Annotated in this window: 52 protein-coding genes and 1 tRNA gene (2 of these 53 cut by a window edge); 21 read left to right on the top strand and 32 right to left on the bottom strand. The window is 66.2% G+C overall.

Translation table 11 applies throughout. The features are described from left to right. Together HK108_RS08925 and HK108_RS08920 are read left to right on the top strand one after the other, a co-directional pair. Positions 1-216 carry the end of a calcium:cation antiporter family protein gene (locus tag HK108_RS08925; protein WP_181271224.1) on the top strand. The gene continues 1,092 nt to the left of window position 1, outside the view, so only the last 216 of its 1,308 coding nucleotides appear in the window; the start codon falls outside the window, past its left edge; it ends in the stop codon at positions 214-216. 10 nt (positions 217-226) lie between these two features. Beyond that, complete coding sequence (locus HK108_RS08920) at positions 227-901, top strand: metal-dependent transcriptional regulator (RefSeq protein WP_139467613.1); 675 nt, start codon at positions 227-229, stop codon at positions 899-901. A 13-nt stretch (positions 902-914) separates the two neighbouring features. Here the strand turns inward: HK108_RS08920 and HK108_RS08915 are convergent, their stop codons facing one another. After that, positions 915-2,129, bottom strand: a complete 1,215-nt coding sequence (locus HK108_RS08915) for an MFS transporter (protein ID WP_139467614.1) — start codon at positions 2,127-2,129, stop codon at positions 915-917. A gap of 168 nt (positions 2,130-2,297) precedes the next feature. Between HK108_RS08915 and HK108_RS08910 the strand changes: the two genes are divergently transcribed. From HK108_RS08910 to HK108_RS08900, 3 genes are all read left to right on the top strand, one after another. Next, a complete protein-coding gene (locus HK108_RS08910) occupies positions 2,298-2,744 on the top strand; it encodes a MarR family winged helix-turn-helix transcriptional regulator (protein WP_181271223.1) in 447 nt (148 codons plus the stop codon). A 122-nt stretch (positions 2,745-2,866) separates the two neighbouring features. After that, a complete protein-coding gene (locus tag HK108_RS08905) occupies positions 2,867-3,502 on the top strand; it encodes a TetR/AcrR family transcriptional regulator (protein ID WP_181271222.1) in 636 nt (211 codons plus the stop codon). 46 nt (positions 3,503-3,548) lie between these two features. Next, positions 3,549-4,286: a DUF4097 family beta strand repeat-containing protein gene (locus HK108_RS08900; RefSeq protein ID WP_181271221.1), complete on the top strand. Its 738-nt coding sequence runs from the start codon at positions 3,549-3,551 to the stop codon at positions 4,284-4,286. Positions 4,287-4,425: 139 nt separating this feature from the next. On the opposite strand, the gene HK108_RS08895 is transcribed toward HK108_RS08900, so the two are convergent. After that, complete coding sequence (locus tag HK108_RS08895) at positions 4,426-5,799, bottom strand: aldehyde dehydrogenase family protein (RefSeq protein ID WP_181271220.1); 1,374 nt, start codon at positions 5,797-5,799, stop codon at positions 4,426-4,428. 101 nt (positions 5,800-5,900) lie between these two features. Here HK108_RS08895 and HK108_RS08890 point away from each other — a divergent pair, with 101 nt between their 5' ends. Further along, the gene (locus HK108_RS08890; RefSeq protein ID WP_181271219.1) at positions 5,901-6,278 is read left to right on the top strand and encodes a VOC family protein; all 378 of its coding nucleotides are present in this window, start codon (positions 5,901-5,903) and stop codon (positions 6,276-6,278) included. 18 nt (positions 6,279-6,296) lie between these two features. Here HK108_RS08890 and HK108_RS08885 read toward each other — a convergent pair whose 3' ends face one another. After that, the gene (locus tag HK108_RS08885; protein ID WP_181271218.1) at positions 6,297-7,661 is read right to left on the bottom strand and encodes an MFS transporter; all 1,365 of its coding nucleotides are present in this window, start codon (positions 7,659-7,661) and stop codon (positions 6,297-6,299) included. 76 nt (positions 7,662-7,737) lie between these two features. Between HK108_RS08885 and HK108_RS08880 the strand changes: the two genes are divergently transcribed. Beyond that, on the top strand, positions 7,738-8,232 hold the full coding sequence (locus HK108_RS08880) for a winged helix-turn-helix transcriptional regulator (RefSeq protein ID WP_181271217.1): 495 nt from the start codon (positions 7,738-7,740) through the stop codon (positions 8,230-8,232). A 12-nt stretch (positions 8,233-8,244) separates the two neighbouring features. On the opposite strand, the gene HK108_RS08875 is transcribed toward HK108_RS08880, so the two are convergent. The 4 genes from HK108_RS08875 to HK108_RS08860 all read right to left on the bottom strand — a co-directional run bounded on the left by HK108_RS08875 (position 8,245) and on the right by HK108_RS08860 (position 11,261). Continuing rightward, positions 8,245-9,552: an MFS transporter gene (locus tag HK108_RS08875; protein WP_181271216.1), complete on the bottom strand. Its 1,308-nt coding sequence runs from the start codon at positions 9,550-9,552 to the stop codon at positions 8,245-8,247. Then, the gene (locus HK108_RS08870; protein WP_181271215.1) at positions 9,549-10,199 is read right to left on the bottom strand and encodes a TetR/AcrR family transcriptional regulator; all 651 of its coding nucleotides are present in this window, start codon (positions 10,197-10,199) and stop codon (positions 9,549-9,551) included. The genes HK108_RS08875 and HK108_RS08870 overlap by 4 nt, the downstream gene beginning before the upstream one ends. A gap of 82 nt (positions 10,200-10,281) precedes the next feature. Next, positions 10,282-10,800, bottom strand: a complete 519-nt coding sequence (locus HK108_RS08865) for a DinB family protein (protein WP_181271214.1) — start codon at positions 10,798-10,800, stop codon at positions 10,282-10,284. Next, on the bottom strand, positions 10,797-11,261 hold the full coding sequence (locus HK108_RS08860; protein WP_181271213.1) for a DUF488 domain-containing protein: 465 nt from the start codon (positions 11,259-11,261) through the stop codon (positions 10,797-10,799). Before HK108_RS08860 ends, HK108_RS08865 begins: the two co-directional genes overlap by 4 nt. A gap of 186 nt (positions 11,262-11,447) precedes the next feature. Between HK108_RS08860 and HK108_RS08855 the strand changes: the two genes are divergently transcribed. Both HK108_RS08855 and HK108_RS08850 read left to right on the top strand, forming a co-directional pair. Further along, positions 11,448-12,719, top strand: coding sequence for a Dyp-type peroxidase (locus HK108_RS08855; RefSeq protein ID WP_181271212.1), 1,272 nt, complete (start codon positions 11,448-11,450; stop codon positions 12,717-12,719). Continuing rightward, the gene (locus HK108_RS08850) at positions 12,716-13,516 is read left to right on the top strand and encodes a family 1 encapsulin nanocompartment shell protein (protein ID WP_181271211.1); all 801 of its coding nucleotides are present in this window, start codon (positions 12,716-12,718) and stop codon (positions 13,514-13,516) included. The genes HK108_RS08855 and HK108_RS08850 overlap by 4 nt, the downstream gene beginning before the upstream one ends. Before the next feature lie 205 nt (positions 13,517-13,721). On the opposite strand, the gene HK108_RS08845 is transcribed toward HK108_RS08850, so the two are convergent. The 5 genes from HK108_RS08845 to HK108_RS08825 form a co-directional block, all read right to left on the bottom strand. Next, positions 13,722-14,357, bottom strand: a complete 636-nt coding sequence (locus tag HK108_RS08845; RefSeq protein WP_181271210.1) for a TetR/AcrR family transcriptional regulator — start codon at positions 14,355-14,357, stop codon at positions 13,722-13,724. After that, positions 14,347-16,041: an AMP-binding protein gene (locus HK108_RS08840; protein WP_181271209.1), complete on the bottom strand. Its 1,695-nt coding sequence runs from the start codon at positions 16,039-16,041 to the stop codon at positions 14,347-14,349. Before HK108_RS08840 ends, HK108_RS08845 begins: the two co-directional genes overlap by 11 nt. Before the next feature lie 94 nt (positions 16,042-16,135). Next, the gene (locus HK108_RS08835; RefSeq protein WP_181271208.1) at positions 16,136-16,900 is read right to left on the bottom strand and encodes an SDR family NAD(P)-dependent oxidoreductase; all 765 of its coding nucleotides are present in this window, start codon (positions 16,898-16,900) and stop codon (positions 16,136-16,138) included. A 121-nt stretch (positions 16,901-17,021) separates the two neighbouring features. Further along, positions 17,022-18,167, bottom strand: a complete 1,146-nt coding sequence (locus tag HK108_RS08830; protein WP_181271207.1) for an acyl-CoA dehydrogenase family protein — start codon at positions 18,165-18,167, stop codon at positions 17,022-17,024. Between the two features lie 62 nt (positions 18,168-18,229). Beyond that, positions 18,230-19,063, bottom strand: coding sequence for an enoyl-CoA hydratase-related protein (locus HK108_RS08825; protein ID WP_181271206.1), 834 nt, complete (start codon positions 19,061-19,063; stop codon positions 18,230-18,232). A 226-nt stretch (positions 19,064-19,289) separates the two neighbouring features. On the opposite strand from HK108_RS08825, the gene HK108_RS08820 reads away from it, so the two are divergent. After that, positions 19,290-19,928: a hypothetical protein gene (locus HK108_RS08820; protein ID WP_229664018.1), complete on the top strand. Its 639-nt coding sequence runs from the start codon at positions 19,290-19,292 to the stop codon at positions 19,926-19,928. A 225-nt stretch (positions 19,929-20,153) separates the two neighbouring features. On the opposite strand, the gene HK108_RS08815 is transcribed toward HK108_RS08820, so the two are convergent. Continuing rightward, positions 20,154-23,480 (bottom strand): S41 family peptidase, encoded by a 3,327-nt coding sequence (locus tag HK108_RS08815; protein ID WP_229664019.1) that lies wholly within the window; start codon positions 23,478-23,480, stop codon positions 20,154-20,156. Between the two features lie 87 nt (positions 23,481-23,567). Here HK108_RS08815 and argS point away from each other — a divergent pair, with 87 nt between their 5' ends. Together argS and HK108_RS08805 are read left to right on the top strand one after the other, a co-directional pair. Further along, a complete protein-coding gene (gene argS, locus HK108_RS08810) occupies positions 23,568-25,307 on the top strand; it encodes an arginine--tRNA ligase (RefSeq protein WP_181271204.1) in 1,740 nt (579 codons plus the stop codon). After that, positions 25,304-26,590: an MFS transporter gene (locus tag HK108_RS08805; protein WP_308423771.1), complete on the top strand. Its 1,287-nt coding sequence runs from the start codon at positions 25,304-25,306 to the stop codon at positions 26,588-26,590. Before argS ends, HK108_RS08805 begins: the two co-directional genes overlap by 4 nt. A 204-nt stretch (positions 26,591-26,794) precedes the next feature. Here the strand turns inward: HK108_RS08805 and HK108_RS08800 are convergent, their stop codons facing one another. Continuing rightward, positions 26,795-27,535: a hypothetical protein gene (locus HK108_RS08800; RefSeq protein ID WP_229664020.1), complete on the bottom strand. Its 741-nt coding sequence runs from the start codon at positions 27,533-27,535 to the stop codon at positions 26,795-26,797. A 175-nt stretch (positions 27,536-27,710) separates the two neighbouring features. Between HK108_RS08800 and HK108_RS08795 the strand changes: the two genes are divergently transcribed. Both HK108_RS08795 and HK108_RS08790 read left to right on the top strand, forming a co-directional pair. Further along, on the top strand, positions 27,711-28,253 hold the full coding sequence (locus tag HK108_RS08795) for a peptidylprolyl isomerase (RefSeq protein WP_139467639.1): 543 nt from the start codon (positions 27,711-27,713) through the stop codon (positions 28,251-28,253). A 38-nt stretch (positions 28,254-28,291) separates the two neighbouring features. After that, on the top strand, positions 28,292-28,993 hold the full coding sequence (locus HK108_RS08790) for a rhomboid family intramembrane serine protease (protein WP_181271203.1): 702 nt from the start codon (positions 28,292-28,294) through the stop codon (positions 28,991-28,993). Between the two features lie 431 nt (positions 28,994-29,424). Here the strand turns inward: HK108_RS08790 and HK108_RS08785 are convergent, their stop codons facing one another. Next, positions 29,425-30,147: a cell division protein CrgA gene (locus HK108_RS08785; RefSeq protein ID WP_181271202.1), complete on the bottom strand. Its 723-nt coding sequence runs from the start codon at positions 30,145-30,147 to the stop codon at positions 29,425-29,427. A 264-nt stretch (positions 30,148-30,411) separates the two neighbouring features. On the opposite strand from HK108_RS08785, the gene HK108_RS08780 reads away from it, so the two are divergent. From HK108_RS08780 to HK108_RS08765, 4 genes are all read left to right on the top strand, one after another. Continuing rightward, on the top strand, positions 30,412-31,557 hold the full coding sequence (locus HK108_RS08780; protein WP_229664021.1) for a class E sortase: 1,146 nt from the start codon (positions 30,412-30,414) through the stop codon (positions 31,555-31,557). 1 nt (position 31,558) lies between these two features. Beyond that, on the top strand, positions 31,559-31,726 hold the full coding sequence (locus tag HK108_RS08775; RefSeq protein WP_167443994.1) for a hypothetical protein: 168 nt from the start codon (positions 31,559-31,561) through the stop codon (positions 31,724-31,726). Beyond that, positions 31,723-32,367 carry an anthranilate synthase component II gene (locus HK108_RS08770; RefSeq protein WP_181271201.1) on the top strand — a complete coding sequence of 215 codons (645 nt, stop codon included), beginning with the start codon at positions 31,723-31,725 and terminating at the stop codon, positions 32,365-32,367. Before HK108_RS08775 ends, HK108_RS08770 begins: the two co-directional genes overlap by 4 nt. Positions 32,368-32,526: 159 nt before the next feature. Beyond that, complete coding sequence (locus HK108_RS08765) at positions 32,527-33,039, top strand: GyrI-like domain-containing protein (RefSeq protein WP_139467643.1); 513 nt, start codon at positions 32,527-32,529, stop codon at positions 33,037-33,039. Positions 33,040-33,130: 91 nt separating this feature from the next. Here the strand turns inward: HK108_RS08765 and pknB are convergent, their stop codons facing one another. The 7 genes from pknB to HK108_RS08730 all read right to left on the bottom strand — a co-directional run bounded on the left by pknB (position 33,131) and on the right by HK108_RS08730 (position 42,803). Further along, complete coding sequence (pknB, locus tag HK108_RS08760) at positions 33,131-35,020, bottom strand: Stk1 family PASTA domain-containing Ser/Thr kinase (protein WP_181271200.1); 1,890 nt, start codon at positions 35,018-35,020, stop codon at positions 33,131-33,133. 117 nt (positions 35,021-35,137) lie between these two features. Continuing rightward, positions 35,138-36,958, bottom strand: coding sequence for a protein kinase domain-containing protein (locus tag HK108_RS08755; RefSeq protein ID WP_181271199.1), 1,821 nt, complete (start codon positions 36,956-36,958; stop codon positions 35,138-35,140). Next, positions 36,955-38,424 (bottom strand): peptidoglycan D,D-transpeptidase FtsI family protein, encoded by a 1,470-nt coding sequence (locus HK108_RS08750; RefSeq protein WP_139909578.1) that lies wholly within the window; start codon positions 38,422-38,424, stop codon positions 36,955-36,957. The genes HK108_RS08755 and HK108_RS08750 overlap by 4 nt, the downstream gene beginning before the upstream one ends. Continuing rightward, on the bottom strand, positions 38,421-40,016 hold the full coding sequence (locus HK108_RS08745; RefSeq protein WP_181271198.1) for an FtsW/RodA/SpoVE family cell cycle protein: 1,596 nt from the start codon (positions 40,014-40,016) through the stop codon (positions 38,421-38,423). Before HK108_RS08745 ends, HK108_RS08750 begins: the two co-directional genes overlap by 4 nt. Further along, a complete protein-coding gene (locus HK108_RS08740; protein ID WP_181271197.1) occupies positions 40,016-41,440 on the bottom strand; it encodes a PP2C family protein-serine/threonine phosphatase in 1,425 nt (474 codons plus the stop codon). Before HK108_RS08740 ends, HK108_RS08745 begins: the two co-directional genes overlap by 1 nt. Beyond that, the gene (locus HK108_RS08735) at positions 41,437-41,946 is read right to left on the bottom strand and encodes an FHA domain-containing protein FhaB/FipA (RefSeq protein WP_181271196.1); all 510 of its coding nucleotides are present in this window, start codon (positions 41,944-41,946) and stop codon (positions 41,437-41,439) included. The genes HK108_RS08740 and HK108_RS08735 overlap by 4 nt, the downstream gene beginning before the upstream one ends. Beyond that, complete coding sequence (locus HK108_RS08730) at positions 41,943-42,803, bottom strand: DUF3662 and FHA domain-containing protein (RefSeq protein WP_181271195.1); 861 nt, start codon at positions 42,801-42,803, stop codon at positions 41,943-41,945. The genes HK108_RS08735 and HK108_RS08730 overlap by 4 nt, the downstream gene beginning before the upstream one ends. Positions 42,804-43,350: 547 nt before the next feature. Here HK108_RS08730 and HK108_RS08725 point away from each other — a divergent pair. Then, a tRNA-Leu gene (locus HK108_RS08725) sits at positions 43,351-43,434 on the top strand. Between the two features lie 179 nt (positions 43,435-43,613). On the opposite strand, the gene HK108_RS08720 is transcribed toward HK108_RS08725, so the two are convergent. From HK108_RS08720 to HK108_RS08680, 9 genes are all read right to left on the bottom strand, one after another. Then, on the bottom strand, positions 43,614-44,924 hold the full coding sequence (locus HK108_RS08720) for a hydroxymethylglutaryl-CoA synthase family protein (RefSeq protein ID WP_181271194.1): 1,311 nt from the start codon (positions 44,922-44,924) through the stop codon (positions 43,614-43,616). After that, positions 44,921-46,024, bottom strand: coding sequence for a hydroxymethylglutaryl-coenzyme A reductase family protein (locus HK108_RS08715; RefSeq protein WP_181271193.1), 1,104 nt, complete (start codon positions 46,022-46,024; stop codon positions 44,921-44,923). Before HK108_RS08715 ends, HK108_RS08720 begins: the two co-directional genes overlap by 4 nt. Beyond that, positions 46,021-47,181, bottom strand: a complete 1,161-nt coding sequence (fni, locus tag HK108_RS08710) for a type 2 isopentenyl-diphosphate Delta-isomerase (RefSeq protein ID WP_181271192.1) — start codon at positions 47,179-47,181, stop codon at positions 46,021-46,023. The genes HK108_RS08715 and fni overlap by 4 nt, the downstream gene beginning before the upstream one ends. Further along, entirely contained in the window at positions 47,171-48,301 is a 1,131-nt protein-coding gene (locus tag HK108_RS08705; RefSeq protein WP_181271191.1) for a phosphomevalonate kinase, read from the bottom strand. The genes fni and HK108_RS08705 overlap by 11 nt, the downstream gene beginning before the upstream one ends. Continuing rightward, entirely contained in the window at positions 48,298-49,314 is a 1,017-nt protein-coding gene (gene mvaD, locus HK108_RS08700; protein ID WP_181271190.1) for a diphosphomevalonate decarboxylase, read from the bottom strand. The genes HK108_RS08705 and mvaD overlap by 4 nt, the downstream gene beginning before the upstream one ends. Next, positions 49,311-50,273 (bottom strand): mevalonate kinase, encoded by a 963-nt coding sequence (gene mvk, locus HK108_RS08695; protein ID WP_181271189.1) that lies wholly within the window; start codon positions 50,271-50,273, stop codon positions 49,311-49,313. The genes mvaD and mvk overlap by 4 nt, the downstream gene beginning before the upstream one ends. Positions 50,274-50,357: 84 nt before the next feature. Then, complete coding sequence (locus HK108_RS08690) at positions 50,358-51,611, bottom strand: RNA polymerase sigma factor (protein ID WP_181271188.1); 1,254 nt, start codon at positions 51,609-51,611, stop codon at positions 50,358-50,360. A 10-nt stretch (positions 51,612-51,621) separates the two neighbouring features. Beyond that, positions 51,622-52,056, bottom strand: a complete 435-nt coding sequence (locus HK108_RS08685; protein WP_181271187.1) for a YciI family protein — start codon at positions 52,054-52,056, stop codon at positions 51,622-51,624. 127 nt (positions 52,057-52,183) lie between these two features. Next, entirely contained in the window at positions 52,184-52,741 is a 558-nt protein-coding gene (locus HK108_RS08680) for a TetR/AcrR family transcriptional regulator (RefSeq protein ID WP_181271186.1), read from the bottom strand. Positions 52,742-52,934: 193 nt separating this feature from the next. Here HK108_RS08680 and HK108_RS08675 point away from each other — a divergent pair, with 193 nt between their 5' ends. Next, a complete protein-coding gene (locus tag HK108_RS08675) occupies positions 52,935-54,206 on the top strand; it encodes an MFS transporter (protein WP_181271185.1) in 1,272 nt (423 codons plus the stop codon). Here HK108_RS08675 and HK108_RS08670 read toward each other — a convergent pair. After that, on the bottom strand, positions 54,188-55,561 hold the full coding sequence (locus tag HK108_RS08670; RefSeq protein ID WP_181271184.1) for an FAD-binding oxidoreductase: 1,374 nt from the start codon (positions 55,559-55,561) through the stop codon (positions 54,188-54,190). The genes HK108_RS08675 and HK108_RS08670 overlap by 19 nt on opposite strands. A gap of 161 nt (positions 55,562-55,722) precedes the next feature. On the opposite strand from HK108_RS08670, the gene HK108_RS08665 reads away from it, so the two are divergent. Next, on the top strand, positions 55,723-56,672 hold the 5' portion of the coding sequence (locus HK108_RS08665) for a bifunctional 3'-5' exonuclease/DNA polymerase (protein WP_181271183.1). The gene runs 841 nt beyond the window's last position; the window shows 950 of its 1,791 coding nt (coding positions 1-950); it begins with the start codon at positions 55,723-55,725; its stop codon lies off the right edge, out of view.

Genomic DNA, 56,672 nt, shown 5'->3' with positions numbered 1-56,672 from the left:
ACCTCCGGCCGCTATGTCCTCTCCGCGATCCAAGCGGTGCTGGCGATCGTCTTCCTTATCCTCCACCGCAGTGACATCCTCCCCACGCTCGCTGCCCCGTTCCGCAGACCGCAGCGCAGTGACGACGGTGCAGACCCCGCCGAGGCGGCCGATCCGGAGCGCGAACCGCCCGTCACAATGTCCGCCGACCCGAAGTCGACCGGTACCCGCGCGTAGAATGACGATCATGCCGCGCCCCTCTGTCACTCGCATGGTCGAGGACTATGTCACCCTCATCTGGAAGGCCTACGAATGGCCCGGCGGTCGCCCCGCCACCACCGAGATGGCCGAACAGCTGGGAGTGACCGCCTCGACGGTGTCGGCGAACCTCAAGAAGCTCGCTCGCGACGGCTACATCGACTACGAACCCTACGGGCAGATCGTGCTCACCGATGTGGGCCGGCAGATCGCCGTCGAGATCGTCAGACGCCACCGCATCGTCGAGTCCTACCTCGTCGAGGCTCTGGGGCTGACCTGGGATCAGGTCCATGACGAGGCGGATCGACTCGAACATGCCGTCTCCGATCTCGTGCTCGAACGGATGAACGCAGCGTTGGGAAGCCCGCAGCGTGACCCGCACGGCGATCCGATTCCCGATGCCGACGGGCACACAGCCGATTTCCCGAGCCGGCGGCTGCAGGAGACCGCCCCGGGCGTCGAGGTCGAGGTCGTGCGCGTCTCCGACCGGTCGCCTGAACTGCTGCGTTACCTCACCGATCGTGGAATCGTCATCGGCACGAAGCTGCAGGTGAGATCGATCAGCTCGGCCGCCTCGGCGATCGCGGTCAGAGTCGGCGACGAGAACATCGAACTCGCCCTCGACGCCGCCGACGCGATCCGCGTCGGTCCCGGCCTCGGCTGAGGCAGACAGAGCCTCAGACCGACTGCGATTCCCACTCGGGATCCGCGGTGGCCTCGGTGTTTACTGCCTTCTGGCGCAATTCCCCTCCCCGCGCGCGTCCGGCGATGAGGAGGGTGATGAGCCCGCCGACGGTGACGAGCGCACCCGCCCACAGCGGTGAGGTATAGCCGAGGCCCGAGGCGATGGTCAGTCCGCCGACCCACGCCCCGAAGGCATTGCCGACGTTGAAGGCCGCGATGTTCGCTCCCGACCCGAGAGTCTGCGCGTCGCCGGAGTGGCGCATGATGCGCATCTGCATGGCCGGAACCGTGGCGAAGCCGAACCCGCCCATGAACACCAGCGCGATGATCGTGGCGACCTTGTTCTCGGCGATCAGAGAGAACACGGCGAGGATGACGACGAGACCGATGAGCAGGGTGAGCAGGGTCGCCCCGAGGTTCTTATCGGCCGCCCGACCGCCGAGGATGTTGCCGATGAAGAGGCCGACTCCGAAGAGGACGAGCAGCCATGGGACGGCGGCGCTGGAGAAGCCGGTCACTCCGGTGAGCGTGAACGCCATATAGCTGAAGGCTCCGAACATGCCCCCGTAGCCGAGGATCGTGATGAGGATCGACGCCCACACCTGACCGGAGGCGAAGATGCGGAATTCGCCGAGGATGCCCGAGGCCGCGTCCGATCGTGCCGGAATCGAGGGGACGAGGACGGCTATGCCGATGAGGGCGATGATGCCGATGACCGCGATGGTCCAGAAGGTCGACCGCCATCCGGCGGCCTGGCCGAGGAAGGTGCCCAAGGGGACTCCGAGGACGTTTGCCGTGGTCAGACCCGCGAACATCATCGAGATCGCCGCGGCCTGACGGTTCGCGGGCACCAGGGAAGCGGCCACGACCGCGCCGATGCCGAAGAAGGCGCCGTGGCAGAGTGCCGCGACGATGCGACCGACCATCATCATCTCGTAGCTCGGGGCGAGAGCCGAGAGTCCGTTGCCGATGATGAAGAGGACCATGAGGCCGATGAGAGCCGTCTTCCGATTGACCCGGCTCAGCGCCACGGTGATCGCGATGGCTCCGATCGCCACGGCCAGGGCATAGCCGGAGATGAGGTAGCCGGCGACGGTCTCGGAGACCGCGAAGTCTGCGGCCACCTCGGGTAGAAGGCCCATGATGACGAACTCGGTGAGTCCGATTCCGAACCCGCCGATGGCGAGAGCGAGCAGTGCGAGCGGCATGGTGGTGCAGACCTTTCGGTGGGGAGCGGATTCCGCGGTCGCGAAATCACGTGCGTGTGCAATAGGGCGCGTATGCAGTAGTTGCAGACGCAATGAATATAGTTGCACACGCGTCTTATCCGCGCAAGTGGTGTATCCTTGAGAGACGTCGAGAACAAGGAGAATGACGTGGGTATCAGGGACGACGCGGTGGAGATCCGGGCCAAGGGTTGGCGCACGCTCGCTGCTCTGCACGGACTCATCGAGGTCGAGCTCGAACGCAGCCTGCAGCGCGAGCACGACCTCTCCGTGGTCGAATTCACCGTCCTCGATGCGCTGAGCCGGCAGGACGGCTGGCATATGCGCATGCGGCAGCTCGCCCGCGCTGCCGCCTTGTCATCGAGCGCGACGACGCGGCTGGTCACCCGCCTCGAGGACCGCGGGCTGCTCACTCGTGTGCTCTGTGCCGACGACCGTCGCGGCATCTACACCGAACTCACCCCTGCCGGTGAGACGCTGCTCGCCGAAGCCCATCCGACGCATGACAGTGTGCTCGAATTCGCTCTTGACGAGGCACGGGATATGCCAGAGCTCGCACCTCTCGTGTCGGCCCTCTATGCCGAGTCGGTCGTCTGAGCCATGATGGGCTGCAGCTCGGCCCAAGATTCTTTGCTGTGAGACTGCGAGTATCCTGGGTGAGCCGTTGGCAAACTGGATACTTCTAGTATTCAGTACTGAAAGTACTGTAATGTATCGGCATGCACCAGCCGCAGAACGACCGAGAAGTCGCCAAACGCATCCCGCGGTCCGAGGTCCGACGGCGACTCATCGCCGCAGCCGCGGAGGCATTCGCCGAGTCCGGTTACTCCGATGCGACCGTAGACGACATCGCGCTGCGAGCCGGATTCACCAAGGGTGCCGTCTATTCGAACTTCGGAAGCAAGCAGGGACTCTTCGCTGCCGTCCTCGAGGACCGCTCCACAAGCGAACGAGACCGACTGCTGCAGGCTCCCGCGAGATCGGCAGACGAAGTCGCGGCCTTCGTGGCGGGCGTCGTCGCAGAGAGCATCACGGAGGACGAGCAGCGGGGTCGGCTCGGCCTCGAATTCGCGGCACGAGCCGCACGGGACCCCGCAGCGAGACAGTCATGGGGGCCGTTACGGCGAACACAGCGAGAGGCCGCCGAGCGTGCTATCCGTGAGGTCGCTGCACGGAGCGGCCTGGAGCTCTCAATCGATCCCAGTGTGGCGGCTCTTGTCCTGCACTGTCTGACGAACGGGCTGTCGATGGAGCATCTGGCGGACCCGGAGCAGGTTGATTCGACTGCGATCAAACGGGCCATTGCCGCCCTGATCGAAGCGATCACACACTCCGAATCCGAACGGCGGAGTTGACGACGATGGTGTCGGTGGCAGGACACATGACGAGGAGCGAGTCGAAATGAACGTACAGAGATGGTCGAAGGCTATTGCACTGTCGAGCGTGGTGGTTCTCGGTGCGATCGGGCTGAGCTCCTGCGGACCTTCGCTCGACGCAGTCGATCCCGAAAGTCGCTCTTTTCGGATAGGCGGCGATGATCTGGGTATTGTCATGGAGTCCGGGGGTGACATCGCTCTGCGGCCCGGCGATGTCGACGCAGTCGAAGTGACGAGGTGGTTCACCGGGAAGGCGGGGCAGGCGACATGGGCGATCGCAGACGACGAGCTCACCTTGTCCACGGACTGCGGATTCCTCGCTTCGTGCGAGGTGCGCTACCAAGTGGTCATCCCGCAGTCCGCGGCGGTGAGACTGCAAGCCGATAATGCAGAGGTGTCTGTAAAGGATTTCGACAAGCCGGTGTCGATCGCGACGGAGAACGGCGGGATATCGGCGACGGACATTGCCGGCGATCTGACGCTGAGGAGCACGAATGGTGACCAGCACGCCAGCGGTCTGAGCTCAGACAATGTTTCGGCACGGGCAGAGAACGGGGCGGTCGATCTGACGTTCGATGAAGCGCCGTCGAGTCTGAGGGTGACGACCGACAATGGTGCTGTGAGCACCTCGTTGCCCAGTGGGACCTACGCCGTATCACTGAGAACTGATAACGGTGCGGAGTCGAACTCGCTGTCTGAAGATCCCGACAGCCCGCACTCCGTCGAGGTCACCACCGGCAATGGGGATATCTCACTCGAGTGAGATGATCGGATCACAGAGACGAGGACGAGCCCGCCGAACAGCGATCATGTCGCTGCCCGGCGGGCTCGTTCTGTCGTGAAACCGTCCGGTCACCTCGGTGATTGGGTTCTCAGGGGTGAACCTGAGGTCTCACACCTGATCAGGCGTGGACGCGGATGAGGTGTTCGTTGGTGAACGCCTGGAACGCCCACTGAGCGTTCTCACGGCCGTAGCCGGAGCGGTTGATGCCGCCGAAGGGGTACTCCGGTCCGGACTCCATGTGGCTGTTGATCAGGGTCATGCCGGCGTTGATCTTCTTGCCGAACTCCTGGCCCTTCTCCAGATCGTCGGTCCACACCGAGGACATGAGGCCGTACTCGGAATCATTGGCCAGACGCAGAGCATCCTCCTCGTCCTTGGCACGGTAGATCATCACGGCCGGGCCGAAGAGCTCGTTGCAGCCGAGGTCCGAGTGCGGGTCGATGTCCGTGAGCACGGCCGGGGACATGAACCAGCCGGGGCGGTCGAGCTTCTTGCCGCCGGTGTGCAGGGTCGCACCATCGGCCACGGCCTTCTCGATCATCTCGATGATCTCGTCGCGAGCACCTTCGGAGGACACGGGTCCCATGCCGACCTCGGGGTCGTCGAAGTCGGAGATCTTCATGGCTTCGGCGGCCTTGACCGCCTCGGCGACGAATTCGTCGTAGAGCTCATCGACGACGATCATGCGCTTCGGCGAGGTGCAGACCTGGCCGGCGTTCGCCAGACGGATCCCGACGAGCTTCTGCGCCACCGAGGAGACGTCCTTCGAGTCGAGGACGACGGCCGGGTCGTTTCCGCCGAGCTCGAGGACCGCGCGCTTGTAGTATTTCGCCGCGATCGCGGCCACAGACGCGCCGGCACCCTCGGAACCGGTGAGCGAGAAGCCCTTGACGCGGAAGTCCTTGAGGACCTCTTCGGCGTGGGAGGAGTCGAGGTAGATGTTCTGGTACACGCCCTTCGGCAGTCCCGCCTCGGTGAGGAGGTCCTCGAAGTACTGGGAGGACTTCGGGCAGATCGATGCCTGCTTCATGATGATCGTGTTGCCGACCATGAGGTTGGGCAGCACGAAGCGGGCGATCTGGTTGTACGGGAAGTTCCACGGCATGATGCCCAGCAGCACGCCCAGCGGCTGGTGCTCGACATAGCTGCTGGCCGCGCCGGCGGCGGCCAGGTGGGTCGTGGACAGATGGGTGGCGGCGTTGTCGGCCATCCAGCGGGCGGTGCGGGCGACTTTGTCGACCTCGCCGAGGCCCTGCTTCTTGATCTTGCCCATCTCACGACCGATGATGTCGGTCATCTCATCGGCATTCTCATCGACGAGATCGGCGAACTTGCGCAGGATCGCCGCGCGTTCATGCAGCGGCGTCTCCTTCCACGCCAGATGTGCCTCATGGGCACGATCGATGTAGGCGGGAATCTCCTCTTTGGGAACAGAGGCGAACTCCTCCTCGACTTCGCCGGTGTTGGCATTGGTGACAGCGAACTTGCTCATGGAACGTCCTTTCACGGGTTGACGATCTGTGCCCTGTAACAAACTACAGTCTCCCGACATTCCGCGACACTTGAGTCCATGCCTGGGATTACCATTCATCCATGGAGAGAGTGAATGGAATCGGCGGATACTTCCTGCGGGCGGCCGACCCCGAGGCGATGACGGCCTGGTACCGCGACTTCCTCGGCGTCGACTTCGGTGATCACGGGCTGTGGCGGCAGCCGGCCGGACCGACCGTGATGGCGATGTTCGGAGCCGACACCGACTACTTCGGGACGCGGCCGGAGGACCAGGACCGGCAGCAGACGATGCTGAACTTCCGCGTCGCCGACCTCGACGCGATGATCGCGCAGCTGCGCGAAGCCGGCGCCGAGGTGGACGACGAGACCCAGCAGATGGACGGAATCGGACGCTTCGGTTGGGTCACCGATCCCGAAGGGAATCGGATTGAGCTGTGGGAACCGGAAGAACAGGACTGAACCTCGGCCGAGCTGGGACTATGCTGCCGCCTCGGCGGTGGCGGGTTTCCTGCGATCATCGATCAGACGGCGTCTGACCGCGAACGACAGGACCGCGGCGATGACGCACATGGCTGCCCCGCCCCACCAGGCGTAGGTGTACTCACCGAAGGCGTCACGGACGGCGCCGGCGGCGAAGGCAGCGGCGGCGGCCCCGATCTGATGGGCGGCGAAGACCCAGCCGAAGACGATGGTGCCGTTGTCTCCGAAGATCTCGCGGCACAGAGCGGCCGTCGGCGGGACCGTCGCGACCCAGTCGAGGCCGTAGACGACGATGAAGAGGATCATGCTCGGGTGCACCGTGTCCGAGAGCAGCCAAGGCAGGAGCAGCAGGCCGACCCCGCGGAACGTGTAGTACGCGACGAGGAGGATCCGGGGATCGAATTTATCGGTCAGCCAACCGGAGAAGACGGTGCCCACGATGTCGAAGATCCCGACGACCGCGAGCAGACCGGCCGCCGTCGATGCCGGCATTCCATGGTCGTGGGCCGAGGGGATGAAGTGGATGCCGATGAGGCCGTTCGTCGTCGCGCCGCAGATGGCGAAGGCGATGGCCAGAGCCCAGAACGAGCGATGACGGGCGGCGAAGAAGAGCCCTGTGAAGGCGCGTCGGGCGGCGCCTGCGCCGCGGCGCTCGGCGGGGGTGGTCGGAGCGGACTCCGCCTTGGTCGGGGTGTCGCCCTCAGGCTCGGTCGTGCTCTCCGTGCTCGCATCAGCTACACCATAGGGCAGAACGCCCAGGTCGGAAGGATGATCGCGGAGGACGAACCAGACCAGCGGCACGGCGGCCATCGCCGCGATGCCGATGAGTAGGGATGCCGGCTTCCACCCGGTGGACTCGGCGATCGTGGCGACCGGCGGCAGGAAGATCAGCTGGCCCGTGGCCGATCCGGCCGTGAGGATGCCCATGATGAGACCACGGCGAGCGACGAACCAGCGATCGGCGATGGTCGCGGCGAAGACGAGGGCCATCGAACCGGTGCCCAGCCCGATGAGGACGCCCCAGAAGATGAGCAGCTGCCAGGAGGCGGTCATGAGCACGCTGCCTCCGGCGCCGAGGGCGACGAGAGCCAGAGCGGCCGCCACGACCTGGCGGATGCCGAAGCGATCCATGAGCGCTGCAGCGAAGGGAGCGGTGAGCCCGTAGAGAAGGAGGTTCACACTCACGGCCAGGGACATGCTGCTCATCGACCACCCGAAGTCCGCATGGAGCGGGACCATCAGCGCTCCGGGAGCAGCCCGGAATCCGGCGGCGGCGAGCAGGGCGATGAAGGCGACGGCGGCGACCCACCAGGCGGGGTGGATGCGGCGGTGCCTCCGCTGCGCGGGTGGAGTGGTCGACATCGATCCCTCGGGCTTTCTTCAAAGAAGTTATACTGGAGGAAGTATAAGCAGACTTCGTCGAAGAAAGGTAGTCGTGATGGCTTTGCGTTCGGATTGGTCGCAGGAGTTCTGTCCGGTGAAGCGGTCGCTCGACGTGCTCGGCGATCCGTGGGTGCTGCTCATCGTCCGCGATGTCCTCCACGGTCGTGGGCGTTTTGACCAGCTGCGTGAGAATCTCGGAATCTCCGAAGCCGTGCTCAGCCGGCGGTTGTCCGGAATGCTTGGGGCCGGGCTGCTGACGAAGGTCGACTACGCCGACGGGGCGCGCATCCGGCAGGGGTATGCGGCCACCGAGGCCGCCGCCGATCTGCTGCCGATCCTGCAGCAGCTGTCCCTGTGGGCAGAGAAGCACACCGAACTGCCTGCCGGCGGAGGCCATATGGGACTCATCCACGAAGCCTGCGGCGCCGAGACGACTCAGGGCGAGGTGTGCAGTGCCTGCGGTCAAGTGCTGCTGCCGGAGGACATGTCCTGGGACAAGCCGTGGAAGGACGTGCGCGAACGGCTGCAGCCGGCCGGGACTCTGAGCTGAGTCCCGCTGGGACTAGCAGGCCGCCTCGGCGAGGGTGGGCTCGGATCGCCCTGCCCACGTCCGTTCGACGCGGATCGCCACGGCCACTACGGCGAGTGCAGCGAGCGCGAGGACGATGGCGGCGACGACCGTGGCGGGGAAGCCGAGCCCGGCTGCGATGACCCAGGCGCCGACGGCCGGGCCGAGCGCATTGCCGACGTTGAAGGCCGAAGTGTTGACGCTGGCGGCCAGGGTCGGTGCCTGAGTCGCGATCTGGAAGACGCGGGCATTGAGCGCCCCGGCGATGGAGAAACCGCTGGCGCCGACGAGGACGATCATGATGACGGCAAGGATTGCGTTGTCCGCGACCAGCCACAGGGCGCCGAGGCTGAGAGTCAGTGCCGTGAGGCTGCCAACGATATTGCCGAAGATGTCCCTATCGGCCAAGCGCCCGCCGACGACGACACCGATGAAGGCACCGACGCCGAAGGCCGCGAGGACTGCGGGAACGAGGTCCGCGGACAGTCCGGCCACCTGAGTGAGCAGCGGCGAGAAGTAGGAGAAGGACGCGAACACCGAAGCCTGGAACAGCGCCGTCGTGCCCAGGGCCAACCAGATTCGGGGTCCCTTGAACGCGGCGATCTCGGCGCGGAGCAGAGTGCGCAGGCCGGGAGCCGCCTCGGCGGGAGTGGGTGATTCTGCTTCGTCTGGGTCGGTGGACTTCGCTGAGTCGGCAGGCTTCGCTGGGTCGGTGGGCTTCGCGTCCGACCGGGTGGTCACGGCGATGAGAACTGCGGCCAGTGCAGTGACGAGGGCGACCGCCCAGAAGGTCGACCGCCACCCGAACTGGGTGCCGATCCATGTTCCCATCGGCACTCCGACGAGGTTGGCTACTGTGAGTCCGCCGACGAGACTGGCGAGTGCACGGCCCTGTACGGCGGCGGGAGCGATGGCTGAGGTGTGGACGGCGGCGACGGCCCAGAACCCGCCGCAGGCGAAGGCAGACAGCACCCTTGAGGCCATGAGCAGTCCGTAGCTCGGTGACAGCGCTGCAAGGATGTGGAGGGAGGAGAAGCCGATGATCATGACGATCATCGTCGCCCGCCTGGGCAGGGTCAGCGTCAGCAGGGTCATGGCCGGTGCCCCGACGATCATGCCGACGGCGAAACCGGTGATGAGCAGGCCCGCCTGCGGGATCGTCACGCTCAAGTCAGCGCTCAAGGGTTCGAGGATTCCGGCGATCATGAACTCGCTAGTGCCGAGGCAGAAGATCACGGCGGCCAACAGATAGACCTGACCAGGCACCCGAGGCCTGAGGGAAAGCGGTGTCGAAGTGGTCATGGGGTGGGGCTGCCTTTCGTCGAGGCACCTGGGGCACCTTCGGTCTCGAGGGTGGCCCTGCCGGCCGGAGTGCACAGTCCTGCGACGAAGGCTCGGGCTTGGGCGAGGACGTCCTCTGTGGTCATGACGCGGGCGGCGATGCGCAGGCCGGCGAGCACGCTGTGGATGAGTGGGGCATGGATCCGGGGGTCGATGTCAGCGAGGATATGGCCCGCGGTCTGACCGCGCTCGATGATGCCTGAGTAGGTGTCGAGCCACGCGTTGCGGTCGGGGTCGAGGATCGAGCACACAACATCGACTTCGCGGCCGAGCTCGGCGGCCGTGTTCGCCGACAGGCACCCGGTCCGGTTCTCGTCGTCGCACTGCTTCTTCAGCTCGCCGCGGAGGCGGTGCATGAGCAGGACGGGAGCGGGCTCGAGGCTGCGCTCGAGTTCCTCTCTGAGCGGGATGCTCGTGGCCGTATAGTCACGCAGGGCGCGGAGGAAGACGGCGTCGAGGCTGTCGAAGGTGTTGTAGAAGCTCGAGCGGCCGATGTTCGCGCGTTCGCAGACCAGTCCGACATCGGTTCCCGCATAGCCGTGCTCGCTGAACACGGCGATGGCGGCATCGATGACCGACTGCTCGTCGAAACTCTTCTTCCTGCCCACGTGACGAGACTAAAGCATTTTGGACAAACGTGTCCAATAATTTCGGATCGGCTGCCCCGACCCCCCCGTGTCGGTCGTGTTTTCAGGCCCCGACGTCGCCGAGGTGGTGCCGGACTTCGTGGAGTCCGTAGAGCGTGAGTGAGGCGACGGTGAAGGCGTGACCGTCGGAGCGGAAGCCGCGACGTTCCCATTCCTCCCCGCTGACCTGGGACAGGAGGCCGGCATAGGACTCGGCGGCCGCGCGGAGGGCGGGGGCCACCTCGGCGGGATCGGCGTGGGCGTAATCGGATTCGAGAGCGACCGCATCGCCATCGAAGTTGTCCAAGGTCGGGTCGGACTCGGCCAGCATGCGCTCGGTGCGGCGGCGGAATTCGTCGAGGACATCGCGCATATGGGCGGCGTATTCGACGTCCGACCATCGGTTCGGACTGCGCCGTTCGGTGGCGTCGGCACTGGTCAGGACCGTCTGCCAGGTGGCGGCCGCCTCGGCGAGGGTGGTCGGGACGCCGGTCGGATCTTCATGGCCGGTGAAGCCGCATTCGGAGCAGCCGCCGACGAGGACATCGGTCCAGTCGCGGGCGTCAGGGGTGATCTCGCTCATTCGCCGTCCTTACTGCTCGACTTCTTGCTTCCGGACTTGGTGGTTCCGGTTGTCTTGCCGCTCGATTTCGTGCCACTCGTCTTCTTGCCGTCATTGAGGATCTCGGCGAGCATGGTGGCCTGGCTGATGTCGTCGCGCTTGGCCGCGGTGAGCAGGGTGAGAGTCCCCCTCTGCGCGAGCCCACGCAGCTCCTCGAGGGCCTGCTCGGCATCATCGCTCTTCAGTTCCTCGCGGAAGCGGCGAGCGAACTCGTCGAACTTCTCCGGATCGTGGGAGTACCACTTGCGCAGCTCGGTCGAGGGCGCGACGTCCTTGACCCAGTCGTCGAGTTCGGCCTTGTCCTTGCTCACCCCGCGCGGCCAGACTCGGTCGACGAGGATCCGGGTCCCATCGGACTTCTGTGCTTCGTCGTAGATGCGGCGGACCTGGACCACGTGTGTGGAGCTCTTCTTCTCGGACATCGGCTGACGCTCCTTTCGCTCGCTTCCCTTCGAGTCTACGACGCGGATACAGCGGCAGTGCCCCGTCGACCTTCGGCGCTGGCACCGTGGCCAATCGCGCCTGGTGAAGCGGAGACTCCGAGACGCAGGTCACCTTGGTGTCCCGAGGTGCACCGCGCCGAATCCGCGAGCGGAGGAGATGATGCAGTGACCGTCTGGCAGCAGGCATTCCCCGATGGGAAGAGTCCGCAACGGGTGCTGGTTCCGCCGTCGCCGTCTGCGATCTTCCTCGTCCTCACTGTCCGCCCCGGATTCGAGAGCAGAGCCAAGGACTTCCTGTCCGAGATCGCAGGGCTGACACGAACCGTCGGCTTCCGCTCCCGCGAAGCCGACCTCAGCTGTGTCACGGGTATCGGCGCCGACCTCTGGGACCGGATGTTCACCGCGCCCCGCCCCCGGGGTCTCCACCCGTTCATCGAACAGCGCGGAGACGTCCACACGGCGCCGTCCACCCCAGGTGACCTGCTGTTCCACATCCGCGCTCGCCGCATCGACATGTGCTTCGAACTCGCCCGACTCATCGGCGATGCTTTGCAGGGTGCCGTCGACGTCGCCGACGAAGTCCACGGCTTCCGTTATTTCGACGAACGCGACATCCTCGGCTTCGTCGACGGCACCGAGAATCCCGAGGATCAGGGTGCCGTCGACGCCGTGTTGCGCCACCCGGATGACGTCGCTGAGGATTCCGTTTTGGATTCCGGCCCGGGTTCCGTCCTGGATTCCGCCGAGGCGGGACCCGATGTCGCTGCCGCCGTTGCCGGAGATTCCGGGCCAGGATCCGTTCCCGGCGATGGCTCCCCGGGCTATCCGGGCAGCACCTTTGTGATCGTTCAGAAGTACACACACGACATGTCCGCCTGGGACGCACTCAGCGTCGAGGAGCAGGAAGCGGCCTTCGGGAGGCACAAACTCTCCGACGTCGAATTCGCCGAGGAGGACAAGGCCCCGAACTCGCACCTCGTGCTCAACTCGATCGAGCACGAGGACGGCAACGACCGGGAGATCGTGCGCGACAATATGGTCTTCGGATCCGTCGGATCAGGGGAATACGGCACCTATTTCATCGCCTATGCCGCGGACGTGACGACGACCGAGCAGATGCTTGAGAACATGTTCATCGGAGATCCGGTGGGCACCTACGACCGGATCCTCGACTTCTCGACCGCGCTGACCGGCGGGCTGTTCTTCGTCCCGTCCCAGGATTTCCTCGACGATCCCGACGGGGAGCTCGCCGAGGCGGGACTCGGGATCGGTGGAGCCGCCTCGGCGAAGGTCGACGGATCGGACAGCGACGGCGAATCGGACGATGATTCGTTCGCTGATGTCCCGACAGACAGCGATGACCCGACAGACGCAGACCCCTCAGCACCCACGGACGGCAGCCTGGGAATCGGCAGCCTGAATAGGAGACGACAGTGAACAATCTCTATCGCGAACTCGCCCCCATCACCGGCCCGGCCTGGGCGGAGATCGAGGAAGAGGCTCGGCGCACCTTCAAGCGCAATATCGCCGGTCGGCGCATCGTCGACGTCGAAGGGCCGACCGGCTTCGAGACCTCCTCGGTGACCACGGGGCATATCAAGGATGTGCAGTCGTATTCGTCGAGTCTGCACATTCGACAGCGCATCGTGCAGGAATTCGTCGAACTGCGCGCCCCCTTCACGGTCACGCGTGAGGCCATCGACGATGTTGCGCGCGGCTCCGGCGATTCAGACTGGCAGCCGATCAAGGACGCGGCGACGACGATCGCCCTGGCCGAGGACCGAGCTATCCTCCACGGACTCGACTCCGCAGGCATCGGCGGCATCGTCCCGAACTCGTCGAACGCGGCCGTGACCCTGCCCGATGCGGTCGAGGACTATGCGGACGCGGTGGCGCAGGCGCTGTCCGGTCTGCGCACGGCCGGTGTCGACGGGCCCTACAGCCTGCTGCTGTCGGAGGCCGAATACACGAAGGTCTCCGAGTCGACCGACCACGGTTTCCCGATCCGCGATCACCTCTCGCGCCAGCTCGGTGCCGGGGAGATCGTCTGGGCGCCGGCGCTCGAAGGTGCCCTGCTCGTGTCCACCCGCGGTGGTGACTACGAACTCCACCTCGGCCAGGACCTGTCGATCGGCTACAGCGGCCACGACAGTGAGACAGTCGACCTGTACCTGCAGGAGACCTTCGGCTTCCTCGCGCTCACCGACGAATCGAGCGTCCCCCTGCACCCCTGAGCCCGGCTCGGTGAACTGCTGCGCCTGCGGAGTCGCGGCGCAGCCCCCAGGTCGCGCTGCACAGCAGAGGGCCGCAGTTGCCTAGGCATCGGGTTCTGTCCCCTGAATCATCGGGTTCTGTACGGTTGCACATCGAGTTCTGATCCAGTCATCGAGTTATATTGCGATCACTGGATCAGAAGTCGATGACTCCCCACGAGGTGGCCTAGCGGCGGGCAGCCTCGCTGAGGTTGCTCAGCACAAGCGTGCGCACCTGCCGGTCGATATAGGTCTCCAGGTCGAGCCCGATCCGCTGGAAGTACCAGTACTTGAGCGCCCACATATGGGCGATCGACATGAGGTCGTGCCCGAGCACCTGAGCATCGACACCACGCAGGTCGCCTGCTTCGACGGCGGCGGTGACGACGTCGACGAGGGGCTGGAGGGTCTCGAGCTCCTGGTCCTGGATCGACTTCAGTCCGTCCTTCGACAGTGCCCTGGAGACCTGATAGGTGAGCACGACCGCATGTCTCTGTTCACCGACGATGCGGCAGAACTCCGTGAACGCGGCGATGACCTTGTCCACGGGTTCGGCCGCCTCGGCGATGGCGGAAGGGACACGGAGACGGAACTCCTCGAGGACGCGGGTGATCGCGGCGAGCACGATCTGCTCCTTGTCCGAGAAGTACTTGTACAGCAGTCCGACACTGACCCCGCCGGACCTCGCGATCGCCTGCATGGACACCGAATGAGTGCCCTTCTCCTGCATCAGACGCACGGCGGCGTCGACGATCTGCCGCTCTCGGAATTCCGCGCGGGCACCGCGGACGATCGCGTTGAGGTCTTCGGATTCAGCTGACATGCTCGGCGGCGACTTCCTCTCTGAGCTTGAACTTCTGAATCTTACCGCTTGGCGTGCGAGGGAACTCGTCGAGGCACTGCAGGGCCTCGGGCCAGTACTGCTTGGCCACTCCCTTCGCGTCGAAGAACTCCTGCAGCTCGTCCATCGTCAGGCTGTGGCCCTCGTTGAGGGTCACGACTGCGCACGCGATCTCCTGCAGCCGGGGATGCGGCACCGCGACGACTGCGACCTGGGAGACCGCGGGATGTTCGTAGAGAACGTTCTCGATATAGGCCACCGGGATGTTCTCGCCGCCGCGGATGATGATGTCCTTCGACCGCCCCGCGATCCGGATGAAGCCTTCGGCATCCATTTCGGCGAGGTCTCCGGTATCGAGCCAAACGCCTGCGAAGGCGTCTGCCGTCTGCTCCGGTTCATCGAGGTAGCCGACGAACAGGAATGGGCCCGTGACCTGGATTCTTCCTTCGACGCCCGCGGGCACGGGTTCCCCGAGGGGATCGACGATGCGGACCTTCATCGAGCCCAGTGCTCGTCCGTCGGTGCTCGTGACCTTCTCCTCCGAATCGCCCGGCGCCGTCATCGTCACCAGCCCGCATTCCGTCTGTCCCCAGCCGCCGAAGACGTTGAGCTCCGGAAGCAGCGTGCGCGCCTCATTGACCATGACGCGTGGAATCGGGGCGCCCATGCAGCAGAAGTGCTTGAGGGAGGACAGGTCGTGCTGCGTCGACTTCGCCACCTCGAGCAGATCGTGGAGGAACGGAGTGGCCCCCGATGTGTGCTGGATTCCGTGCTCGGCGACGAGTCGGGCGAACTCCTCGCCGTTCCACACGTCCTGGAACACGCCCGAACCGCCGATGAGCAGAGGCAGACACACTCCGTACATGTAGCCGGTGAGATGGCCGAAGGTCGAGGCCATGTGGATGACCGAATCCTCGTCCAGGCCCAGGTGATCCGGCCACGGCAGCGAGGCCGCTAGCACGTTGTTGTGCGTGTGCATCACACCCTTGGGATTGCCCGTCGTCCCCGAGGTGAAGAGGATGAGTCCGACATCATTGGGGTCCGGGCGCCGGCCGTCCCAAGCGATGGATTCGATCGCCGAGGCGGCCGACCGTGAACCGTCCGAGCTTGAGTCGCGTTCCCCTCGAGCCAGGAAATCCGTCCACCTCTCGAAGCCGTCCCGACCGTCGAAGGTCGCCTCGCCAGGGGTGTCGAGGACGATCGTGTGCTGCAGCTCCGGCAGGCTCGGACGCAGTCGGTCGACCATATCGGGATAGTCGAACTTTCGGAAGCGATTGGGCACGAAGAGCACCGAGACCGACGCCTTCTTCGCCATATGCCCGATCTCGCGGTCCCGATAGATCGGGATGAGGCCGTTGGTCACAGCGCCGGCCTTGATCGCACCGAGGTGGATGACCAGCCATTCATACCAGTTCGGCAGCTGCACACCCACCACGTCGCCGGGTTCGACCCCGAGGTCGACGAGCGCCTGGGCACAGGTGTCGACATCCGAGCTGAGCTCGGCATAGGTGTGGGCACCGTAGGGATCGCGGGTGACGACCGCGTCAGGTCGTTGTGCACTCCAGTGCTCGAGGTGGTCGAGGAGGGTCTGGTTCTTCCAGTCCCCGGATGAGGTGAATTCCTCGATGAGGGAGTCGGTCAGGGTGGTCTCGAATCGGGTGGGCATAGCAGGGCTCCTTTGCTCTGGTGTCGTACCTGTGACTCGGGTGGAGCTGGTGGTCGTGCTGACAACTGTCGCCGCCGGGCGACGGTTGTGATGCTCAGGCCATCGTCAGTCCGCCGGAGACGGACAGAGTCTGGCCGGTGACATAGGCGGAATCGGGACGGGCGAAGAAGGCCACGACGTTCGCGAGGTCCTCGGGACGGGCGAGCCGGCGCATCGGAATCGCCTTCTCCAGTGCGGTTCGCAGCTTCGGATTGTCCGCGGAGATCTCGGCGAACAGCGGCGTGTCGGCCGGTCCGGGGCACACGCAGTTCGCGGTGATCCCGTGTCGGGCGACCTCGCGGGCGAAGGTCTTCGTGAACGAGATGATCCCGCCCTTGGCCGCCGAGTACACGGCTTCCCCGCTCGACCCGACCCGGCCGGCGTCCGAGCCGATGCTGATGACGGATCCCGATCCGGCTGCGATCATGTGCTCGGCCGCCGACTGCGTGCAGTTGAGCGTGCCGAGGAGGTTGATCGCGATGACCCGCTGCCAGGTCGCCGGCGTCGACTCCATGAACGGTTCGACCTTGTCCCAGCCGGCATTGTTGACGAGGACGTCGATGCGTCCGAAGCGCTCGACCACCTCGGCGATCATGGCGTCCACGGCCGCACGGTCGGTGACATCGGCGGCGAGCCCGATCGAATCATGCCCCAACGCCGAGGCGGTGTTCGCGGCCGTCTGTGCGTCGAGGTCGGCGACGACGACGGTGGCGCCGTCGGCGGCGAGGCGGGTCGCGATTCCCTTGCCGATTCCGGAGGCGGCACCGGTGACGATGATGATGCGATCGGTCAGAGGTGCGGTCTGAGTGGGTGCTGACATGGTGGTGTCCTTCCAGTCGTGTGTCTGATGCTGCGTCGTCAGGTGGGTGTGTTCGCTCCGGTCGACCGGTGTTCGCTCCGGTCGGCCCGTGTTCGTCCCGGTCGGCCGGTGTTCCACCCGGTCAGGGGGCGTATTCGCGACCGGCGGAGTTGCGGGCGATGATGAGCTTCATGATCTGGGCGGTGCCGTCGCCGATCTGCATGCCGAGCACGTCGCGCAGTCGTTTCTCGACGTCCCGGTCCTGTTTGTAGCCGTTCTGTCCGTGCAGAAGCAGGCACTGATGGACCGCATGGTAGGCCTCGAGCGGGGCCCACCACTTGCACATGGCAGCCTGAGAGGTGTGCGGGTGGCCCTCGTCGCCGAGGCGCAGAGTGTCCAGGCATAGCAGTCGGGCCGCCGCCATCTTCGTCTCCGCCTCGGCCAGGGGGAAGGAGACCCCTTGGAACTTCGACAGCGGCTGATCGAAGGCCTCACGTCCCTTGGCGTAGGCCCAGGCATCCTCGATCGCGCGCGTCGCAGTCCCCGTGCACTGCAGTCCGATGAGAGCTCGGGAGAAGTCGAATCCCTGCATGACCTGGGTGAATGCTCCACCGACCTCGCCGAGGAGGTGGTCGGCGGGCACACGGACATCGGTGAAGTCCACGCTGCCGCGAGCGACGGCCGCCTGACCCATGTCGATGATGGGGTTCCGGGTGACTCCGGGGGCGTCGAGGTCGACGAGGAACGCCGAGATGCCCTTTCCGCGCCCCGCCTCGGGGTCGGTGCGGGCGAAGATCACCGTTGCCGTCGAGGTCATGGCCAGCGACATCGACTTCGTGCCGTTGACGATCCAGTCGTCGCCGTCCCGTCGGGCCGTGGTCGAGGGGTTTCCGGCGTCCGAACCAGCCTCGGGTTCGGAGAGTCCGATGGCCACCGTTTCGTCACCGGTTGTGATGAGGCGGCAGTAGTGGGCGGCCACCTCGGTGCTGGCATTGCGGGCGATGACCTGTCCGATGAGGGATCCGACGACCTGGATATAGGCGACGGTGAGGTCTCCACGGGCGATGGCCTCGGTGACGAGACCCGCGGTGACCTTGGTCAGTCCGGTCCCGCCGAGGTGGGTCGGCAGTTCGGGGGCGATGAGACCGGCACGGCCCATCTCTCGGGTGATATCGGCACCGATGCGGCCGGCGGCTTCGCGTTCGCGGGCCTCGCTGATGAGCCGCTCCTCGAATCCGGCCGCCGCATCGAGCAGGGTCTGGGTATCGGGGGTGAGAGTCGTGTCCACGGGAATCCTCTGTGCTGTCAGGGTCTGTGCAGGTGGGATCTGTGCCGGCGAGGCGCCGGGGGTCAGTACGCGCCGTCGAAGCGGCTGAAGTCCGGATCGCGCTTCTCCGCGAAGGCGGCCGCTCCTTCGTGTGATTCCGGGGAGTGCGCGTAGAGGTCGAGGGCGCTCATGGCGAGGTTCGTGAAGCCGGTCTGCATCTCGGAATCGGCGTTGAATGACTGCTTGAGGAAGCGCAGCGCCGTCGGTGCCTTGAGACCGAGGGCCCGGGCGCGTTCCTTGGCGCGGGGCATGAGTTCGTCGGCGTCGACCACTTCGGTGGCCAGGCCCCAGGATTCGGCCTTCTGTGCGTCGATGAGTTCGCAGAAGTACCACATCTCACGGGCGCGCTTCTCACCGATGACCCGGGCGAGGAAAGCCGAACCGTAGCCGGCGTCGAAGGATCCGACCTTGGGGCCGGCCTGGCCGAAGCGCGCGTGTGCGGCCGCGATCGTGATGTCGCAGAGGGTGGTGAGCACGTTTCCGCCGCCGATGGCGACACCGTTGACCGCGGAGATCACCGGTTTCGGCACCGAGCGGATGACCTTGTGGAGTTCGGAGATGCGGAACATGCCGTAGCGGCTGGGGCCGTAGTCGCCGGTCTGCGCCTTCTGTTTGACGTCGCCGCCGGCGCAGAAGGACTTCTGCCCGGAACCGGTGAGGATGATCGAACGGACGCGGTTGTCGCCCCAGGCGAGAGTGAAGGCTTCGATGAGTTCGTCGACGGTCTGCGACCGGAACGAATTGAAGGAATCGGGCCGGTTGATCGTGATGACCGCGAAGGTCTCTTCCACCACGTAGAGGATGTCGTCGAAATCCGTGGCTGCGGTCTGCTGAGTCGGGCTGGTGGATGTTGGCATCGTTGCCTCCTCGAACGAAAAATGAATCTATGTTCACACCTAGTGAACATCAGTTCATGAACGAGGTCAAGAGTCGCGGTGCCGGAAGATTCTTGTGAGTTCGCCGAGTTTCGTCCGTCCGCATCGGAGCGACGGTGCACTGGTGGAAGAATGTTGCCGGCAAGGGTGCCGACAGAATGCACTGCTCAGGTGTCGGCCGATCCGAACTCCCGGCAATGGGTCGGGAGTGACTGACGATGACGACGAGAGACGGACGACGATGACCGCAGAAGCACCCGACCCGGACCACAAGACAGGACTCAGCACCCGGCGGACAGCGGACGGTGCGGAGATCGGGGCGCTCATCGGCGCTGGTTTCGGGCTGCTGTTCCTCATCATCAACACCGGCCAGTTCTCGACCCTGGGGCGCACACTCGTTATCGCGGTCGGCGTCATCGTCTTCGCCGGCATCGCGGTCCTCGCGGTTCGCGGACTGCTGCGGAACCGTGGTGGAGGCGGCCGCCTCGGCGAATCGGGGACCCGTGGTCGTCGGGAACCGCCGTTCGGTCGCGCCTACTGGATCATCGTGCTCATCGAGGCGGTTCTCCTGTTCGCCGGAGCCCGACTGCTCACGAGCCTCGGCCATCCGGAGCTCGGAGTGGCGTGGGTGGCCGTGGTCGTCGGCACTCATTTCTATGCGCTCGGCCGCGTGTTCGGGCTCGACCGCTTCCACGTGCTCGCCACCGTCGTGACCCTCTGCGGAATCGGCGGGTTCATCGCCTTCTTCGCGGCGGCTCCGGCGTTCATCCCGGTCATCAGCGGCGTCATCTCGGGATTCGTGCTGCTCGCCTTCGCCGTGTGGGCCCTGACCCCGACCGAGCGGTAGAGCCGGCACGCATCGAGTTTCGTTCGGTTCGTCATCGGGTTCTGATCCAGTCATCGAGTTTTCTCCCGATGACTGGATCAAAAGTCGATGAAGCTGCACGAGGTGGCTGGGCCCGTGACCACACTGCGTTCCAGCCATCAGGACGCGAACTGATGGCTGGAACGCAGTGCGGTCGTCGGCAGGTGGCGGGGCCAAGCCCTACCGGCAGGTGGAGGGGTTGGTGGGTCAGTCCTCGGCGGGGGCTTCGGGGACCCCGGCGCCGTCCTTCTTCAGCGGCTGCACGCGCGGGGGTGGGAACTCCGGAGCCTGGGCGGCGGGATGGGCTTGCAGCCCGGCGAACACCTCGGCGATGGCGCGGTCGAGCTGCGGATCGTCGGCGGCGAAGAGCTGACCGGGATCGTGCTCGACCTCGATATCGGGGTCGACTCCATAGTTCTCCACACTCCAGCCCTTGCCCTCGATCCAGAAGGCATAGCGCGGCTGCGTCACTCCGGTGCCATCGACGAGATCGTAGCGACCGTCGATGCCGACGACTCCGCCCCACGTGCGCACGCCGATCACTGGGCCGATGCCCTTGGCCTGCACGCGCGCGTTGATGATGTCGCCGTCGGAGCCGGAGAACTCATTGGCCACGAACACCACCGGGCCGCGCGGAGCATCCTCGGGGTCCCGGTCCATCTGGTCATAGCTGCGAGCCGCACCCCAGGCAACCACCTGATCGGCGAAGCGTTCGGCCACCAGAGCACTCGTGTGCCCGCCTCGGTTGAACCGCACATCGGCGATGACGCCCTCGCAGCCCATGGCCTGCCGCAGATCCCGGTGCATCTGCGCCCACCCGTAGGAGGTCATGTCCGGGACATGCACATAGCCGATGCGGCCGGATGACTTCTCGGCCACATACTCCCGGCGGGAGCGCACCCAATCCTGATAGCGCAGCTTCTCCTCGGTGGGCAGTGGAATCACGGCGACCGCGCGGTCCTTGCGACCGCGGCGCAGAGTCAGCTCGACGATCGTGTCCGCGGCCCCCTGCAGATGAGCGGCGGGACCGGCCGCCTCGTCGACGGGCTGACCATTGACAGCAACGATGACATCGCCGGGCTGCGCTCCGACTCCGGCCTGGCGCAGCGGCGACCTCGCCCCCGGTTCACTGCTCTCACCGGGAAGGATGCGAGAGATCGTCCAACCCTCAGCGCTCCGCTCAAGATCCGCACCGAGGAATCCGAGCTTCATCGACCCATCGCCGAGCCCAGAAGGCGGGCTGACATAGGCGTGGGAGGTGTTGAGCTCGCCCACGGTTTCCCACAGCACGTCGACGAGGTCGTCATGAGTCAGCGCCTTGGCGGCCACAGCACGCCAGCGCAGCGTCACCGACTCCCAATCGACCCCGTTCATGTCCTCGCGCCAATAGTGATCGCGCATGATCCGGGAGTTCTCCTCGAACATCTGCAGCCATTCGGCCCGGCGGTCGAGCTCGAATCGCAGACGCGAGAGATCGACGGAGATGTTGTCATCATCGTCGGCCTCGACTTTCCGGTTCGCCGGGACCACGCTGATCGCACCGTCGCTGCGCACGACGAGCAGCTTGCCGTCTCCGGAGATCTCATACTCGTCGGCCTTGTCGACGACGGTGCTGACCTTCCGCTTGGCGAAGTCGAAGTACTGGACCACCTCGGCGGGTTTCTCACCGGCATCTCCGGCCCGTCCGGTGCCGAGCTCACCGGCTTCGACGTCGCCGGTGCGCAGCCAGACGAGTCCTCCCTCAGCGGATTCGAGATCCCGGAAGACCCCCGAGGCGACCGGGAACGGCACGATGCGCTCTTCAGCTCCCTCGAGCTCGACCTCGACGGTGGCGGCGGGTTTGTCCCCGCGACCGCGCTCGGACTTCGCCTCCTCGGTGACCTCGCTGATCGCCCATCCGCCGGCGCTCGGTCCGAAGGGCGCAGGTTCATCGGCGGCCAAGGGCAGCAGCCACGGTCGGGTGACGCCGTTGAACGACAGATCGAAGGAATGCTGGTTGTACGAGGGATCGAAGGTGCGATCAGAGAGGAAAGCGACGAACTTCCCATCACGGGTGAACGTCGGCGAGAAGTCATTGAACTTGCCCGTCGTCAGCGGCTGGGCCTCGCGATCCGATTTCACCTCGGCGATCATCAGCTGCGCGAGCAGCTCCTCACCCTGCGTCGGCTGCGACCACACGAGGTACTTCCCATCGGGTGAGAACCGCGGATCGCGCGCCTCGCCGTGTCCCGAATGCCCGACCAGACGCGTCCGACCATTGCCCACATCGACGGTCCGGATCGACCCGTCGTGGGAGATCGTGGCGAGCATCTTCCCCGCCGGATCCGCCTTCAGGTGCAGGACCCGTCCCAGGGCTCCGGCCCCGATTCGCCGAGGCGGCTTGTCCCCGGTCACGGACGCGACCTCGATCGCGTCCTCCCCTTCGACGTCGGTGATGTACGTGGCAAACCCGGTGTCACCGAGGACGAGAGGTTCGCGGGTGCGGATCGACGAATCCGCGCACAGCGCCCGGGCCGGGCCCTCGCGGTGGGCGAGCCAGAAGGTCTTGCCCCGCCATTCCACCACCGAGGCATTGCCTTCTCTGTCGGGGCTGATGTGGTTGAGCCCGGTCTTCGGGTCGAGACTGAGCGGCTGCACCTGAGTCCCCGGCAGAGTCACCGCGAGAGTGCGGACCTCGGCGTCGAGGCTGTCGAGGATCCTGATCTCCCCACGGGAGTGCCAGACGATGCGGGTGCCGTCGGTCGTGGCGTCACGGACATAGCCCTCGGCCTCGGACTGGTGCGTGAGCTGCCGTGGTTCGACCGAGTCATCACCCGAACTCGCCGAGGTGGCCAGTCCGTCGATGATCCACAGGTTCGCCTGTTCATCGGCATGGTGAGGGAAGGTCGCGGCCCGGTCCGAGGTGAACACGAGCGAATCGCCGACCCACAGCGGGTCGGTCAGAGAGGCCTCGTCCTCGCGCAGCAGCCGCTGCCACCGGGCCCCGGATCCATCTCCGATGCCGGCAGCGTTCGTACTGCCGACTCGATCGAGCCACAGCCTCGGCGCAGTCCCACCCCGGTAGCGCTTCCAGTGCGCGGGCGGACGGGAGAACGGCGTCGACAGAGCGGTCACTCCCGTGTGGTGCCGGGCCAGACCCGAGGCACGACCGAACGACAGCCGATCGACCTCGCCGTCGAGGCTCACGGACTTCACGACATGGTTGCGGACCTCGAACTCCCCGGCATTCGCGCCGACGAGGACATGGGCGGCATCGGCCCACCCGAGCATCGTCATCGCGCTCGACCCCAACCAGGTGAGCCGACGCAGGGACCCGGTGGCCACCTCGGCGACCATGAGCTCCGCCTGGCCGGTGCGGAACGATACGAACGCGACGTGCGCTGCGTCGGGTGAGATCCTCGGTGACCGGACCGGCGCATGATCGGAGGTCAGCCGCCAGGCGCGGCCGCCGGCGGAGGGAACGAGCCAGACATCGTCGTCGGCGGTGAAGGTGATGAGATCGGACTGGATATGGGGATAGCGAAGATAAGTCACGTGACCCACATTACAAGCTCGACAGTGCGGCGACCGCGGGCCGGAACCGATGCCCAGGCAACTTGCACCCGGCAATAGAATGGGCACATGCCATCTCTGACTTCTGTGCTCACGGACCGTTTCGCCGCCGCCCTCACCCAGGCCTTCGGTGAGGACTTCGCCGGACGTGACCCCGTCATCCGCAGCAGCCAGTTCGCAGACTTCCAGGCCAATGTGGCCCTGCCGCTGGCCAAGGAGCTGAAGTCGAAGCCGCGCGATATCGCCGCACAGATCGTCGAGAACCTCGACCTCGAGGGCGTGTGCGAGGCACCGGAGATCTCCGGACCCGGGTTCATCAACCTCACCTTCACCCCGGAGTTCCTCGCCTCCACCCTCGAAGCGGGGGGCGCCGCAGCGGCACCGGAAAACGATGCCCCGCAGACCGTGGCCATCGACTACTCGGCCCCGAATGTGGCCAAGGAGATGCACGTCGGGCACCTGCGGACCACCGTCGTCGGCGACGCCCTGGCCCGCACCCACGAGTTCCTCGGCAACACGGTCATCCGCCAGAACCACATCGGCGACTGGGGTACCCCCTTCGGCATGCTCATCGAGCACCTCCTCGATGTGGGAGTCGACTCCGACGAGGCCTCCGAAGTGTCCGAGAACCCGAACGCCTTCTACCAGGCGGCCCGGGCGAAGTTCGACTCCGATGAAGCCTTCGCCACACGCTCCCGGTCCCGCGTCGTCAAACTCCAGGGCGGCGACGAAGAGACCCTGGGCCTGTGGACGACGCTCGTCGGCTACTCCCGCGAGTACTTCAACCGCATCTACTCCCTCCTCGACGTCACCCTCACCGACGCCGACCTCGCCGGAGAGTCCACCTACAACGACATGCTCGCCGAGGTCTGCGACGAGCTCGAGGCGAAGGGCCTGGCCACGATCTCCGATGGAGCGCTGTGCGTGTTCCCTGAAGGCTTCACCGGTCGTGAGGGCGAACCCCTGCCGCTCATCATCCGCAAGTCCGACGGCGGCTACGGCTACGCCACGACCGACCTCGCGGCCGTCCGCAACCGGGCGATCAACCTCGGTGTGAACCGGGCGCTCTACGTCGTCGGCACCCCGCAGGCCATGCACTTCGAAATGGTCTTCACCGTCGCCCGCGCGGCCGGCTGGCTGCCGGAGACCTTCAGCCCCGAACACGTGAAGATCGGCAATGTGCTCGGATCCGACGGCAAGATCCTGCGCACCCGTTCCGGTGCCCCGCTGCGCCTGGCCGAACTCCTCGAAGAGGCCGTGACCCGGGCGAAGACGACTCTGGCAGAATCACACGTGGACTTCGGCCCCGAGGAGGCCGATGAGGTTGCGCGCATCGTCGGCATCGGTGCGGTCAAGTACGCCGACCTCTCCGTCGCCCACGACACCTCGTACACCTTCGACCTCGACCGAATGCTCGCCCCCATCGGCAACACCGCCCCGTACCTTCAGTACGCCGGTGCCCGCATCCGTTCGATCGGACGCAGGGCCGAGGCCGAAGGCGTCAATGCCTCCCAGGTCGCGAACGCTGCGATCAGTCTCGGAGAGACGGCCGAGCGTGAGCTGGCCCTGTCGATCCTCGGCTTCGCCGATGTGGTCACCGAGGTGGCCGCCGGGTCGACGCCCCACCGCCTGTGCACCTACCTGTTCGATCTCGCCCAGGCCTTCACCTCGTTCTACGAGCAGTGCCCGGTGCTCATCGCCGAGACCGAAGAGCTGCGCGACTCCCGTCTGCGGCTCTCGGCGATCGTGCTCGAGGTCCTCCAGGCCGGTCTCGGGGTGCTCGGCATCCGCGTTCCCGAGCGGATGTGAGTTCACCTCACCTGCCCTCCGCGAAGAGGATGCTGCCCTGGATCGTTCTGGGCATCGTCATCCTCGCCCTCAACCTGCGCACCCCGATCATCGCGCCGACGGCGATCCTGCCCGACATCCAGGAGGGCACGAGATTCAGCGCGGCCGGACTCGGTCTGCTCACCGGACTGCCGGTTCTGCTGTTTGCGCTGGCCACGCCGCTGGCGGGGAAGTTCATCACCCGCCTCGGGGCCGAAGCCACGGTTCTCGCCTGTCTGTCCGGTGTCCTGCTGGGCACAGTTCTGCGGTCGGTCGGCCCTCCCTGGCTCGTGCTCGTGGGCACCGGCATCATCGGGCTCGCGATCACCCTGGGCAATATCGTCGTGCCCGTCATCATCCGTCGCGAGGTCCCGTGGGAACAGGTGTCGATGGTCACCGGCCTGTACTCGGCGATGATGAACGTCGGGTCGATGGCCACCCTCATCGGCACGGGCCCACTGGCCGCGGCGTTCGGTTGGCGGTGGGCCCTGGCCGCCTGGGGCGTTCTCGCCCTGGCCGGGCTCGGTTTCTGGATGGTGCTCATCCGCGTGCGCGTGCGCCGCGAGGGGGAGGCCGCCCGCGCTGCCGCGGAGGCCGTCGATTCCACTGACCCTTCCCTCGCCGAGGCGGCCGCCCCCGCTGCGAAGCAGTCGTGGGCCGAGGCTCCCGCCTCCTTCCGAGTGATCATCGCCCTGCTCATCATCACGTTCTCCGGGCAGTCGACTGCCTACTACGTGACGACGACCTGGCTGCCGAGCTACCTCGGCGACACGATCGGGCTCGCCCCGACCGCCGCCGGAGGCACGGCGTCCCTGTTCCAGATCGCGGCGATCCTCGGCGCCTTCGGAGTGCCGCTGTTGGCCGTGAAGACGAAGCCGTGGGTGCCCGTGGCGATCGTCGCAGTCCTCTGGCTGTCGCTGCCCGTGGGTCTGCTGGCAGCACCCGGTTCGTACTGGCTGTGGGCGACCACCGGCGGCATCGCCCAGGGCGGCGGGTTCACCGCGATCTTCTCGATCATCGCCCGCACCGCCGGCAGCGACGCCCAGACCGCGTCAGCATCGGCGCGCGTGCAGTTCGGCGGCTACCTCGCAGCGACCTTGGCTCCGCCGTTCGCCGGTTGGCTCAACACCGCGACCGGCGGGTGGACGGCACCGCTGCTGCTCATCCTCACCGCAACCCTCGCATTCACGATCACCGGTCTCGTGGCCGCCCGCCGTGCCGGAGGCTTCCCCCGCGGTGGGCGCGAGGTCCTCGACCCCGAATAGGCTTGCCCTCCCTAATTACTACCTGACGGCGGCCCAGCAACCTCGCGCCAGGTTGCTGGGCCGCCGTCAGGTAGCAATAAGGAGTCGGCGCGCACAGAAACACCGAGGCGGCCCACCGTAACGGTGGGCCGCCTCGGTGACGGTCATGCGAATCCGTGGATTCGCCTGGTGACTGAACAGCGTCACTGATCAGTCGTCAGTGACTCAGTGCTTGGCGTCGGAGCCTTCGGCAGGCTTGACGGCCGGCTTCGGTGCGGGGACCTCGTCCGCGGCCTCAGCCTTGGTCGAGGGCACAGCGGTCTGCGAGACCTCGGTGGCCGCGGCCTGGCGCGAAGCCGGGGTCGAACCGACCGGACGGGCATCGGCGGGACGGTTGTTCGGCAGCGGGGTCGACCAGGGATCCTCGACCGGCTGGGCCTTCTTCCACACGTAGTAGCCGATTCCGGCGGCCGAACCGATGACGAGGGTCCACACAAGTGCGGCCTTTCCGCCACCGGACTTGCGGGCGGTGTCCTTCTCGATGCGCTTGCCGGCGTTGGCGAGAGCCTTGCGTGCCTTCTTCATGGCCTTCTTGTCACCGGTGAGGCGGACAGCCAGGTCATCGATGAGCTTCGGGGTCTCGGCAGCGGACAGCGAAGTCGCGGCGTTCGATGCGAACTTGCCGGCGCGTTCGGTGGCTTCGGGGCGGTAGGACTCGAGCTTGTCGGCCCAGTCGTGGACCCGATCATTGGCCTTGTCGGCGAGAGCTTCGACCTGCGGACGCGCCTTCTCAGCGAACTCTTCGGCCTTGCCGGCCAGCGCCTCGACCTGGGGGCGAGCCTTGTCTGCGGCCTCACGCAGCTTAGGGGCCGCGTTCTCGCTGGCATCTGCCAGGACTCGGAGCGACGTCTGCTTCGCGGAATCGAGCTTCGAAGTGAGCTGATCTCGAGTGGGCTTCTTCGACATAAACAGTTCCCAATCCTTAGATGTCGGTGGTCAGGTGATCATTGACCAGTCTACGGCCTAGGGGCAACCCTGTGGACAGCGGATGTCATCGAATTGTCTGCGGATCGCCTGACAGGTTGGGCAATGGACCTGGTGCGAAACTGCATTCGCCGCCTCGGCGTGGAAGAATGAAGGCATGACTACAGCTTCGACACATACCGCAGTCCTGCACACCAACCACGGTGACATCACCATCAACCTCTTCGGCAATCATGCTCCGAAGACCGTGGCCAACTTCGTCGAACTCGCCCAGGGTGAGCGTGAGTTCACCGATCCCTCGACCGGCGAGCCGACCAAGCGCCCGTTCTTCGACGGACTCGGCTTCCACCGCATCATCTCGAACTTCATGATCCAGGGCGGCTGCCCGCTGGGCACCGGCACCGGCGGACCCGGCTACACCTTCGACGACGAGATCCACCCCGAACTGCAGTTCGACCGCAAGTACCTGCTGGCCATGGCCAATGCCGGCAAGCAGATGGGACGCGGCACCAACGGCTCGCAGTTCTTCATCACCACCGCCGAGACCCCTTGGCTCAACGGCAAGCACACCATCTTCGGGGAGGTTGCCGATGAAGCCTCGCAGCGGGTCGTCGACGAGATCGAGGGTGTGCGCACCGCTGCGATGGACAAGCCGGTCGAGCCGGTCGTCATCGAGAAGGTTGACGTCACCGCGAAGTGAGTCACTGTCCGTAGAGGACCACTGAGTACCATGGTGTGATGGACACACCTGAGGAGGGCTCGGCACGGGAAACCGGCCGGGCCCTCTCTGCATCCCCGCCGCTGATCACCCGCATACTCCTCATCGTCACCATCGTGGCGTTCCTCGCGGAGCTCATTCCCGGCCTCGACCTGCTGCGCCGACTGAGCTTCGTTCCCGCACTCACGATCGAACAGCCGTGGCGGGTGCTCACGGTCGCCCTCGTCCACGAGGAGCCCTCACCGTTCCATCTGCTGGCGAACATGATCGGACTGTTCTTCTTCGGATCCTTCGTCGAGCGGGCGCTGGGGCATTGGAAGTTCCTGGCCGTCTACATCATCGGCACTGCGGGTGGTTCGGCCATGGTGCTCCTGCTGGCCGATCCCCTCGGCGTCGATTGGGTGACGCATCATATCGGTGCTTCGGGTGCGGTGTTCGCGATCGTCGGTGTCCTCTTGGCCCCGACCCGTCGGCTCGACCGGAACATCGCCGGGGTGCTCGTGTTCGTGGCGCTCAACTTCGGCTATGGATTCCTCGTCGCGGGCGTGTCCTGGGAGTCCCACCTCGGCGGTCTGCTCACCGGGTTCGTGCTCGGGTGTGCGGGGCTGCTCGGGCCACAGCGCTCACGGACGCTCGTGTTCACGTCGACCGCGGTCGGTCTGGTGGTGCTCCTGGCGGCCGGCGGAGCGTGGAAGCTGGCCGGCCTCTCAGCCCTGCCCTGAGCTAGGAGCTCGAATTCCGAACTCGGCTGAGGCCCTGGACTCAGTCGCAGAGTGCGACGTTTTCGTCTGCTGGGCGAAGTCGCACAGGCGCTATCAGGCTTTTACCAGACAAAAGCCGTTTTGTGTGCACTCTGCAGTGGAAAATTCTTTGTCCACAAGCTCTATCCACAACGTGGATAACTTACACCTGTGTGTTTAGCCTGGTCAGAGGCTTAAATTAAGTTTTCCACAAGCGACGCACCCGGCTTGGGTATAACTCGGCGCTTGTGGATTGTCGATGCCGGGGCGCCGTTGCCGGTGCGAGCGGGGCGCCGCTGCTGGTGCGAGCGTGGACCGGTGAATGCAGATTGTCTGGTCGATCCGCGGTGATTCCGAGCTCAGAATCACCGCGGATCGACCAGACAATCGTCAGCGATTGCGGCCGGGGTCGGCTACCGCCAGCGTGTGGACATGATCAGACCCGCCACGAAGAAGGCGAAGCCGATGAGGATGTTCCAGTTGCCCCACGCTTCGACGGGGAGAGCGCCCTGGGTGATGTAGAAGGTGACGAGCCAGATCAGACCGATGAGCAGGAGGCCGATGAGGACCGGCAGGAACCAGCTCGGGTTCGGTTTGATGGTCTGCTGGCCCGAGGTCGAGGTGTAGCTCGCCGTCTTGCGACCCTGGGGGCGCTTGGCGGGATTGCCCGACCGGGCCGTGCGCTTGGCGGCCGCACCTTTCGAGCCGGTTGTCTTGGAGGCCGATGATTTGGAATCAGAGGCCTTCGATCCTGAGGTCTTGGAGTCCGAGGTCTTCGACGACTTCGCATCCTTGGCCGACTTCGCATCCTTGGCCGAGTCGGACTTCGTGGCCGACTTCTCGTCCGTCGACGCCTTGTCCTTCTTCCCGGCGGCCGCGGTCGCTGAGTCCTTCGCGGAAGCCTTCTCGGAGTCCTCTGCGTCCTCATCCGAGGAATCGTCCTTCAGGTCATCCGCAGCAGACTCCGTCGCATCCGACTCGGTGTCGGCAGCTTCGGCGACATCGGTGTCGAGCGATTCGGTCTCGAGTTCCTCGATCTCGGTCGCTTCGACCGTTTCTGCGGATTCGGCCTGCTTCGCCTTGGCCGCCGACGAAGTGCGAGAAGTGCGCTGGGGGCGTCCTTTGGACTTGGCCACAAGTACTCCTTTGTCGGCCGACCGTCGTTGGGGTCGCCGAATGAATGGTTGGGGACGATCGCAGACCAGTCTACTCGGGGCGGGGGTCACAGTGAAAAACTCCGACTACCCTGAAAGCGCCCCGAGCGCGCCCCGGACGATGATTCTCATAGGATAAAGTGCATAGGGGTGTCCCCGCCTGTCTTCTTCGACGGCCCCCGACAATGCAGTGACAGTCACGGAGCAGAAGTGGTGAATAGTTCCTCCTCGGGTAACGAGCCGGGCGTGAATCCGCCCTCGCGACCCACTATCCGTCCTGCTCAGAGACGGCAGGCTCCATCTGACTACGGTGACCAGCAGCTCGGTCACTCCGCCGATCAGTCTGCAGGTGGTTCCGGTGCCGGCGGCGATCAGCCGCTGCCCAGCCGACGCGAGCTGCGACGCAGGGAAGCCGAAGCCGCTGCGGCCCAGGGCGAACCGACCGCCGTCTACTCCGACGCCCCGCCCGTCTACGAACAGCCCCATTCGACGCACGCTCAGGCCACCCAGGCCATGCCCGCGGTCCCGCAGGGTCACGGTGGACCGCAGACGCATGGCCACCTCGGCGAAGATCAACACCAACCTCAGGCCGCACCTCAACCGCAGGGCCGGCCTCAGACCCGCCGTCAGCGGCGACGTCAGCCCGTGGAGAAGGAACCGCTCGGTCCGATCCGCGGGACCGTGCGCACCTTCGGCGAACTGTGCATCACGGCCGGTCTCGTCCTCATCCTCTTCGTCGTCTGGCAGCTGTGGTGGACGGACATCCAGGCCAACCGCGACAACGAAGTGCTCGCCGACGAACTCACTCAGGACTGGGCGAACCAGGATCCGAACGAGCTGCCCGATGACCCGGACGAGCCCGTGGTCTCCGATCCCGTGGGCAAGAACGAGGCCTTCGGCATCTTCTACATCCCGCGCTTCGGCGACGACTACTACCGCACCGTCGCCGAGGGCGTCGATCTCGAACCCGTGCTCAACCGGATGGGCGTGGGCCGCTACCCGAACTCGGCGATGCCGGGCGAAGTCGGGAACTTCTCCATCGCCGGCCACCGCGTGACCTACGGCAAGCCGCTCAACCAGATCGCGAACCTGCGCCCGGGCGATGAGATCATCGTCCAGACGAAGGACGGCTTCTACACCTACACCTTCCGCAACTTCGACATCATCCTCCCCGACGCCGTCGAAGTGCTCTCGCCCGTGCCCGACGCACCCGACTTCAAGGGCAAGGACCGGATCCTGACGATGACGGCCTGCAACCCGATGTTCTCCGCCCGGGAACGCTACGTCGCCTACGCCGAACTCACGGACTGGACGCCGGCCAGCGACGGAGCACCGGACAACATCAAGGACTCGAAGGCCTATGACAAGGTCAGCAAGAACGGCGGTGCCTGATATGTACGCATTCATCTGGCGGATCCTCCCGGGCAACTGGGTGGTCAAGCTCATCCTCGCCCTCATCCTCATCGCGGCGGTCGTCCTCCTGCTCATGCAGTACGTCTTCCCCGTGATCGCCCCGTACATGCCCTTCAACAACGCCACAGTGACCGAAGGCGGACAATGACAAAGATCCTCGTCATCGACAACTATGACAGCTTCGTCTACACGCTCGTGTCCTATCTGCGTGAGCTCGGCGCGGATGTTGACGTCGTCCGCAACGACGACATCTCCGCCTCCGCGATCGCGGAGACCGTGAGCACCTACGACGGCGTGCTCCTGTCCCCGGGCCCCGGCGTGCCCGCTGAGTCCGGGGTCTGCCCGCCCCTTCTGTCCTGGGCGGAGACAGCTGGCATGCCCGTGTTCGGCGTCTGCCTGGGCCATCAGGCACTCGGCGAGGTGTTCGGCGCCGAGGTCACCCATTCTCCCGTGCTCATGCACGGCAAGACCTCGGTCATCACCCACGACGGCGAAGGCATCTTCTTCGGCTGCCCGAGTCCGCTGACAGTTACCCGCTACCATTCGCTGGCGATCGTCGACGAGACCCTCGACCTCGAGAAGTTCGCCGTCACCGCCCGCACCGACGACGGCATCGTCATGGCCATCGAACACCGGGAGAAGCCCATGTTCGGCGTCCAGTTCCACCCCGAGTCCGTGCTCACAGAACACGGATACCTCATGCTCGGCAACTGGCTCGAGGTGTGCGGTCTCGAAGGCGCCGCCCAGGCGGCGGCAGGCATGTCGCCGCTGGCGACCGCGATCGCCTGAGAATTCCCGCCGATCCCTGTTCTCAGGGTTCTCGCCGAGGCGGCTCATCGTTATGATCGTGAGCACAGTGATCCCTGTGCTCAGATGATCCGAATCCGCGCCGGGATCCGTGCATGGCCTCAGGAGCCGTGCACTGCCGACGAACAGGAGACACCGACGATGTCAGAACCGACCTATCTGCGCGACGAACCGTTCACCGAACTCACCGTCATCGAGGTCCCTGCCACTCCGGCGGCGGTCGTCGAGGCGCGTGAAGTGCACATGTCAGACCTGCCGGAACTCTTCGATGCCACGTTCTCCGGTCTCTTCCCCGTGCTCTCCGAAGCGGGCCTCGAACCCGCGGGACCGGCCTTCGCCCTCTACACTCGACAGCCGAGCGAAACGGTGGATCTGCAGGTCGGGATCCCCACCTCGGCGGGGCTGACGAATGCGCAGCCGATCGCCGGCGGTCATATCGTCATCCCCGCGGAGCTGCCCGGCGGCTCCATGGCCGTGCGCAGCCACCTCGGCGGATACGATGGCCTCGGGGAATCCTGGGCGCAGCTGCTCAAGGACGCGGTGGCGGCCGGGCATCGTCCGGGACTGCCGTTCATCGAACTCTATGTCACCGAACCCAGCCCCGAGGCGGATCCCGCCGATATGCGCACCGATCTGTTCCTCACCTTGGAGTGAGGAACGGCGTCACCGACGTCCACAGACACACACCGGAGACGACAGCGGCCGGGACAGTCGATGACTGACCCGGCCGCTGTGCGCTGAGAGCTCAGTTGCCGATGATGCCTTCGGACCAGTTGTCGAAGAGCCCTCCGCCCATCGAATCCTTGTCCTTCTTGTCCTTATCGCCTTCGTCTCCGTTGTCTCCGCCGTCGTCGCCGGGAGCGGTCGGGATTCCACCGGGGACCGACGGGATCGACGGCGACGGCTCCGGCTCCGGTGGCTTCTTGGCCACCTTCACGGTGATCTCCGAGCCCTGCTTGACGTCGCTTCCGCCGGTCGCGGACTGTTCGAAGACCTTCTTCTCATCGTGGTCAGCGGTCTCGACCTCTTCGGTCTTGCACTTGAGCTGGTACTCATCGCCCTCGAGGGTCTTGCAGGCCTCCTCGGCGCTCTGGCCGGTGACATCGGGGACCTCGACCATGCCAGAGGATACGACGAGATCGACATTCGAATCGACGTCGACTTCCTGACCGTCGCCGGGTTTGGTCTCGATGACGACGCCCTTCTCAACGTCCGGGGAATTCTGGGGGATATGGGTGCCGGCCTGCAGCTTCGCGTCGTTGATGATCTTCCGCGCCTCCTCCTCGGTCTTGCCGGAGACGTCGGGGACCTTCACGGACTCGGGGCCCGAGGAGATGATCAGCTTGACGACGCTGTCCTTCTCCACGGTCTGACCGCCCGGCGGGTCGGTTTCGATCGCCTTGCCCTCATCGACCTCTGCGCTGTATTTCTCGTCGCGGTCGACTCGCAGGCCCTGTTGGATGAGCGCGGATTCGGCCTCATCGGCGTCCATGTTCGCCACATCCGTGACCTGAACCTCGATGACCTCCGGCGGCTTGTTGATCTCGTACACCCACAGGGCCACGGCGGCCAGGGCGAGGAGGACGAAGATGCTGCCGATCCAGACCCAGGCGCGCGACCGCTTCTGCGGAGGACGCTCCTCCTGATTGGTCATGATCGCCGATACCGGCCCGGTTTCGGGAGTGGGCTCGGCCTCGTTGGCATGAGCCATCGGAGCGGTCATGGGCGGGGCCATCATCGGATACGCCTGCGTGGCCTCGACATCGTCCTCGAAGCTCATGGGACGGCCGTCGCGGGCGGCGAGCACGTCCTCGCGGAAGGTGTAGGCGTCCTGGTAGCGGGCGTCGCGGTCCTTGAGCAGAGCGTGGAGGAGGAGCCGGTCGACGGCCGGTGGGATGTTCGAGTTATAGAAGCTCGGCGGCTGCGGAGTCTCTCCCACGTGCTGGTAGGCCACGGCCAACTGGGAATCGCCGACGAACGGGGGACGACCGACCAGCAGCTCGTAGAGCAGGCAGGCGGTCGAGTACAGGTCGGAACGGGCGTCGACGACTTCGCCGCGGGCCTGCTCGGGGGAGAGGTACTGGGCGGTGCCCACCACCGACTGGGTCTGCGTCAGTCCCGAATTGTCCTTGAGCGCCCGGGCGATGCCGAAGTCCATGACCTTGATGTCACCCTCAGGGGTGAGCATGACGTTCGCGGGTTTGATGTCGCGGTGGACGATGCCGTTGCGGTGGGAGTATTCGAGCGGAGCCAGGACCCCGGCGATGACGTTGAGTGCCTCGTCGACGGTGAGTGTGCCGTGCTCATTGAGGACTTCGCGCAGGGTCTGGCCCTCGACGTATTCCATGACGATGAACGGAACGGACACCGACGAGCCGCCGGATTCGACGAATTCCTCTTCACCCGAATCGTAGACGGAGACGATTCCGGGATGGTTGAGACCGGCCGCGGACTGGGCCTCGCGCTTGAGGCGGGTGTGGAACGACGGATCGCGGGCGAGATCGGAGCGCAGAAGTTTGATGGCCACGCGACGGCCGAGACGATTGTCGACGCCCTCATGCACTTCTGCCATGCCCCCACGGCCGAGGAGCGCACGAACTTCGTAACGCCCCGACAGCACCTTGGGTTCACTCATGTATGTCCTCCGCTTGTCTCACCCGAGCTTCAGGCTTCATTCTCACCTGAACCGGGTCGAGTTTCAGTATCTCAAACTCTTCGCTTCTCGTAATCGCTGCTCTGTATCGATCACTGTCTAGTCATTGCCGTTGTTTCCGTTCTGGTTGCCGCCGGCCTCCGAGCTGCTCGCCGAGCCGGAATTACTGCCCGCTCCGTTATTGCCGCTGTTCGGGTTGGAGCCGCCGGAGGTGTCGGCCGAATCGCCGGAGCTCGCGGTATCCGACTCGCCTGACGTGTCCGTCGACGATGAGGAGTCCGATTCGCTCGAGGTCTCGGAGTCCGACGACGAACTCGACGAGCTCGAGGAGTCCTGATCGGAGGACGAGCCGTTGTCACCGGAGTTCGAACCCTGATCCTGCGAATCGGATGAGGAACCGGAATCCGAGCTCGACTCCGAGTCATTGCCCAGACCCGAATCGGATCCGGAGTCCGAGGCCGGCTCTTCGGGCTGCTCGGCGGGGCCGGCGGAGATGTAGAGGGTCACGGTGTCACCCTCTTCGAAGGTGTAACCGTTGTCGCCCTCGCCGACGTCCGCAACGGTTCCGGCTGCCCGGTCCGAGTTGATGTCGGTCGTCTCGACCTCGAGTCCCTTGTTCTCGAGGTTCTGCGTCGCCGAGGATTCCGTGAGTCCGATGTAATCGTTCTTATCGATCTCGATCGTCTTCGCCGCCTCCGAGGTGGGCGCCGAGGTCGATGGCTCCGGTTCGGGTTCGGCATTGCCTCCGCCGAGGAAGAACCACAGCAGGGAACCGACCGCGATGAGGGCGATGATCGCAAGGATCCAGATGAGGACCCGGCCCTTGTTCGACTGCTTGTCCTTCTCCAGATCCTGATTCTGCGGATCGTTGGGATCGATCTGTCCCGTATTCGCCGCAGCTGCTCCGGCACCGGCGGCACCAGCGCCGACGATTCCGGAGGCGGCACCGTTCGGGTACACCTGGGTCGCATCGTTCGAGGAGGTGACGGGCAGGGTCTTCGTCGTGGCTGCCGGCTCCGGGTTGTTGAAGACCTGGGTCAGAGCTTCGGACGCCGCGGCTCCGTGGCGCATCTGCGGCACGAGCTCCTCGGCCCCGGCGATGTCCCCGGCCGAGAGCGCCTCGGCGGCCTTAGCGACCTTGAACGCGTCCGAGGGACGGCGTTCGGGCTTCTTCTCCAGCAGGCAGTCGACGAAGCGGCGCAGCGGTTCGGAGACCGTGTCCGGCAGCGGCGGATGCTGCTGATTGACCTGGGCGATGGCGATGGCCACCTGCGAGTCTCCGGTGAAGGGACGCTGACCGGCCAGGGCCTCATAGGCGATGATGCCCAGTGCATAGAGGTCGGAACCAGGTCCCGAACCCTTTCCGGTGGCCTGTTCGGGGGCGAGGTACTGGGCGGTGCCCATGACCTGCCCGGTCTTCGTCAGCGGTGCCTGATCGGTGACTCGGGCGATGCCGAAGTCCGTGATCTTGACCCGGAAGTCCGGGGTCATGAGGATGTTGCCGGGCTTGATGTCACGGTGGATGACGCCCACCTTGTGTGCGGCACCGAGGGCCTGAGCGGCCTGCGTGACGATGGAGAGCGTATCGGTCTCGGACAGGGGAGCACTGCGCTCGATGATGGCCGACAGAGCCTCACCGGGCACGTATTCCATGACGAGGTAGGGCGAACCCTGCTCGTCACCGTAGTCGTAGACGCCGGCGATTCCCGGGTCGGAGACTCGGCCCATGTTCTGGGCTTCGGCACGGAACCGGGCGAGGAAGGTCGATTCGGAGAGGTACTCGTCCTTGAGGATCTTCGCCGCGACCTCGCGGCCGAGCACGGAGTCCACACCCTTCCAGACCTCGCCCATGCCGCCGACGGCGATGCGGGAGGTGAGTTTGTAACGGTTGCCCAACAGGGTGCCTTCGACGGGTCTCATTTCTCGACCACCGCTTCCATCATGTTCTTCGCGATCGGTCCTGCGACCGTCGCACCATAAGCTTCGTTGCCCGCGTTTCCACCGTTCTCGACTACGACCGCGACCGCGACCTGAGGGTCGTCGGCGGGGGCGAAGGAGATGAACCAGGCATGGGGTGCCGCGCCCTTGGCGTGCTGGGCGGTGCCGGTCTTCGCTGCGACCTTCGTGTCGCCCATCTTCGCCACCGAGGCGGTGCCGTTCTCGACCACACCGGTCATCATGTCGGTGAGCTTGTCGGCCGTATCTCCGGACACGGGCCGGGACATCTGGCTCGGGCGGGTCTCGGAGATCGGCTCGAGGGTGTTCGCATTGAGCACCCTGTCGACGAGCTGGGGCTTCATCATCTTGCCGCCGTTGGCGATTCCTGCGGTCATCATCGCCATCTGCAGCGGAGTCGACCTGACTTCGTACTGACCGAGCGAGGACTGAGCCAGCTGCGGCGGATTGAGGTCGGACGGGAACGAGGACGGGGTGACATTGAGAGGGATCTCGAGATCCTCGCCGAAGCCGAACTTCTCGGCCTGCTTCGCGATTGCGTCTTCTCCGAGATCCATTCCCAAGGAGGCGAATGAGGTGTTGCAGGATTCGGCCAGCGAATCGGCCAGGGTCGGCTTGCCCCCGTTGCGGCAGGCACCGGGATGCGAGTTGCCGATCGTCGCCGTCGTCTGCGGCAGATCGAGCGTGGCGGGTCCGTTGAGCTGGGAATCGGGCTCGTAGTCGCCGGATTCCAGGGCGGCCGCGGCGACGAGGACCTTGAACGTCGAGCCGGGCGGGTACAGGTTGCCGCCGATAGCGCGGTTGTAGGCGGGCTTTCCGTCGGCGGCTTCGAGGTTCTTGAAGGCTTGGCTGGCTTCGGTCGAGTCGTGGCTGGCCAGAGCATTGGGGTCCCAGCCCGGGGTCGAGGCCATGGCCAGGATCTTCCCGGTCTTCGGGTCGAGAGCCACGGCGGCGCCGTTCTGGTTGCCCAGACCGTCCCACGCAGCCTGCTGCACCTTCGGGTCGATCGTCAGCTCGACGGCGGCGCCGCGCGGCTGCTCACCGGTGAAGAAGCTGCCGACCTTGTCATAGAACAGGGCGTCGGAATCGCCGGAGAGGTAATCGCCGGAGGCGCGCTCCATCCCCGAGGCGCCGGACACGACGGAATAGTAGCCGGTCAGCGAGGCGTAGGCGCGCGGATCGAGGTTGTCCGAACCGTATTTGCGCTGGTACTTGTACTTGTCGTCGACGGGTTCCGAATAGGCGATCGGTGTGCCGTCGACGAGGATCGGACCGCGATCACGAGCCAGCTGGTCGAGAATCCGCCGGTTGTTCAGCGGATTGTTGTTCAGCGAATCCGCAGTTACGTACTGCACCCAGCTCGTCGACCCGAACAGGAGCGCGAACATGACGAATCCGACGACGGCGATATGCGTCAATGGCTTCTTCATCGTTCACCTCCAGTGGGTCGTTGGTCGGTGGCATCGGTGTCGTTCGGTGCCTGGCCGCGGGGCCGTGCGCCCGCGGGTGGCAGATTCGTGGTCGGGGCTTCGTCGTCGAACACGCGGGAATCCGCTGGCGGCAGGTTCGTCGTGGGGGCATCCTCGTCGACGGTGCGCGCCGAGGCGGCCGTGTCGTTGGCGTGAGCACCCGCGGGAACGGGTTCGGGATCCTCGGTGATTCTGAGCACTCCGGTGTGGAATTCCTCCACGGGGCGCCTGGCATTGTCCGAGATCCGCAGCAGCAGGCCGACGATCATCCAGTTCGCGATGAGCGAGGAACCGCCCTGTGCGAGGAACGGCGTGGTCAGACCCGTCAGCGGGATGAGGCGCGTGACGCCGCCGACGACGACGAAGACCTGCAGGGCGATCGTGAACGACAGGCCCGTGGCCAGCAGAGTGCCGAAGCCGTCACGCAGCTGCTGAGCGGTGCGGATTCCGCGCTGGAAGATGAACAGGTAGCACAGCAGGATGACGAAGAGCCCGGCCAGGCCGATCTCCTCACCGAAGGCTGCGTAGATGAAGTCGGACTCCGCGAAGGGCACCATATTTGGGCGTCCTTCGCCTAAACCGGTGCCGATGAGTCCACCATTGGACATGCCGAACAGACCCTGCACGAGTTGGTACGACCCACCGACTTCTTTGTTATAGACCTCGGGAGTCAGAGCATTGAGCCAGCCATCGATGCGCTGCTGGACGTGCGTGAAGTAGAGGCTGGCGAGGACCGCTCCGGCTGCGAAGAAGCCGAGACCGAGGATGATCCACGAGGCCTTGGAGGTGGCCACATACAGCATCGCGACGAATAGTCCGAAGAAGAGCAGCGAGGTGCCGAGGTCGCGTTCGAAGACGAGCACACCGACACTGGCAACCCAGGCGGTCACAATCGGCCCCAAGTCACGCAGGCGCGGCCATTGGATGCCAAGGAACTTCTTTCCGGCCGCGACTAGCTGATCCTTGTAGCTGACCAGGTAGCCGGCGAAGAATATAGTCAGCAGAATCTTCGAGACCTCGCCGGGCTGGAATGACCCGAAGAGCGGAACCTTGATCCAGATCCTCGCCCCGTAGTGTTCAGAACCGAGGCCGGGCACTAGGGGCAGAAGCAGCAGGACAAGACCAGCCATCCCGGAGATGTACGTGTATCGCCTCAGCAGGCGGTGGTCTTTCAGGAAGATGACGATCAGGCCGGCCAGGACGACGCCCAGAGATGTCCAGATGAGCTGAGTCATGCCTGAACCGAGGTACTCATCGCGGCCGAGGTCGACGCGGTAGATCATAGCCAGGCCGAGGCCGTTGAGCAGCACCGCGATCGGCACGAGCACCGGATCGGCGTATTTCGCCTTGATCCAGACGACGATGTGTATGGCGATGCCGAGCACGGCCAGCCATGCGGCATAACCGTAGACGTTGGCCGGGATCGTGCCTTCGACGCCGAGTCCAACCAGGGCGTAAGAGCTAGTGGCGACGACAATAGCCAGGATCAGGAGACCGAGCTCGGCCAACCGGTAGGTTCTGGGGCGCGCGGTCTGCGAGGGAGCCTGGTTCATCACTGCGACTCCCGGGTGATGGCGTCACTGGGGTCGGCAGACTTCGAATCCGGAGGTGAGGGGGCCGGGTCGCTCGGACTCGTCGAGTCCTCGACATCGCCGGACATGCCGGAGGAGCGATCGGATTCCTTGCGCAGATTGTCGATGATGCGATCGGCCTCATCGCGTGACCCGGCGGGAATCGATCCGCGCAGACGGTCCTGGGAGTAGCTGTTGAGGCTGCCGACCTCGATGTCCGTGGTGTCGACGAGGCGGCTGAGTTCGATGGGCCCGAGCGTCGTGTCGAGACCGCGGTAGAGGGAGACCTTGCCGTCGTCGTCGGCGACATAGTACTGGTGGCTGACGTAGTTAAAGGCGAAGAATCCGCCGACGGCCAGCGCGACGATCACGATGGCGGTGATGATCCATCCGAGGTAGGACCTTTTCTCGTCCTCATCGTCGAGGTCGGCCTCCTCGTCTGCCGCGGTGTTCGTCCGCAGCTGCTGAGTGGTTCCGTCCCGTGCTTCGACGTCCTCGCCGTCCACGGTCTGGATCGGGGCGGTGTCGGCGGACACGTCATCCTCGGCGAAGGTCGCATGGGCTTCGGTGTCCACGGCCGCCTCGGCATCAGGGTTCGCACCGATCGCGGCGTAGCGGGGGTTGAGGTGGACGGAGCCGACGGACACGCCTTCGGTGGTCTCGACTTCGCCTTCGAGGACATCGCCGACGACGACGGTGACATTGTCGGCTCCGCCCCCGGCCAGCGCCAGGTCGATGAGCTGACGGCAGGCCTCGTCGGGGTCGGCCACTTCTTTGAGCACGCGGGTGATGTCGTCGATATCGGCGAATCCGGTCAGACCGTCCGAGCACAGCATCCAACGGTCGCCGACCTGGGCCTCACGCAGGGACAGGTCGAGGTCGGGGGAGGCCCCGACGTCGCCGAGGACCTTCATCACGACCGAGCGCTGCGGGTGGGTCTCGGCCTCCTCAGCGGTGATCCGGCCCTCATCCACGAGCATCTGCACGAACGTGTGGTCGTGGGTGATCGGCTGGAGTCTGTCGTCGCGGAGCACATAGCCGCGGGAGTCGCCGATATGGGCGAGAGCGAAGCGATTGCCGGGGGCGCGCAGCACCGCGGTGACGGTGGTGCCCATTCCGGCGAGTTCGGGCTGCTCGCCGACGCCGCGGCAGATGCGGTCATTGGCCTCGAGGATCGAGGTCCGCAGGATTTCGAGGGCGTCCTCGCCTCCGGGCTCGTGATCGAGTTCGGCCAAGCGGGACACGGTGATCGCCGAGGCGACGTCTCCGCCGGCGTGACCGCCCATTCCGTCGGCGATGAGCAGGAAATTGGGTCCCGCGTAGCCGGAGTCCTGGTTGTTCTTACGAACCAGCCCGGTATGAGACCGGGCTGCCGAACGGAGAGTGATGGTACCGCCGGTCGTCACGATTGGGTCTCCAGGGTCGTATGTCCGATGGTGATCCGGGTGCCGATGGCCAACTGGATGGGCCCGGTCATGCGCGAGCCGTCGACGATGGTGCCGTTCGTCGACCCGAGGTCTTCGAGCATCCAGGCTCCGTTCTTCGCCGAGATCCGCGCATGATGGCTGGAAGCGAAGTCGTCATTGATGATGATCGTGTTGTCGGGGGCTCGGCCGAAGGTCACTGGCGCTCCCGAGAGCATCAGCGTCTGCCCGGCCAAGGGGCCGTCGGTGATGCGGATGGTGCCCGGATGGGCGTGGGCGACCGGGGCGGCCGCCGGACGAGGTGCGGGAGCCGGACGCGACGGTGGCGGCGGGGCGGACTTGGAGCCGCCTCGGCGAGCTTTCGTTCCGGCGCGGGCCTTCCGGGGGCCGAAGATGTCGCGGCGGAGGACTCCAGCGACTCCGAGGACGAAGAGCCAGAGGATGACGAAGAATGCCAACCGGAAGACGGTGACGGTGAATTCGCTCACTGGGCATCCCGCTCGTTGTAGTGGACCTCGGCCTCTCCGGCGAGGAGGACATCACCGTCGGACAGGGTCGCCGATGTCAGTTTGCGTCCGTGCAGAAGCGTGCCGTTCGTCGAACCGAGGTCATTGGCCACGGCACGGTCGCCTTCGACGACGATCTCGAAGTGACGTCGTGAGACGCCGGGATCGTCGATGACGAAGTCCGAACTCGACGAGGATCGGCCGAAGGTGTTCGTGCCCTGGCGCAGCATCTGCGTGCGACCGTCGATGGTGACGCTGGCTTCGATTGAGCGCGCGGGTGCGGGCCGGGCGGCAGGGTTCGGTCGCGAGGTCGCGGCGGGGGTCGGAGCCGAACGGGCAGGTTCGGGGGTGCGGCGCGGGGTCGCGGGCCGGGAACCGGAGTTCGGGGACTCGCCGACGATCGGATTCGCCCGTGAGATCGGGTCGTAGCCGCCGCGGTTGGCCGGCTGAGCGGCGGGGGATCCGTCGGGGCGCTGAGTCGAGGACACGACGCGGTACATTCCCGTGTCGAGGTCGTCGGCGAGAGCGAATTCGACGGAGACGGGACCGACGAAGCTGTAGGCCTGTTCGACGGCGTGGTCGCCGACGACCTGGCGCAGATCGGAGCGCAGTTCGGACTCGAGGCCGGAGAGTCGGTCGTGGTCGGTCTGCGAGAGCTCGATGACGTAGTGGTTGGCCGTCAGAGTGCGACCGCGGGAGACCACGGCGGCTTTGTTGTCGGCCTCACGGCGCAGGGCTCCGGCGAGCTCGACGGGTTCGACCTGGGATCTGAAAGCCTTGGCGAAGGCGCCGTTGACGACGTTCTCCAGCCCCTTCTCGAAGCGATCGAGTAACCCCATGGCACCTCCTCATCAGGTGTTGCCGTTGCCGGACGAACTCTTCGCCTAGCGTCTTTGAGTGCTCTGACCAGGTGGTCCTGATCACGTGCACTCTGGGCACATCAACACCCAATCCTAACGCGGTGAGGCTCTCAACTCACGTCACGCGTGTTCGCGGGGCGGAGCTGTGCCGGGATTCCCTGCGCGCGTCCAGGGAAGATCGAGGCAGTGCACGCGGTGCCGGTGGGTCTGTGTGCGGGGCGAGCGTGTGTGGCCGCGCAGGGTGAGTGCGGGGCGAGCGGGTGGGGCCGTGTGCGGCGAGGGCGGGCGCTGGGAAGGCTGAGGACGTGGGGCTGCGAGGGTCGAGCGCGTATGACTGCAAAGGGCGAAGATGAGTGGCCGCGTGGAATGCGCGATGAGTGACCGTGCGGAATGGACGTGGTCCGCGCGGGCGACACAGCGTGAGTGACCGCGCGGGGCGAAAATGTGAAGGTGGACACGTTTGCCTCGATTCGGCTTCCTCGGTTTTCAGTTTCGCCGTCTCCGATGCTAGAGTTTTACCTTGTTCGCGCGAGTGGCGGAATTGGTAGACGCGCTGGCTTCAGGTGCCAGTGGCCGCAAGGTCGTGGGGGTTCAAGTCCCCCCTCGCGCACGGCGAACGAGAAGCCCCTCACCGGGTCCCGTCAGGGTCAAGGTGAGGGGCTTCTTCGTGCCTGCGGTCGGTTGAAAACTCGCGAAAGGCCCAGTTTGAGTTGAGCAGCCCAGTTTCAAACATGGGCTGTTCGCCCCAAACTGGGCCGAACGCAGTGCGTGAAGTGTCGGGTGAGCCGCCTAGGCGCGCTCGTAGTGGCGGGCGCCGCCGCGGATTCCGGCGAAGCGGAACGGTCCCGCAGTCACCTTCGGGGTCGTGACGTCCTCGGCGCTGGAGAGCTCGGCGGCGTGGAGCGCGCGGTACGCGTCGATGGACAGCGGAACCCGGGCATCGAGGGCCTCGGTGACGGACTGCCGGTGCGAATGCTGTTCGTAGCCGGGGACGACGCGGGCGGTGAAGAACTCGCCGACGCTGCCCGACCCATAGCTGAACAGCCCGATGCGCTTGCCGGCAAGATCGTCATCGTGATCGAGCAGTGAGCACAGTCCTGCGTAGAGCGAAGCGGTGTAGGAGTTGCCGAGGCGCCGGTTGTACAGAGTGCTCGTGGCCAGCGCCGTATCGCGCGGGCCAGTGGCAACGGAGTTGTCGGAAGCGCCGGCAGTGGCTGAGTCCGTGGCGGCGGCCGAGTGGGCGGCAGCCGGGCCGGGACTGGCAGCAGCGGCGCCCGCGCCGGAGACACCCGCGACGATCTCCGTGTCGAGATCCTCACCGGTGAGTCCGGCGAGGTGGACCTGCGCCTTCTTCGCCATCTTCGTGAACGGCTGGTGGTAGAGCACACGGTCGATCTCGGCGATGGCCGGTCCGCCCTGCGCGGCCAGATCGGTCCACGCTCCGGTGAGCGCATCGAGGTACGCGGTGACCGACAGGGCCCCGTCGACGATCGCGGTCGTCGAATCGTTCGGGCGCCAGAAGTCATCGACATCGGCCGAGTTCAGGCCCGAGACCGGTTCGATCTCGAGCAGCTTCGGATCCGCCGAGACGAGCATCGCCACGGCACCGGCACCCTGGGTCGGTTCACCCGGAGAATCGAGGGCATAGCGGGCCACATCCGAGGCGATGACGAGCACGCGCTGACCCGGTGACCGGGTGACGATGCCGACGGCGGCCTGCAGGGCTGCGGTCGCCGAATAGCACGCTTCCTTGACCTCGACGACGCGCATCTGCGACGGCAGGTCGAGCAGAGAGTGCACGGCCATGCCGGCGGCCTTCGACTGGTCGATTCCCGATTCGGTGGCGAAGAGCATCGTGCGGATGCCATCGGAACCGCTGCGCTGAATGATGGGCGCGGCGGCAGCGGCGGCCATGGTTACGACATCCTCATCGGGTGCCGGGAAGCTGAACTCGTCTTGGCCGAGGCCGAGGCGGAACTTGTTCGGATCGGTGCCGTTCGCCTCGGCGAAGTCATCGAGCCTGACGACATGATGGCTCGTGGCCAGTTCGATGTCGTCGATGCCGATCGATACAGTGCCCGCAGCAGTGTGTGATGTCATGCGGCCTCGCCGTCCTCTCGCTGAGTCTCGGCAGCGAGCTGCTCATCAGCCTTGCGTTCCATCTGACGGTGAGTGTCCATCAGCTCACCGGGGTTCGTCTGAGCGGCGAGCAGAGAGAGCTCACCGCAGAGCACGGTCGCGGCCATGAGTGCGGCCAGTCGACGCGAATTCGCTCCCGGCTCACGATCCTCCCGGCAGCCCAGACGCTCCAGCGCTTCATCGACATGCGGCAGGTCCTTGCCGTTGCCCACGGTGCCGACGATGAGGTGCGGCAGCGTCGTCGAGAAGTACAGGCCTTCGGGGCGGTTCTCCGCATAGGTGATGCCCTGCGAGCCTTCGACGATGTTCGCCGCATCCTGACCGGTGGCCAGGTAGAAGGCGAGCAGCATGTTCGCATAGTGCGCGTTCGCCGAACGCAGGGCTCCGGCGATCGTCGATCCGACGAGGTTCTTGCGCACGACGAGTTCGACCATCTTCTCAGCGCTCGTGCGCAGGCGACGATCGACGATCTCGTGGGGCAGGACGATCTCGGCGACGACATTGCGTCCGCGTCCGAGGATCCCGTTGACCGCGGTGGCCTTCTTGTCCGAGCAGTAGTTGCCGGACACCGAGCCGTAGTCGAGGCCCAGCTGCCAGGACAGAATGGTGTCCATGAGCGAATCCGAGGCCTGGGTGACCATATTGTGGCCCGAGGCGTCGTTGGTGCGGAAGGCGAAGCGGACGAAGAGCAGGTTCCCGACGATCTCGGGGTGGATCTCGATGAGCCGGCAGTGGCCGGATCCGGCGTCGACGACGGCTTCGAGTTCGCGGGTGCGGTGACGGATGGCCTGCGCGGCCGCCTCGGCGCCGATCGCTGATTCGGCCACGAACAGCACGGATCGGGTCATCCGCTCATCGACGATGACGGTGCGGATCCCACCCTCGATCTCACGGGAGATCGATGCCCCGCGGCCGACGGAGGGCCACAGCGGGGTCTCGTACGTTGCCAGGGGCACAGCCACCTCGGTGTGGGTGCCACTCGGCGCCAGCGCTTCGCCGCTGACCCGCAGGGGACCGACCCACGTGGTGGGGATCCCGGTGATCGTGGTCTGCTGATTCACAGCTGATTCCTCCTCGAAAGGACGTCGGATCGGTGCGAGAGCGCGGTGACGTCGATTCCGCGCAGGCGGGCGAACTCGCCGAGGCGGCCCCGCGTGAGCAGGTCCGTGGCCGTGAGGTCCGTGGACCGCTGCGCCCCGAGCAGGGCGAACAGAGCCGAGGTCTGAGTCTGCCAGGTGCGCACGAGATCGACGAGCCCGTCCGGTCCGTGGTCGAGCACGGTCTGCAGGAACGTGCCGGCGACGCCGACGGCGCGAGCACCGCAGGCCAGTGCTTTCACGACATCATAGGGGTTGCGCACGCCGCCGGAGGCCAGGAGCACGCGGTTCGAGACGCCGTCGTCCATCGTCGTCTCGGTAGTCCACTCGGATGGGGCGTCGAGCAGGCAGGCCAGGGCGGACTGGCCGAAGCCGGTGAGCATGGAGAAGTCATCGGCCGGTGAGCGATCGTTCTCGATGCGCAGGAAGTCTGTGCCTCCGGCGCCGGAGACATCGGCGTACTGGACCCCGATATCGGCGAGCAGCCGCAGGGTCCGGCGGCTGAGTCCGAATCCGACTTCCTTGACGACGACGGGCACGGGGCAGGCGGCGACGATGTCCTCGAGTCCGGACAGCCAGGTGGAGAAGTCGCGGGTGCCTTCGGGCATCGCGGTCTCCTGCACCGGATTGATGTGCAGCTGGAGGGCATCGGCGTTCAGCAGCTCGACGGCCCGGCGGGCATCATCGGCGCTGCGACCGGCACCGAGGTTGCCCATGACGAAGCCGTCCGGGTTCTCCTCGCGGATAACGGTGAAGCCTTTCGCGGCCTCGGCGTCGTCGAGGGCCACGCTCATCGATCCGCAGGCCATGGGCAGACCGGTCTCGGCGGCGGCGATGGCCAGGTCCCGGTTGATCTTCGCCGTGGTCTCCGTGCCGCCGGTCATGCCGTTGACGTAGAAGGGTGTCGGCCAGGTCCACTCGCCTAGTTCGACGCTGAGGTCGACAAGTTCGGGGTTCGTGCCCGAGAGCGCATGGTGGACGAATTCGAGGTCGTCGAAGTCGGTGCGGCGGGGGCCTTCCGTCTGCTGCGCCGAGGCGAGGCGCACGTGGTCGTCCTTGCGGGAGGCCCGTGAGGCCTTGGTCTCCGGTGTCTCAACTGATGCCGGGGTCTCAGAACTCATCGATCTCGCCTTCCTCTCGGTGGGCACCGAGGTCCAGGGGTCGGATTCCGGCGGCTTCCCAGCCGCTGAGAATGGTCTGTGCTTCGGTGTGGGGGTGAGCGAGGGCGATTCCGCAGTCACCGCCGCCGGCTCCCGAGGGCTTCGCTGCGGCCCCGTGGGTTTCGGCGATCTCGCACAGGTCGTGCAGGGCTTCGGTTTCGATGAGGCTGCCCGTGGAGTCGCTCAGCCGCCGCAGCAGGCCACGCACGGCGCGGATCGTGGTCAGGCTCGCCTCGGCATCGTCGGCGTCGAAGGCCGCCACGAGATCGTCGACGAGCGTGTGCGACTCGGCGGCGAAGGACACGAGCGGGCGCGGTTTCTGCGCTGCCGGGGACGATTCGGAGGAGGATTCGTCCGTCCGCTCGCGCGGGGTGTGGACCCGTGTGACGAGATGTTCGGTCGACGCCGGTGATCCGGTCCAGCCGACGAGGAGGTCGAGCGAGCTTGGTGGGGTGACCCGTCTGGCCGAGCAGCCGGCCCATTCCGAGCAGCTCATGGCGGAGACGACCCCGTGGGCCTCGCGGTGAGCGTGCAGGGCCGCACGGTCGGGGGAGGAGTAGCGGATCCAGCCGCCGAAGGTGCTCGCGGCAAGATCGCCGCCGGAGGCCTTTGTGGAGATCGCGATGGTCGCCAGGACGGCGAGTTTGAAGCGTTCGGTCAGGGTCAGCCCGAGGCGATAGAACTCATCGAGCGCGGCGATCGTCGCCACCGTCACCGCCGCTGAGGAGCCGAGACCGAACTTCCGGCCGTCCGAGTCATTGAGTTCGCTGGAGATCTCGAGATCGAAGTAGCGGGGGCTGGCACCACGGCCGGAGCGCAGCTCTTCGACGGTGGAGATCGCCGAGAGCACATAGTCGAAGGGGCGCTCGTCGACGATGATGTGCTCACCGTCGTCTTCGCGCCGCCACACGACGGGAGCCTGACCGTATTCGCTCGAATGGATGCGGCCGGCGCCTTCGCTCTCGGTCAGCCGGACGGTGATGCACCGGTCGACGGCGATGAGCACGGCGGGCTGTCCGGGCTCGACGACGGCGTACTCGCCGGCGATGAACAGCTTGCCGGGTGCCCGGGTCTCGATCATGTCCGGCTGCCCTCACCCGCAGCCGGGTTCACTGCGTCTGCGGGCGGGACTGCGTCGGCGGCGGTGAGCAGGTGGGCTCCCGGTCCGGGTCCGACGACGCGGACGTCGCCGAAGCCGGAGAGCTTCTCGGCCAGCGCCTCGGCGTCATGGGGGCGGACGATGACGGCGACGTTCGGGCCGGCATCGGCGGTCGAATAGGCTTCGATCCCCGACTCGCGGGCTTCGGCCACGGCGTCGAAGATCGCGTGGCTGGTCGGATTGAGGAACCGGATCGGCGGCACGGTGGACTGGATGAGTCCGTGCATGCGCAGGGCGTGGGATTCGGTGATCTCGCCGATGCGGGTGAAGTCCCCGGCCGCGCACGCGGCGACCATCTGCTCGAGGTAGTCCTCGGTCGAGGACACCCAGCCGGAGTAGAAGGGAGAGGTGGCGGCGGTCAGGCGCATCGCCTCGCGGGAGGACACGGCCTTCCTGGCCCGGTTGACGGTGACGATGATCATCCGCATATCCGGAGCGGGAACGGTCTCGGCGAAGGAGGAGGCGTCGTCGCCGGCGTGCCAGACGGCGATGCCGTCGGGAATCGAGCGGCAGGCCGACCCCGAACCGCGGCGGGCCAGCCGGCTGAGATCGCGGGGTGCGAGGTCGAGGTCGAAGGCCCCGGCGGCGGCCGTCGCCAGAGCTGCGAAGCCCGACGCCGAGGAGGCCAGACCGGCACCCGTGGGCACGGAGTTGCGGGACCGGACGAGGACCCGATCATCGCGTCCGGCCAGGTCACGGACATGGTCGAGGAAGGTGGAGATGCGGTCCGTCTGACCGGCATCGGCGAGTGCGCCGTCGAGTTCGAGGACATCGGTCTCGGCGTCCGGGGCGGGCACCACGGTGGTCGTGGTCTCGAAATGGTCGAGGGTCAGCGACAGACTGCCCGCAGCAGGCAGGATGAGCTCCTCATCGGCCTTGCCCCAGTACTTGACCAGGGCGATGTTCGGGTAGGCCCGCGCCGTCGTCGTTCTCATGTCGGTCTGACCTCCGTCGTCCAGGTGCGGGGTGCTCCCGCCTTGCGCAGGGCCTCGGCGAGCTCTTCGGCCGAATCATCGTCCTCGGTCAGGGCCAGCACGCAGCCGCCGAGTCCGCCGCCGGTGAGTTTGGCACCCCAGGCTCCGGCCGCGGTGGCGGCGTCGACGAGGGAATCGAGGGTCGGGGTCGACACACCGAGGCTGCCGAGCAGTCCATGGGCTTCGTTCATCAGCGTGCCGATCGCCCGACGATCACCGGAGCGGATGTTGTCGACGGCGGAATCGGTGATCTCGGCCAGACGGTCGATCATCCCTCCGATGCGCACAGGATCGGCGTCACGGCGGGCACGGACCCCTCCGACCGCCTCGGCGGTGGACCCGTGATGACCGGAGTCCGCGAGGACGAAGACGAGGCGCTGACCGACGTCGATGGTCTGGGCGCAACCGGTCTGGAAGCGGATGGGGGCGGGTTTGGCCACGGCCCAGGCGTCGATTCCGCTGGGTCGGCCATGGGCGACGGTCTCGGCCGCCTGCACGATCTCGTGGAGGGTGTTCTCGTCGAAGACCGTCGCATGCAGGTTCGCGACCGCGCGGGCCACGGAGGTGGCCACGGCTGCACTCGAACCCAAGCCCCGGCTGTGGGGGATCGCCGAACGGATGAGCAGCTCCACCTCGGCGTCGGGATTTCCCACGGCCTTCAGCGCGGCGTTGAGACCGGCGACGACGGGGCCCATCGGCTCCGGAGCGGTCTGCGCATTTCCGGAGAACAGCTGGCTCTCGATCCGGGTCTCCTGATGCGGGGACCGGCGGATATCGGTCTGGACTCCGAGCCCGTGCAATGGCACTGCGACGGCCGGAGAGCCGTAGACAACCGCGTGTTCGCCGAACAGGATCGCCTTTGCGTGGGCGAAGCCCTGGGATGTGCCCTGGGCGGGTTCGGTCTGAGAGGAATTGTGCATGCAGGATGGTTTCGGAGTCTGTGGATTGATTTCACCATCATATGCCGTACCCCCGCCCATCCCGAAGACGAGGTGACGTCCGTCTCAGGTGAGTCCTGCCGAGAGGTACTCGCGTTCGGCCGGGTCGGTGGTCAGGTCGAGCGCCCGCCGGCGGGCGGTGGCCGCCTCGTCTGTGCGGCCGAGGCGGGTGAGCAGATGAGCCCGCAGCACCCAGGCAGGTTGGAAGGCGGAGACGCGCTTATCGTCTTGGCCGTCCGGGTCGAAGCCCAGCGCGTCGAGAGCGGCCAGTCCCGCCTCGGGGCCGTCGACCTCGGCGAGGACGGCCGCTCGGGAGACCGACCCGCCGAGACTCGGGGCCACCTGCGCGAGATCGTCGTGGAGGCGCAGCAGCATCGGCCAATCCGTGGATCCGGTGCGGATTCCGGCCATATGGAGGAGTTGGATGGCCGCCTCGAGCCCGAATCGGCCGACGTGTCCGCAGCGGTGGACCTCGACGAGGTGGCGCTCGCCCGCCTCCGTGAGAGTTCCGTCCCAGCGGTCCGGGTTCTGGTCGGACAGGGGCACGAATCGTCCGTCGTCGCTGCGACGAGCGGGGAACCGGGCTGCGGAGAGGTGGATGAGGGCGGCCAGTCCGTGGGATTCGCCGTCACCGGGGCAGAGTTCGGCCACGAGGCGGGACAGGTACAGGGCCTCGCCGATCATGCCCTCCCGCGGCTGCGCGGCCGCCTGAGCCCATTCGATGGCGAATGCCCCGTAGATCGCCTCAAACACATCGGGCAGACGGGACTCGAGGTCGAGACGGTCGGGACTGCCGAAGGCGACACCGAGACCGGCAACGCGCTTCTTCGCCCTGGTCAGACGGGCAGAGACGGTGGCGGCGGGCAGTGCCATGGCCGCCGCGATCTGTTTTGCCGTCATCCCCATCACCGCCGAGAGCATGAGCAGCGGCCGGGCGGGAGGATCGATGTCCGGGTGGGCGCAGGCGGCGAGGAGTTCGAGCCGGCGGTCGGGCAGGGCGTCAGGGTCGTGATGGGCAGGGTCGGTGCCGGCGTCGATGCGGTCGATCGTCTCCTCATCGAGGGCCGTCGAGGTCCGTGCCGCCGCCGATCTCCACACGTCCCGGCGGGCATTGAGAGCCACCCGGTAGAGCCAGCCCTCGGGGTTGGCGGGCGGTCCGTGGGCCCGCCACGCGGTCACGGCACGTTCGAGCGCCGCGGACAGCGCATCCTCGGCGCCGGAGATATCACCATCGGCGGCCGCGATGAGCGCGATGATCCTGCCCCAGCCGTCCTCGGACAGGATCATCGCGCGCTCGGCAGGATCGGCATACTCGATCATCGGCGAGCGATCAGGAGGAGCCGCCCGGGAGGGACGGGCAGTCGCCGGGTCGAGTCGGCTCGTCACCCGGTCGGGTCCAGGCGCCGTCGACGAACGAAGTCGCCGCGGGTCGGACCTCGATGGTGCCGTAGCTCGTGCCGGGGAACTTCTCGGCCCAGGCCAGGGCCGCCTCGATGTCAGGAACGTCGATGACGACGACCCCGGCCAGGGCCTCCTTCGCCGCGGCGAAGGGCCCATCCTCGATGACGACTTCTCCGGTCCTGCGGGTCACGGTCTTCGTCTCGGAGTGGGGTGCGAGCATCTCCCAGGCGACGACGACCCCGGCCGAGGTCAGCGCCTGGCCGAAGTCGTCCATGAGGCGCATCATCTCCCGGAAGTCCTCTTCGGTGGGGGCGGGGCCGTCGGCTCCGGGCTCGGGTGCGTGGAAGATCAGTGAGTAGCGCATGGTTCGCTCCGTTCTGTGTGCGGCGGCCGGATTTCGGTCGCTCACAGAGAAGACGATCGAATCGACGCCGATTCGACAGCTGTGCTCAGAATATCGCTGAAACTGTCATGCCATGCCGAGGAAGTCTCTACAGTGCTGAGGAGGTCAGCGCGGTCACCGCCGCGCGCACGAGTTCCCGGTCGGGTGCCTTGCCGTCGAGATGGTGATGGATCGTCCATCCCTCGATGAGCGCATCGATTGCGTGAGCCGCGTCGGGGGTGAAGTGTTCGGTCAGCGCGGCCGCGCTGATGCCCATCCAGGAGGCGGCGAGCTCGGCGGAGTCGGGGGAGCTGCGCCCATAGGAGTAGAGCTCGAAGATCCCCGCCATCTCCCGAGGGGAGGCGAAGGTATCGCCGCAGATGATCTCGACGACGGCCTCGCGCGCCTCGGCGGGGGTCGCCGCCTCGTGCAGACCTGCGCGGTAGCGGCCGGAGAGTCTGTCGACGAGCCGACGGAACGCCTCGGTGATCACCTCGTCGATGCTGGTGAAGTGGTAGGTCATCGACCCCAGGGGGACGTCCGCGCGTGCTGCGACGGCGCGGTGGGAGACCCGGGCGACGCCGTCGTCGAGGATGAGCTCGAGGGCGGCCGCGATGATCCGTTCCCGGCGGCCGGGGTCGTTCGGCACTCCGCTGCGTGCACTCATTCGGCCCCCTCCTTCGTCGAATCCCGTGATCAGTCCGTGCGGTCGGTTCTTGACTCCCGCGACAGATCTGTCAGCTGTGACAGACGGACAACTGAGAGTGTACATTTGTACACTGATCAATGTGTGTACATCCGTACACCGATCCGAGGGCTGTCCGCCTGAGCACAGTGCACACCGATGAGGAGATGATCCGATGTCCGAAGAGCAGGCCGTGCCGACCCCCGCGACGAATCGCTCCTCGACCCTGCGCGCTCGCCGTCTGTCCCTGCTCGCACTCTTCTTCCTCCCCGGCATCACCATCGCCTCGTGGGTGACCCGCACCCCGTCGATCCGTGACGTCCTCGACGCGAGTACGGCACGGATGGGCCTCGTCCTCTTCGGACTCTCCATCGGGTCGATGCTCGGAATCCTCGCCTCCGGGCCGCTCGTCGGCCGCTTCGGGGCGCGACCGATCATCGGCCTCGGCACGCTCGGAGTCATCGCGAGCATGCCCATCATCGGCCTCGGCGCCGCCTGGTCGCAGTCGTTCGTCGTCGCCGCAGGTCTCGTCGTCTTCGGACTCGGCATGGGTACTGGAGAGGTCGCGATGAACGTCGAGGGGGCGGAACTCGAGAAGCATCTCGATCGCCCTTTCCTGCCGGGCCTCCACGGTTTCTTCAGCCTCGGCACCGTCATCGGCGCCGTCATCGGGATCCTCGCCACCGCCGCCGACTTCCCCGTTCTCGTCCACCTCCTCCTCATCGGCATCCTCGGCGTCGTCGTCATAGTGCCGGCGATGCGCCACGTCCCCGCGGGGACGGGCCGGAACGCTGCCGTGTCAGGGGACCTCGCCGAGGCGGCCCCCGGTTCAGGTCCCGAGTCGAGTCCACGGCCGGCTGGCACCGCCTCGGTGTGGAGGGACCCGCGGCTGATCGTCATCGGTGCGATCGTGCTCGGGATGGCCCTCGCCGAGGGCACCGCGAACGACTGGCTGCCGCTGGTCATGGTCGACGGGCACGGCTTCGACCCCGCGCTCGGTTCGAGCGTCTATGCGATCTTCGCGGCGGCGATGACGATCGGCCGCTTCCTCGGCGGCGGCATCGTCCAGCGTTTCGGTCGCGCCAATGTGCTCCTCGTCAGCGCGGCGTTCGGCTTCCTCGGAATCGGCCTGGCCTCCCTCGTCGACAGTCAGATCGTCGCCGCTGCCGCCGTGCTCCTCTGGGGGCTCGGAACCTCGCTCGGCTTTCCGGTGGCACTGTCGGAGGCAGGTGCCTCGGGCGCGCAGCCGGCCAAACGGGTGGCCGCGGTCTCGACGATCGGCTACCTTGCGTTCCTCGTCGGACCGCCCGCGCTCGGTCTGGTCGGGGACCACTGGGGGCTGCGGACGGCTCTGCTCATCCCCATGGGCGTGCTGCTGATCGTGCTCGCCCTCGCGCCGCTGCTGCGCCGCGAACCCCGGCCGGAACCTCAGACGAGTCCGGTGTAGACCGATCCCGGGTTGAAGATGTTGTCCGGGTCGAGGGCCTGCTTGATCCGGTGGTTGAGCTCCATGACGTCCTCGCCGAGGTAGGGCGCGAGCCACGGTGCCTTGAGTCGGCCGACGCCGTGCTCACCGGTGATCGTCCCGCCCAGCCCCGTGGCCAGGTCCATGACTTCGCCGTAGGCGATCTGCGCGCGCTTCTGCTGTTCCTCATCCTTGGGATCGAGGACGAGCAGCGGATGCGTGTTGCCGTCGCCGGCGTGCGCGATGACGGCGATCGTCACTTGGCGGTCGGCCGCGATCTTCTCGATGCCGAGAACCAGGTCGCCGAGCTTCGGCAGCGGAACGCCGACGTCTTCGAGCAGCAGCGCCCCCTTCTTCTCCACGGCCGGAATCGCGATCCGGCGGGCAGTGACGAAGGCTTCGCCCTCGTCGGGGTCGGCGGTGAGATAGCACTCTGAGGCAGAGTTGCTGTTGCAGATCTCCTCGATGATCTTCGCCTGCACAGTGCAGTGCTCGCCGGGTTCGTCGGACTGGATGACGAGCATGCCCTCGGCCTCACGGTCGAGCCCCATCTTCAGCTCATCCTCGACGGCGTTGATCGAGGGCTTGTCCATGAACTCGAGCATCGAGGGTCGCATGGCCTTCGCGATCTCGAGCACGGCGTTCGTGGCATCGGCGAGCTTCGGGAACATCGCGACGACGGTCGTCGGGGGCAGCTGGGCGGGAATGAGCCGCAGGGTGACCTCGGTGATCACGCCCAAGGTCCCCTCGGAACCGACGAAGAGCTTCGTCAGCGGCAGACCCGCGACGTCCTTGAGCCTCGGGCCGCCGAGTTTGACCGCCCGACCATCGGCGAGGACGACGGTCATCCCGAGGACATAGTCCGTGGTCACACCGTATTTCACGCAGCACAGGCCGCCGGCGTTCGTGGCGATGTTGCCGCCGATGGAGCAGAACTCGAAGGACGAGGGGTCCGGCGGGTACCACAGGCCGTGTTCGGCCGCGGCGGCCTTGACCTCGGCATTGAAGGCGCCCGGCTGGACCGTGGCCATGCGGGTGACGGGATCGATGCTGATCTCGCGCATCTTGTCCAGGGACAGCACGATTCCGCCGGCGATCGCGGAGCTGCCGCCCGACAGGCCGGATCCGGCGCCGCGGGGCACGATCGGGACCTTCGCCTCGGCGGCGATGCGGACCACCGTCTGCACCTCCTCGGTGGTTCTCACCCGGACCACGGCGGCAGGAACCCCGGCATCGGGGTCGTTCGCACGGTCCCAGCGGTAGGCGTCCATCGAATCGGGATCGGTGATGACGGCTTCGGCCGGCAGAGCGGAGGTGAGGGAGGAGACAACGTCCATGTTGTGTGTCTGACCTTTCGAGCGGAGTTCGGCACCCGGAGTTCGCTCTCGACGTTACCAGGATCACGTTCGCGGCAGGCGGCCAGGGCCAGGGTGCGGACAGGAGAGCGGGAGATCGTCCGAGCGACTGTCCGAGCGAGCCCGCGGCGTAGGCTGGATCCATGACCTCCGCCCCCGCTCAGCGGCCCGCCGCCTGCGTGTTCGGAACCGTGCCCGGAACCGGGTTCGAGGGGCAGCGGTTCGGAATCGCCGACCTCGACAGCGCAGGTCGGGAGATCGGTCGGATCGACCTCGCCGAGGCGGACCTGCCCGATTTCGTCCGTGACCGTGAGGGCGGAGCCGGGGGAGATCCGAGCGAACCGGGCGGAGCCCGCCCTCGCTGGGTCCTCAGCGACACCGCGAAATGGTGCCCCCCGCTGCTCGCGGCCGGGGTGAGCCTTGAGCGCTGCCATGATCTGCGTCTGGCTCATGCGATCCTCGCCCGCTCCGAACTCGTCACCGCACCGGAGGCGGTGCGCGCCGCCTACGAATGGGACGCCGCGCCCGCCGACGCCGCCGCACCCGAACAGGCGGCCGCTCTCTTCGACGTCGATGCCGGTCGCGGATTCATCCCACAGGTTCCGCACGACCTCGAGGCGGCCCTGGCCGAACATGTCCGGCAGACCGCGGCGATCGAGACCGCGAGCGATCCGGGACGCCTGAGGCTGCTGCTGGCCGCGGAATCGGCGGGAGGACTCGTCGCCGCAGAGATGCGTGCGGCAGGGGTGCCCTGGGACGAAGCCGAACACGATCGGATACTGACCGAACTGCTCGGTCCCCGGCCGATCCGGGACGGGAAGCCTCAGAAGATGCTGTCCAAGGCCGAGGAAGTCCGCGCGGCCCTTGAGGATCCGCGGGTCAACCTCGATTCGCCGAACCGGTTGCTCGCGTCGCTGCGCAATGCCGGCATCAATGTCGCCTCGACCTCGAAATGGGAGCTGCAGACGAGCGAACATCCGGCGATCGCGCCCCTGCTCGAGTACAAGAAGATGGCGCGGCTGCTGAGCGCCAACGGCTGGCACTGGCTCGACGAATGGGTTGATGACGGACGGTACCGACCCGTGTACGTGCC

Source organism: Brevibacterium sediminis, from assembly GCF_013623905.1.
Taxonomy (GTDB): Bacteria; Actinomycetota; Actinomycetes; order Actinomycetales; family Brevibacteriaceae; genus Brevibacterium; species Brevibacterium sediminis.
This window is presented reverse-complemented; position numbering and strand designations above follow the sequence as displayed.

Excerpts from the sequence above, each read along its gene's own strand:
- HK108_RS08920 (WP_139467613.1), top strand. The coding sequence starts at position 227 with ATGCCGCGCCCCTCTGTCACTCGCATGGTCGAGGACTATGTCACCCTC.
- HK108_RS08915 (WP_139467614.1), bottom strand. The coding sequence starts at position 2,129 with ATGCCGCTCGCACTGCTCGCTCTCGCCATCGGCGGGTTCGGAATCGGA.
- HK108_RS08905 (WP_181271222.1), top strand. The coding sequence starts at position 2,867 with ATGCACCAGCCGCAGAACGACCGAGAAGTCGCCAAACGCATCCCGCGG.
- HK108_RS08900 (WP_181271221.1), top strand. The coding sequence starts at position 3,549 with ATGAACGTACAGAGATGGTCGAAGGCTATTGCACTGTCGAGCGTGGTG.
- HK108_RS08895 (WP_181271220.1), bottom strand. The coding sequence starts at position 5,799 with ATGAGCAAGTTCGCTGTCACCAATGCCAACACCGGCGAAGTCGAGGAG.
- HK108_RS08890 (WP_181271219.1), top strand. The coding sequence starts at position 5,901 with ATGGAGAGAGTGAATGGAATCGGCGGATACTTCCTGCGGGCGGCCGAC.
- HK108_RS08885 (WP_181271218.1), bottom strand. The coding sequence starts at position 7,661 with ATGTCGACCACTCCACCCGCGCAGCGGAGGCACCGCCGCATCCACCCC.
- HK108_RS08880 (WP_181271217.1), top strand. The coding sequence starts at position 7,738 with ATGGCTTTGCGTTCGGATTGGTCGCAGGAGTTCTGTCCGGTGAAGCGG.
- HK108_RS08875 (WP_181271216.1), bottom strand. The coding sequence starts at position 9,552 with ATGACCACTTCGACACCGCTTTCCCTCAGGCCTCGGGTGCCTGGTCAG.
- HK108_RS08865 (WP_181271214.1), bottom strand. The coding sequence starts at position 10,800 with ATGAGCGAGATCACCCCTGACGCCCGCGACTGGACCGATGTCCTCGTC.
- HK108_RS08860 (WP_181271213.1), bottom strand. The coding sequence starts at position 11,261 with ATGTCCGAGAAGAAGAGCTCCACACACGTGGTCCAGGTCCGCCGCATC.
- HK108_RS08845 (WP_181271210.1), bottom strand. The coding sequence starts at position 14,357 with ATGTCAGCTGAATCCGAAGACCTCAACGCGATCGTCCGCGGTGCCCGC.
- HK108_RS08840 (WP_181271209.1), bottom strand. The coding sequence starts at position 16,041 with ATGCCCACCCGATTCGAGACCACCCTGACCGACTCCCTCATCGAGGAA.
- HK108_RS08835 (WP_181271208.1), bottom strand. The coding sequence starts at position 16,900 with ATGTCAGCACCCACTCAGACCGCACCTCTGACCGATCGCATCATCATC.
- HK108_RS08825 (WP_181271206.1), bottom strand. The coding sequence starts at position 19,063 with ATGCCAACATCCACCAGCCCGACTCAGCAGACCGCAGCCACGGATTTC.
- argS (WP_181271204.1), top strand. The coding sequence starts at position 23,568 with ATGCCATCTCTGACTTCTGTGCTCACGGACCGTTTCGCCGCCGCCCTC.
- HK108_RS08800 (WP_229664020.1), bottom strand. The coding sequence starts at position 27,535 with ATGTCGAAGAAGCCCACTCGAGATCAGCTCACTTCGAAGCTCGATTCC.
- HK108_RS08795 (WP_139467639.1), top strand. The coding sequence starts at position 27,711 with ATGACTACAGCTTCGACACATACCGCAGTCCTGCACACCAACCACGGT.
- HK108_RS08790 (WP_181271203.1), top strand. The coding sequence starts at position 28,292 with ATGGACACACCTGAGGAGGGCTCGGCACGGGAAACCGGCCGGGCCCTC.
- HK108_RS08775 (WP_167443994.1), top strand. The coding sequence starts at position 31,559 with ATGTACGCATTCATCTGGCGGATCCTCCCGGGCAACTGGGTGGTCAAG.
- HK108_RS08770 (WP_181271201.1), top strand. The coding sequence starts at position 31,723 with ATGACAAAGATCCTCGTCATCGACAACTATGACAGCTTCGTCTACACG.
- HK108_RS08765 (WP_139467643.1), top strand. The coding sequence starts at position 32,527 with ATGTCAGAACCGACCTATCTGCGCGACGAACCGTTCACCGAACTCACC.
- pknB (WP_181271200.1), bottom strand. The coding sequence starts at position 35,020 with ATGAGTGAACCCAAGGTGCTGTCGGGGCGTTACGAAGTTCGTGCGCTC.
- HK108_RS08755 (WP_181271199.1), bottom strand. The coding sequence starts at position 36,958 with ATGAGACCCGTCGAAGGCACCCTGTTGGGCAACCGTTACAAACTCACC.
- HK108_RS08750 (WP_139909578.1), bottom strand. The coding sequence starts at position 38,424 with ATGAAGAAGCCATTGACGCATATCGCCGTCGTCGGATTCGTCATGTTC.
- HK108_RS08745 (WP_181271198.1), bottom strand. The coding sequence starts at position 40,016 with ATGAACCAGGCTCCCTCGCAGACCGCGCGCCCCAGAACCTACCGGTTG.
- HK108_RS08730 (WP_181271195.1), bottom strand. The coding sequence starts at position 42,803 with ATGGGGTTACTCGATCGCTTCGAGAAGGGGCTGGAGAACGTCGTCAAC.
- HK108_RS08720 (WP_181271194.1), bottom strand. The coding sequence starts at position 44,924 with ATGACATCACACACTGCTGCGGGCACTGTATCGATCGGCATCGACGAC.
- fni (WP_181271192.1), bottom strand. The coding sequence starts at position 47,181 with ATGAGTTCTGAGACCCCGGCATCAGTTGAGACACCGGAGACCAAGGCC.
- HK108_RS08705 (WP_181271191.1), bottom strand. The coding sequence starts at position 48,301 with ATGATCGAGACCCGGGCACCCGGCAAGCTGTTCATCGCCGGCGAGTAC.
- mvaD (WP_181271190.1), bottom strand. The coding sequence starts at position 49,314 with ATGAGAACGACGACGGCGCGGGCCTACCCGAACATCGCCCTGGTCAAG.
- mvk (WP_181271189.1), bottom strand. The coding sequence starts at position 50,273 with ATGCACAATTCCTCTCAGACCGAACCCGCCCAGGGCACATCCCAGGGC.
- HK108_RS08690 (WP_181271188.1), bottom strand. The coding sequence starts at position 51,611 with ATGATCGAGTATGCCGATCCTGCCGAGCGCGCGATGATCCTGTCCGAG.
- HK108_RS08685 (WP_181271187.1), bottom strand. The coding sequence starts at position 52,056 with ATGCGCTACTCACTGATCTTCCACGCACCCGAGCCCGGAGCCGACGGC.
- HK108_RS08680 (WP_181271186.1), bottom strand. The coding sequence starts at position 52,741 with ATGAGTGCACGCAGCGGAGTGCCGAACGACCCCGGCCGCCGGGAACGG.
- HK108_RS08675 (WP_181271185.1), top strand. The coding sequence starts at position 52,935 with ATGTCCGAAGAGCAGGCCGTGCCGACCCCCGCGACGAATCGCTCCTCG.
- HK108_RS08670 (WP_181271184.1), bottom strand. The coding sequence starts at position 55,561 with ATGGACGTTGTCTCCTCCCTCACCTCCGCTCTGCCGGCCGAAGCCGTC.